The sequence below is a fragment of the Nocardia sp. bgisy118 genome (genome assembly GCF_057708605.1).
Genome location: NZ_JBYISM010000005.1, coordinates 286,678 through 344,348, shown reverse-complemented (window position 1 = coordinate 344,348; position 57,671 = coordinate 286,678). Strand labels below are relative to the sequence as shown.

Here is a 57,671-nt window from a genome sequence, read left to right as displayed (position 1 = left end):
GTGCCGCCTGCGATCAGGATGTGGTCGATGCCGATCACCGGTCCCCACGGCCGGTCGGTCGGATAGGTGGGCAGTGGGCCCGCTCCGGCCAGATCGGCGGCCGAGTCGAATCGGTCACGCACCAGATCACGGAAGGCCGAATGATCGCGTGTCGCATTGAAATCCGCGCCGACGAGCGCCGGACCGGTTTGCGCGTCCAGGATTTCGCGGATATGCCGCATCTCCGCGCTCCACGCCGCGAAATCCAGCGGCGGCGGCATCGGGTGGAAGGCGTAGACCGCGACCGGCCCGCGCTGCGGGTGCTCCATCGTGGCCGAGAGATTGGCCATCACGAAGCCGTCGTATTTCCTGGTGTCGCGCAACGGGTATCGGCTGAAGATGCCGCTCCCCGATCCCCAGCTCCCCGGTTCCAGGTAGTGGTACGGGAGCTCGCCGGCCAGTTCGGTGGTCAGCCGCGCGGCCGACTCGGGTGTCAGCTCCTCGAGCGTGAGCACGTCCACCCGACGCTCGCGGACCTCGCGCACCACCACGGGCAGGTCGGCGCCGCCGAACAGCAGATTCGACTGGAGCACCCGGATCTCCGGGCCGCTCGCCGCCCGCCCGTCCGGCACGAACAACGGCAGCTGCGTCCACAGCACCGCGACCGCGACGACGCCCGCGGCCGCCGCGCTGCGCCATCCCCTGGCGACGACGAACAGCAGCAGCCCCACCACCGCGCCGAGCATCAGATACGAGGCCGCAGAGGCGACGAGCACCGGCAACCGCCGCTGCCACGTGCTGAAATACAGCACGACGCCCACGATTCCGACGGCCAGAGCGCACCACCCCAGAGCGAGCAGCACCCGGTTCACCCATACACGCATGCGATCGACCCTAGGCGGCTTCGCCTGCGGAAAACTTGTGCGATCCATAACGCCACAGGATCCGCACAATTCCTACACTGGCGAGAGCGGCGCCGATGCCGCGCGGACACGAGGGTATCCACGATGTATATCGAAGAGTTCACGGCCGCTGGACCGCTATCGGCCGACGACGCTGAGGAACTCGCGATGCTCGCGGGCCGCTACACCTCACGCGTCACCGTCAGCTGCGGCGGACGCGACGTGCACGCGCTGGTCTTGCCGGTGGCGTGGGACGTGCTGCCGATGACAGCGGGCAGCCCCGTGACGGTGACGGTGACAGGCGGCCGTCGCGGACCCGAGGAGGATCGGCTCGCGTTGCGCGCGTTCGTCGACAGACTGCATCGCCGCTGAGGCCGCATCGCGCGGAACGAATCTCCCGGCGCGGCGTCGACGCACGCATCGTGGAATGCCTCCCACTGGCCGCCGCGCTCACCGCGCCGTGATCGCGGGACCCTGCCCGCTCTCCAGCGCGGCATGCCTGCTTCACGCCCCGAAGACGCGCTCCACCACCGCTTTCGCGCGCCGCGTGATGCGCATGTAGTTGTCGAGGAATTCGCTGCCGTCGTCGTTGCGCCACCCCGCCACCCGCGCGACCGCCGAGAGCAGGCGGCCGGGGCCGGGCAGCTGGTCGGTGGCCTTGCCGCGCACCAGGACCAAGGCGTTGCGCGCCTTGGTCGCGGTGAGCCAGGCGTCGCGCAGCAGCGCGACGTCCTCGGCGTCCAGGAGTTTCGTCTCCTCGATGACGTCGAGCGATTCCAGGGTGGAGGTGTTGTGCAGCGCGGGCACCTCGTGAGCGTGGCGCAGCTGCATGAGCTGCACGGTCCATTCGACGTCGGCCAGGCCGCCGCGGCCGAGCTTGGTGTGCGTCGCGGGGTTCGCGCCGCGGGGCAGGCGTTCGGCGTCCACCCTGGCCTTGATGCGGCGGATCTCGCGCACCGCCTCCGCCGAGACACCGCCCACCGGGTAGCGCACCTTGTCGATGACGTGCAGGAAGCGCAGCCCGAGCCCCTGATCGCCCGCGATCTGGTGCGCGCGCAGCAGTGCCTGCACCTCCCACGGCTGCGCCCACTGTTCGTAGTAGGCGCGGTAGGCCGCGAGGGTGCGCACCAGCGCGCCGTTGCGTCCCTCCGGCCGCAAGCCCGCGTCGACGTGCAGCGGCGGATCGGTGCTCGGCGCGCCGAGCATCCGCTGCACCTTCTCGGCGACGCCGATGGCCCATTTCACGGCCTTGGTCTCGTCCTCGCCGGGGCGCGGATCGCAGACGAACAGCACATCGGCGTCGGAGCCGTAGCCGAGCTCCATCCCGCCGAGCCTGCCCATGCCGATCACCGCGAAGTCGGCGGGCGCGGACGCTCCCGTCTCCGCTTCGGTCGCCCGGATCACCGCCGAGAGCGCGGCCTCCAGCACCGCCACCCACACCGACGACAGCGCCCGGCACACCTCTGGCACCTCGAGCATGCCGAGCAGGTCGGCCGAGGCCACCCTGGCGAGTTCGTGCCTGCGTAGCGAACGGGCCGCCGCCACAGCGCGTTTCGGGTCCTCGTAGCGGGCCGATGCCATGAGGATGCCGCGCGCGACGTCCTCGGGTTGCGGGACGAGCAGCAGCGAGCCGCCGGGACCGTCGGCGTACATGCGGATCGTTTCCGGCGCGTTGATCAGAAGATCGGGCAGGTATTCCGAGGAGCCGAGCACGATCATCAACCGCTGCGCGATCGCGCCCTCGTCGCGCAGCTCGCGCAGGAACCAGATCTGGTCGTCCAGTCCCTCCGACACCCGGCGGTAGGCGAGCAGGCCCGCGTCGGGATTCGGTGTGTCACCGAGCCATTCGAGCAGGGTGGGCAGCAGCAGCGCCTGGATGCGACCCTTGCGAGAGACCCCGCCGGTGAGCGCCTTGAGGTGGCCGAGGGCGTTCTCCGGCGCCGCGTAGCCGAGGGCGGCCAGCTGCCGGACGGCGGCGTCCGGGCTCAGCCGCAGCGCGTCGGAGTCCATCCGGGCCACCGCGTCCAGCAGCGGCCGGTAGAACAGCTTCGCGTGCAATCGCCGCACCCGCACCGCGTTCCGGCGGATCTCGGAGCCGAGCACGCCGACCGCGTCCTGCCTGCCGTCGGGACGGATGTGGGCGGCGCGGGCCAGCCAGCGCATGCCCTCCTCGTCGTCGGTGGCGGGCAGCGTGTGGGTGCGCTTGAGCCGTTGCAGCTGCAACCGATGTTCGAGCAGCCGCAGGAATTCGTAGGAGGCGGTGAGATTCGCGGCGTCGTCCCTGCCGACGTAACCGCCCGTGGCGAGCGCCGTCAACGCCTCGACGGTGCCCTGCACGTGCAGCGACTCGTCCACCCTGCCGTGCACCAATTGCAGGAGCTGCACGGCGAATTCGACATCGCGCAGGCTGCCGTGGCCGAGTTTCAGTTCGCGTTCGCGCAGGTCGGCGGGCACCAGGTCTTCCACGCGACGGCGCATCGCCTGCACGTCGGCGACGAAATCGGGGCGCTCCGAGGCGGTCCAGACCATCGGCATCACCGCGTCGCGGTACTGGCGCCCGAGTTCGAGATCGCCCGTCATCGGACGGTTCTTCAGCAGCGCCTGGAACTCCCAGGTGCGCGCCCACCGCTTGTAGTAGGCGAGGTGCGACTCCAGGGTGCGCACCAGGGCTCCCTGTTTGCCCTCCGGGCGCAGCGCCGCGTCGACTTCGAAGAAGGCCAGGCTGCCGACGCTCATCGTCTCGGCCGCCAGCCGGGTCGCGATCGCGTCGGCCGGTTCGGCGACGAACACGACGTCCACGTCGCTGACGTAATTCAGTTCGCACGCACCGCTTTTGCCCATCGCGATCACCGCGAGCCGGACGGGGACCTGGCCGTCCTTGCAGACCCGCGCGACCGCGACCGCGAGCGCCGCGGTGAGCGCGGCGTCGGCCAGATCGGTGAGATGCATGCCGACCACCTGGTACGGCAGCACCGGCTCGTTCTCGACGGTGGCCGCCAGATCCAGCGCGGCGAGCACCATCAGCTGGTCGCGATAGCGCCTGCGCAGCAGCGGCACCGCTTCGGGCCCCGCGATGCCGGCGCGGAACAGCAGCCCGCCTGTCCCCCGGCCCATCGAGTCGCGATGCGTCGCTGCGTTCGATGTGTGCGACCCCTCTTCCGGCACCGCGTCGACGACGTCGAGCAGGTCGGCGAGCACGTCCTCGCGCGTCGGCAGCTCGGCGCGGCGCAGCAGCTGCCACGAAGCGGGCTCGGCCACCAGGTGGTCGCCGAAGGCGCTCGACGAGCCGACCAGCGCGAAAAGCCTGCCGCGCAAGGACTTGTCGGTGCGCAGCGCGGAATCCACTGCGGCCCAGTCGCTTCCGAGTCCCTCGCGAAGGCGCATCAGGGTGCTCAGCGCCAGGTCGGCGTCGGGCGCCCTGGACAGCGCCCAGAGGACCGGAATGCTTTCGACGTTGTCCCAGCCCAATTCGCGCAGCGAAGCTGCGGCCGTCGGCTCGAGCAATCCGAGCCGACCGACACCGGGGACAGCGGAGCGCGCAGACGGTGGCCGGACCATAGTCTTAAAACTACATGCCCGGCTCGCGCGCCCAGGTCACAGTCCGAGGTACTCCTTGAGCTCGAACGGAGTCACCTGGCTGCGGTAGTCGGCCCACTCCCGGCGCTTGTTGCGCAAGAAGAAGTCGAAGACGTGCTCACCGAGGGTCTCGGCGACCAGCTCCGAGCGCTCCATCGCCTGCAACGCCTCGTCGAGCGTGCCTGGCAGCTCGCGGAAGCCCATCGCGCGCCGCTCGGCGGAGGTCAGCGACCACACGTCGTCCTCGGCCTCCGGCGGCAGCGTGTAGCCCTTCTCGATGCCGCGCATGCCGGCCGCGAGCAGCACCGCGAACGCCAGGTAGGGGTTGCAGGCGGAATCTGGGCTGCGGATCTCGACGCGACGCGAGGACGCCTTGTTCGGCGTGTACATCGGCACGCGCACCAGCGCGGAGCGGTTGGACCGGCCCCACGACGCCGCGGTCGGGGCCTCGCCGCCGTGGATGAGCCGCTTGTAGGAGTTCACCCACTGGTTGGTGATCGCGCTGATCTCCGGCGCGTGCTCCAGGATGCCCGCGATGAACGCGCGGGCGGTCTCGGAGAGGTTGATCGGGTCGTCGGGGTCGGCGAACGCGTTGTTCTCGCCCTCGAACAGGCTCATGTGCGTGTGCATCGCCGAGCCGGGGTACTGGGCGAACGGCTTGGGCATGAAGGTGGCGCGCACGCCCTCGTCGATGGCCACTTCCTTGATCAGGTAGCGGAAGGTCATCACGTTGTCGGCCATGGACAGCGCGTCGGCGTAGCGCAGGTCGATCTCCTGCTGGCCGGGCGCGCCCTCGTGGTGGCTGAACTCCACCGAGATGCCCATCGACTCGAGCGCGTCGATCGCGTGGCGCCGGAAGTTCGGGGCCGAGTCGTGTACCGCCTGGTCGAAGAAGCCGCCGGTGTCGGCCGGGTGCGGCGGGGTGCCGTCCTGCGGGCCGTTCTTCAGCAGGAAGAACTCGATCTCCGGGTGCACGTAGCAGCTGAACCCGACATCGCCCGCCTTGTTCAGCTGCCGCCGCAGCACGTGGCGCGGGTCGGCCCAGGACGGCGAACCGTCGGGCATGGTGATGTCGCAGAACATGCGCGCGGAGTGCTGATGCCCCTTGCTGGTGGCCCAGGGCAGCACCTGGAAAGTGGAAGGATCGGGACGGGCGACCATATCGGCCTCCGACACCCGGGCGAAGCCCTCGATGGCCGAGCCGTCGAAGCCGATGCCCTCTTCGAAGGCGCCCTCGAGCTCGGCGGGGGCGATGGCGACGGACTTCAGGTAGCCCAAGACGTCGGTGAACCAGAGCCGCACGAAGCGAATGTCCCGCTCTTCGAGCGTCCGCAGCACGAATTCCTTCTGGCGATCCATGTCCGCGAGCGTAAGCATCCGGCGTTAAATCCGTGTTACATCCGTGCTCGGGATTGCGTTTCGGGTGCGCGAGGGACTATTCGGGACGAAGCTCACCGCCGCGGCGGTGTGACGGTGAGCACTTTCGGCGAGCCGTCAGCAGGTCAATCCCGGCTCGGGGGCCTCCAGATCGACCAGATAGGCGGTCACCGCGTCGTCCAGGCACTGATCGCCCGCCACCAGCGCGGCGGTGTGGCGGTTGCCGTTGAAAGTGATCAGCGCGGCGTCCAGCTGGGCGGCCAGGTCGACGCCCGCCTGATACGGCGTCGCCGGATCGTCGGTCGTGGACACCACCACGACCTTCGTCAGACCGTTCACGGAGATCCGGTGCGGGTTGCCGCTGTTCGGCACCGGCCAGCTCGCGCACACCTCCAGCGGGGCCTGGCCGGTGCCGCGGCCGTCGTCCAGGAACGGCGCGGCCTTGCGGTACTCGGCGTCCTGGCGTCCCGCCACCGCGGGATCGGTGACCCGAGGGTCGTCGACGCAGCGGATGGCGTTGAAGGCGTCCTGGGTGTTGTTGTAGGTGCCGTCGTCGCGGCGGCCGTCGTACATGTCGGCCAATTGCAGGAGGGTGTCGCCGCGGCCGTCGCGCAGTTCGTCCAGGCCGAGGGTGAGCACCTGCCACAGGTCGTCGGAGTAGAGCGTCTGGGTGACGCCGGTCATGGCGTCGCTGTAGCTGAGGCCGCGCGGGTCGGTGGTCGCGGCAGGCGTGTCCCACAGCGGGTTCACCAGGTCGCGGAAACGCGCGACGGCCTTGGCCGGATCGGTGCCGAGCGGGCAGTCCGGTTCCTCGGCACACTGCCGGGCGTAGGCGTCGAACGCGGTCTGGAAACCCGCCGCCTGGCGCAGCGACTCCTGCACCGGATCCTTCGAGGAATCGACCGCGCCGTCCAGCACGAGCGCCCGCACCCGGTCCGGGTACTGCTCCGCGTACAGCGAGCCGAGCTTGGTGCCGTACGAGTAGCCGAGGTAGGTCAGTTTCGGGTCGCCGAGCACCGCCCTGATCACGTCCATGTCCCGCACCACCTCGCGGGTGCCGACGTGCGCGAGCAGTTCGTCACCGCTGCGCTCGACGCACTTGTCGGCGTACTCCTTGTTCTCGGCCTGTGCGGCCGCGATCCCCTCGGGAGTGTTCTCCTCCGGGCGCTCGGCGCGCTCCGCGTCGTTCTCCTGCGGGGTCAGGCACGCGATCGACGGCGTCGACGCGCCGACACCGCGCGGATCGAACCCGACCCGATCGAAGCGCTCCGACAGCGGCGTGCGATTGGCGATCCCCGACATCGACAGCCCCGACACCCCCGGCCCGCCCGGGTTCAACAGCAGCGACCCGATCTTCGCCCCCGAGGCGGGGATCCTGCTCAACGCGATCTGCGCTGTCGGCCCGTCGGGGTTCGCGTAATCGATCGGCACCGTGATCTTCGCGCACTGCGCGTTCGGCGGGAACCGGTCGTTCGGATCCCCGAACCCCGCGCACTCCCCCCACGCCGGCGTCTGCTCGTAGAACCGCTCCAACCCCTGCTCCGGCGCAGGCATCGGTGCCTTCGGCTCCGCCCGCTCGACGGTGCACCCGGCCGCAACCATGGCCAGCACCGCCGCTACCAGCACACCACGCCCACGCCATTCCATGCCTCGATCCTGCCAGGGAGTGCCCGCGGCCCCCGCGACCATGCCGCACAGGCGGGCCCGCAATCCCGTTCACCGGCGCATCCGACGCCGCGACTTCGGGCCAGGGAGCCATGAGCAGGGTGGCCGACATCGAGCAACCCACAGGCGTTCGAGACGCCGCCGCCTCGATTCGAGTAGTCCACTACGCGTCCCCACGGCTGCGTTCGCCGAGAGAATGGCAAGGCTTGTAATCGAAATCCGGTGCCGTGCGCCACTGTCGGCAAGGCGCGGCGAAGGGAGTTCGTCGCCATGGGGTCGGTACTGCTGATTCGCCCCGCGGACCATCTACTGATCGGTGTCCGCTGGTCTGGATTCACGACGGACCGCGCGGGCCCGGCAGGCGTACCTGTCCTGACGGCAGGCAACCAGGCGCGGCTGAGCCTGTTGTTTCCGCCGCAGCACGTGGGCGAGGAGTGCTCGCCGCCTGCCTCGGCGGCGCCGCTGTCGCTTCCGGCCGGAACCGCGGGGACGACGGTCCCCGGCTGGCGCGCGGTCCTTTCCGGATCCAGCCGTATCGTGATCGAGGTCCCCCAGGGCAGACGGATCGCCTTGACGGCGAGCGGCATTCTGGATGCCGTCGGCAATGTTCCGCTGGTGGTGTCCTCCGGTGTCCCCGGGGCGAACGACACCGCGATCGAGTTGCCGTGGCGGGTACTGCTCGCGCCCGCGACACACACGCCGGGCAGCGCTGTGGTGTGCCGCCATCCGAGCGCGCCCGTCTCGGACGGAGAGGTCAGCGGACTGTGGCGCACCCGGCTGGTCGACGCCACGCTGTCGCCGACGAGTGCGGCGCCGGATGCGCGGCTCGCACTGCGGGTCGCCGATCCCGCGCTCGCCGATACGGCGGATCCCGCCTTCGGTCCGCAAGCGCCGAACAACACGCTCGCGCTACCTCGATCGGCGCGCACCCGGCTCGCCTTGGAGACGAACAGCCGGCCGGCGACCGCCACTCGCCTCGAACTCAGTTCCTTCGGCGGGACGCTGTACGCGGCCGGCGCGTGGCCCGGCTTCGAATGGGAGCAGCAGACGGCGCTCGGCCGCGACATGAAGGTTCGCGCCCGATTCGAAGGTGTCGTGTATCCGCTGGGCCACGAGGCCGAATACCTGGAGGTGGTGACGCGCGCGTTCGACGCGCACCCCACGGCAGGCGGCGCCGCGGTGCTCCGGCGAATCGGCATCCTCACCATCGTCGAGCCGATACGGCGCGAGCCCGCCGCCGAGGCGATGCGCCGCCGATTCCCGCTCGGCGAGGTCGAGATCACCCAGACGACCTTCACCGATATCGCCTCTCCCCATTCAACCGTTCCCGGCGCGGCGTGGCGCATGACCGCACTGCCCGGAATCGGCACGCAGGCCACGCATTTCCGTCCGACGACCAGCGCCGGTGCACCCGTCTTGTTTCCGATCCGGTGCGCCACCGGCGGCGCGAACGCGACCTTCACCATGCCGCTGCTTTTCGTGGCACGGATCGCGATGAACCCGACGTCGACCTCGCTCACCGATCCCGGACTCGCTCAGCGGCTTGCCGCCGACTATGGCACCGCGCAGGTCCGGTTCGCGCCCACACCGGTCGACCTGGTCGGCGCCCGCGCCCGCGGACCCGGCGATGTCCACGAGGTACACGGCGTGACCATCGCGGGCATCGCGCAGCAGGCCGATCTCACCGGCGGATACCGACCGGCGCTCACCCAGTTGGAGATCGCGCTGCCCGCGCTGCGGGTACTGCGCGGCGACGCACAGCTCTCGTCGGTGCGATTCACCGAGAAGTACCTGCGCAACGGATCCGAGGACGTCCTGCTGGAGATGTTGCCGGACCAGGGCAGGGAGATCGATTTCGCCAAGAGCGCCGACAGGTCGGGCGGGCTGGTCGCCCCCAAGTACGTCACCAACGCGATCTCGCGGACGTTGGGACCGGTCAACCTCCAGGCCATGCCGCATCCGGCGACCGGCTTGATCGATCCGGCGGCGCTGTTTCCCTCCGACCAGGCCGCGCTGCTCGGGTTCCCCTTGAAATCGCTGTTGACCCAGTTACGGGTACCGCCGGAGATCACCGCGATCCCGAAGGCGGGTTCGCCGCCGGAGATCCGGATGCAGTGGCGCGGTATCACGCTGCGCTCGGCGGGTTCCTTCGTCGCCCGACCGAGCACGCGACTCGACCTTTCCGTCACGGCGAGCGCCGAGCGCAACGAAACCGTATGCAGTGTCAAAGATTTCACGCTCGAGTTGCCGCCGGGACCGAAACGTGTGCTGCGCCTGACGTTTGCGACTCTGACCTTCGCGCAGCGCGACGGCGGTGCGCCCGACGTCGCCGTCGACGGCATCGACGCCGAGTTCCTCGGCGAGCTGAAGTTGCTGGACAAGTTGCGCGACGTGATCGACCTCGGCTCGGCGGGCAAACTGCTCGACGTGTCCCCGCGTGGTGTCGCGGTGCGGTACTCGCTACCGCTGCCGCCGGTGGCCGCGGGCGCGTTCGTCATGCGCAACATCGCTCTCACCGCGGGCATCGACATCCCCTTCAACGGTGACCCGGTCGGCGTCGCGCTCGGTTTCGCGAGCCGCGCCAATCCCTTCCAGCTCAGCGTGCTGATGTTCGGCGGCGGTGGCTATCTCGAGATCCAACTCGACCGGGACGGATTGAAACGCCTCGAGGCGTCGCTCGAATTCGGCGCCTTCGTGGCCGTCGACTTCGTCGTCGCGTCGGGCGAGGTGCACGCGCTGGGCGGCGTGCGATACACGCTGGAGCCCAGCGGCGCCGTGGCACTGACGGGATACCTGCGCATCGGCGGTTGTGTCGACGTGCTCGGTCTGATCAGCGTGTCGATCGAGCTGTGCCTTTCGCTGAGTTATCAGTCCGAACGCAACGCGCTGGTCGGACGGGCGACACTGGTGATCGAGATCGATCTGACGCTCTGGTCCGACAGCGTGGAACTCGACAGCGGCGAGTGGGTGCTCGCCGGAGCGCCTGGTCGCCGCCTCATGGCTCGCGACACCGACACCGCCCTCGCGCAATGGCGCGAATACCGATCCGCCTTCGCGGGCGTGCGGCGCGAGCAGCCGCCGCTCGCTGCCGTCACAACCGAAAGTCACCAGCGATGAACGAATCCGAGTACTTCCACATCCCACTGCACGTCGACCTGCCGCACTTCGCGGAACGAGTCGCCTTCAGCCCTGACGGTCGTTGGCTCGCCGTCAGCGCCGGGTGGCGACTCTTCGGCGCGAACGAGGGCGGCCTCAGCATCGTCGATGGCAACTCCGGCGAGATCGTCTGGACCACGGCGGATCTGAAAAACTGCCTGGACCTGACGTTCACACCGGACGCACAGCGGCTCGCGGTGAGCGCGATCGACCAGAACAACGACTTTCGAATACAGCTGCGACGGGTCTCGAACGGCGAGAAACTCTGGGACGCCCCCGGGGTCGGGTTCCTCGCGTTCAGCCCGGACGCGACGCTGCTCGGCGTCGACGGCCTCAGCGAGTCCGACAGGGGTGGAGCACCGCACAGTTTCGTGCTCGAGGCAGACAGCGGCACGCTGCTGCACAAACAGGGCTCTTCGATGGCCGTTCCTGGGTTCACCGCCGATTCACGGCTGATGTGCACGGGAGACCCCTCGCTCGTCGAGGCATCGACGGGCACGCTGCGGTGGAACGAGGGTAGTCACGAGAACGTCGCGTCCGCCGCGGTCTTCACCGACGACGACGATGCCGTCCTCTTCGCCACCGCTCCCGAGGCGACGATCTTCGTCTTCCAGCTCGAACCCGGCCCCGACGGCTCCGCCGTCGTTCGGTCGGTCGTCGACGCGCCGGAGCTCTTCAGCGCCGACCAATGGATCGGCGCGATCTCCTTCAGTCCCGGCCATGGCATGATTCTGCAGCTGAGTCAGCAGGAGCTGGTCCTGATCTCCGTGATCGACGGCAGCGTCCTGCATCGGTTCCCGAAAACCAGGCCCGCCATCAACATCGCGGCCGCATTCCGCGCGAACGACAAGCAGCTGGTCCTCAACATCCCGGTTCCACCTGCGCCGCCCGATATGTCGGGCGCAGGCATCAGCGTCGTCGATACTCGAACGGGTGCGACCCTCTGGTCCGATCCCGGTCTGGAGTGCGTCGACCTGGCACTGAGCGCCGACGGCGCCCGCCTCGCCGCTGTCGGCGAAACCTCCCTGCTCGTCTACGAACTCGGCCTCCCGGCACGCTCACGACACGACTGTCGAGCGCCTGTCTCCGCGGTGGCGACGAGCGCCGCGGCGGCGGGGATCGTCGCCGCGGCGGCAGACAACAACCTCATCGCCTTCCGGGCGGCGACCGGCGAGGCGATGCTGGAGCGCGACCATCCCGGAACCATCGGCGACGTCGCGGTCAGTCCGGACGGGCACAGCGTCGTCACCGCGAGCAGCGACGGCCGCTGCAGGCACTTCGACACGCTGACCGGCGACCGGTGGACCGGAAAACACAATGCACCGGTCAACGCCGTGGCCTTCAGCGACGACAGCAAGCGGGTGGCGACCGCGAGTGCCGACCGCACCGCTCGACTGTTCGACCGGACACCGGGCGCCAACCCCGACGATCAGACGGCGTTGTGGACGCATCAGCATCCTCAGGGCGTCAGCCATGTCGTGCTCGGGCCCGCGGCGGCCTGGCTCGCGACCGCCTGCCTCGACCGCAAGGTCCGCATCCTCTCCGGCTCGACCGGCGACGAACTGCACGGCCCGTTCGAGCACGACGGGAAGATCCGCGCCCTTGCGGTCGCGGGCACAACCCTGGTCACCGCCAGCGACGACGGCAGCGCGCTGGTCATCGACGCCGTCTCCGGGCAACGCCGGTTCCGGCTCGAACATCCCGGCAAGGTCACTGCCGCGGCGGTGTCGCCCGATGCCGCGCTGCTCGCCACCGCAGGGACCGGAAACGACTGTCATCTCTGGCGTATCGACGGCGCACAACCGGTGCTGCTGCACCGCCTCGCCACCCGCGCCGTCGTCAACGACCTCGCGTTCGGGGCGGACGGGCAACTCGCCATCGCGACCGAGCATCAGGTCGTCGCGATCGTCGATCCTGGCACCGGTCGCGAAATCGAGCGGCTCATCCATCCGAAAGCCGTGAGCCACTTGGCATCCGGAATCGATCGCAGCGTGCTCGCCACGGCCTGCGCCGACAACGTCGCCCGCGTCTACGAGATGAGGGAAGAATGAGCGAATTGCTGTGGGTGGCCGTCCCCGACGGCAGGCACGGGGAACGAGCGTCGCTGCGCGTGCTCGTCGTTCCGCGGCTGGCGGAGGGCCCCCTCACCGATCTCGGACTCGGGGATTGGCCGTCGACTCTCAACGATGTGGCCGAGTTCCAGCTGCGTCTCCGCACGCCGGCGGGTGAACGGATCGCGCAGCACGACGTTCGTCTGGTACCGCGGGCGAGATCGGAGCTGTGGGCCGAATTCTTCGGCGGTGAGGCGGGTTTCGCCAACGAATGGCAGCAGAAGACGGTTCCGGCGCCCGAGATGTCGGAGACATTCCAGGTCGGAAGGAATGCCGCGACCACCGCGCGGACACTCGTCCGAACCGGGGCCGAGAAGACGCGCGAGGAAACCCAGGCCGCGATCAAGACCGAGGTCGCCGCGTGGGCGGACGCCACCGCGCCGCCTGCCTCGGACGGCGCCGAACCGCCGCCACCGGTGATCACCGACTTCCACCGCACGGTCGCCACTCTGCGCGAGCACCCCGCCGTGCTGCTCGAGCTCGGCTTGGTGTTCGAGCTGGACATCGACGTCGCCGACCTGGAACCGGGCAGCGGGCTGCTGTCGGTCCGCTGTGTCGACCCACCCTTCCTGCGCAACCTCGTGACCGCACCGTGGACGCGGTACGAACTCACCGAGACCGTCTTCCGGCCCGCACCGGACCCGGGCTCCGCCTCGTTGATCCGCGCGGGCGTCCTCGACCTGTCGAGCTCCGTGTCGCTCACCGACCCCACCGCCCCGGACGATCCGGGTCACTGGGCGATCGCGACCTTCGACGTCGACGGCGCGGCCGACGGATTACGCCAAGCCGCACACGATTTCACGCTGAACCCGCCGAAACAGGCCACTGTGCCGCCGTTCCGGTCGTCGGGCATCGCCTTGATCCGGCCCGGCCGGAGCGCGGAATTCGCCGAGCGGCGCGGCGCGGCGGGTCGCCGCGGCGCCGCCTCGATCGGCGACGCGGTGTTCTCGGCCGACGATCTCGTCCTCGGCTACCGGGTGGATGTCCGCCGCGAGGGCGCGGAGTGGCTTTCGGTGTGCGGACGCGATGCCGCCTACAGCGTCAACGACATCCCGATCGTCAGCGGCCAGGAAGAAGGGCATGTCAAACCGTTCGCGGCGGTACGGGGCGCAGACGGACAGCTCCGCGCCGACGAGGTCGTGCTGCGCTGGGACGGCTGGAGCCTGGCTGTCTCTCATCCGAACTTGGCCGGCGACAGCCCCGGACCGGTCCGCAATCCCGCCCAGCCCATGCCCTTCCACTTCGAATGGGAGTTCAAGACACCGCAGGGCAGCCTGCCTGCCCTGCGGTTCGCCGACCTCTATCAGATGCGCGTGCGCATCGCCGACATGGCAGGCGGCGGGCTGACGCGCGAAGAATTGCAGGACCCCACGGTCGCGAGTGTGAGCGTCAGTTACCTGCGCCACGACCCCGTCCTACCGCCAACGCTGCACGGCACCGCGAGCTTCGCGGTGGGCGCGGCCATCGATCGTCTCGTGATCCGCAGCGACCACAACAGGACGGTGGCGCAGATCCATGACGCGGACCCCGATTACCCGGCCACCGAATCGCGCGTCCTGCGCCCGCCGACGGTGCCCTTTCCGCTGATCGAACAACACCGCATGCTCGACAACCCCGACCTGACGGACGAGGAATCCTTCGCGCTCGCTCGGCGCGCCATGCAGTCCGACGGCAGCGGCGCGGGGCTCCCGGATCCGGTGGCCGACGGCGTGCACGCGTTCGTGGCGAAGACCGAGCTCGGGCTGGCCACCTCGATCAGCGACGTCAGCGGCTGGTCGTCGTCCTGGCCGGACCACGCGCCGAAGACGATTCGGCTCGACGAGGAACCCGGCGTCAAGCCGATCACGATGGTCTGGTCGGGCAACACACTGAAAGTGACACTGGCCAAGGGCAAGCAGGCGACGATCGAGCTGACCTCCACGCTCGACGGCGAGCTGTCGAACCACCTGGCGATCAGCGACTTTCTCGCGGGCGGCGCCGGGGGCGAACCGGCGATCTCACCCGACAGCACGAAACGCGGCCGCAACCCTGTGGTCACGCCGCCGCGGCGCGTCCTCGTCGTGCACGCGGTCAAACGTCCACTGCTCGAACCACGGTGGAATCTCCCGGCGGAGGCCGTGATCCGGAACCACCACGACACCACCGCGCTGCTCGAACCGAGCTTCGCGTCGGCCGGTCCGGTTGCCGGGCTCGACGCCGACAGCACGGGCCGGATCGACATCGCGGCCGAGTGGACCGAATTCGCCGATGTCGGGCCGCAGGCCGGTCCGGGTGCCCGTCCGGTCACCGTAGCTCGGGTGCACGGCCAGACGATCCCGCCAGGCGCGGCACCGCAGTTGCGGTTCCGGCACGAGTTCGGCGACACCAAACACCGCACGGTCACCTACACGGTCGAAGCGATCAGCCGGTACCGCCAGTATTTCAAGGCCGGCGAACCCGAGTCCGCGTTCGAGGTCGCTCGCGCTCAGGCGCCGGTCGACATCCCGTCCACCGCGCGGCCGACCGCGCCGACGGTGCTCGGCGTGGTTCCGGCGTTCCGGTGGCGTCAGGAACAGGTCGGCGCGAACCGGATCGAACTGACGAGGTCGGGGCAGCGCCTGCGGGTGGAGCTGGCCCGCCCGTGGTACGAGACGGGCGAGGGTGAACAGCTCGCTGTCGTCGTCGCCCCCGCCGGAGGCCCGGCAGACGCATTGCGTGGCGTGGTCAGCCGCATGGGCCGTGACCCGGTATTCGGGACACCGGCCACCGAACCGTTCCCACCGTCGTCGTTCTTCCGTTCGGCGTCGCCGCCTGCCCTCGCGGACCTGCCCGAACTGGGCGAGCAAGTCACCGTCGTGCCGTATCAGGTCACCCCGAGCGGAGACCACTGGTTCGCCGATGTGGAACTCGCGGTCCCTGGCAACCGTCAGTCCTACAACCCGTTCGTCCGGCTGGCCGTGGCGCGGTATCAGCGCGACAGCATCGAGGGGCTCCACCTGTCCCCTGTGGTCGTCACCGAAAGTGTCCCGCTGCTGCCCGACCGCCGGGTGACCGTCGACCGAAACGGATCGCACCTGCAGATCGCGGTGACAGGTACCGCGCCCACCCCGCTCAATCGCCTGGAGGTCGTCCTGGAGACCTGCCCGGCCACGGCGGTGCCGGAACAGGTCGACATCGTCATCGACGACCCGAACCTGGAACCGGCGCTGCCTGCCTGGCGGCCCGTGCCGGGGCATGCGGTCCTGCGGGCCCAAGACGGATCCATACCGCCGCTACCGCTGCCCGTCGCGGCTACGGGACGCCTGCGCCTGCGGCTGCGGGAGACCGAAAACCTCTCCGGCCCAAGCGATCCGCAACTGCCCCCCGAGCTCACCCAACGCAACGTCTTCGTCGGCACGATCGTGTTGCCCGCCGAATGGCACGCCTGACGGAGTGCTCTGGAGACCGAATGGCCGGGGAGGGGCGTCGGATAGGCGATGCCCCTCCCGGTCCGCCTACGGCGTGAACGGACGCTGGGCCGTGAAGTCGGCGCCCGCATTGAGAGTGAACAGATTCGGAGTCTGGTCGGGCGGCATGAGGTTCGCGATCTTGCGGTGGAATTGCGAATACCCACCAGCGAACGATCCGTTCGCCCAGATGTCGAGCAGCGCCGCGGTGAACTGCCCGTTCACAGCGCCGTCGTAGGACTCCTGCGAATCCTGGCAGCCGGACAGCAGGATCACGCCCGCCTGGATGTTCGCTCGGGTCTGCGGCCCGCTCAGACGCTGCACGAACGAGTACAGCTGGCGCCGTCGCTTGTTGTCCTGGAGCTCGACCTCACGCGGCATCGCCTTCACGGCGCCCTGGACGATCCGCACGGCGCCGTGTTCACCGGAACTGCGCAGGGCGGCGGCTCTCTCCACGATGGCATCGCGAGTGCCGCGGCTCAGCATCTCGCGCACCACCGTGCCGCTGTGACAGCTGTCGGAGCACACGACGATCCGGACGCCGGGAGCGAATTGCGCCCACATCCGATAGAGCTCGTCGTCGACTATCTGGCGGTCGTAAGCCACCCAGGTCTCGTCCCTGTCGTCGTCCTCTTCGCTGTCGACATCCCACACCTGGCTCCCATGCCCCGAATAGGTGATGAGAACCAGATCACCCGGCCGCGCGGCGTTGGCCAGGCTGCCGATCTCCCCGATGATCGCGTACGAGGTCGCGTCGCTGTCGAGCAGTTTCTTCGTCGTCGCGAATCCCTCCGCCGCGGCGATCGCGGCCATGGAGTTGGCATCGTTCACACAGCCCGCGAGGGCGCCGTCCCAGCCGTCGTACTCGGCGGGATCGACCTGATTCAATCCGATATGCAAGGAGTATCCGGTCACTGCACTGCCTTCCTTCGGGGGCTACTCGTGACGTGACGTCTCCGGATCCGCCACGCACCGATCGTCCGGCGGTCCGCGTAACCGGGCTAGCGTGTCCGACTACCCGAACTTCGGTCCGGCACTACGCGAAGACGGTCGTCGGGCGGACGCCGCGACGGGCCCAGGTACGGCGGCATGTCCGGATGTCGCGATCCGGCCCGCACCTGTGACCAATCGCACCGTCCAGCGCTCTTAAGCGACCGTCGAGACGGGTGGCACACTGGAGGCGTCAGGCAACCCGGGGACCCGCCAGGGCCTCGAGGCGACAACTCCGAAAGGGACGATGATGTCCGTATCCGATGCGGAAACCCCTGCCTACGGCGCGGCGCAGGCCGAGACCAAGAAGGCACGGCGCAAGACGCGGGTCCCCCACCTTCAGCAGATGAAGGCCGACGGTGAGCGCTGGGCGATGCTCACCGCCTACGACTATTCCTCCGCCCGCCTGTTCGAAGAGGCGGGCATTCCGGTGCTGTTGGTCGGCGACTCGGCCGCCAACGTGGTGTACGGGTACGACACCACGGTGCCGATCACCGTCGACGAGTTGATCCCGCTGGTGCGCGGCGTGGTGCGCGGCGCGCCGCACGCGCTGGTGGTGGCCGACCTGCCGTTCGGCACCTACGAGTCCTCCCCGCAGCAGGCGCTGGCGACGGCGACGCGGTTCATGAAGGAGGGCGGCGCGCACGCGGTGAAGCTGGAGGGCGGCGAGCGGGTCGCCGAGCAGATCGCGGTGATCACCGCGGCCGGTATCCCGGTGATGGCGCACATCGGCTTCACCCCGCAGAGTGTCAACACCCTCGGCGGCTTCCGGGTGCAGGGCCGCGGCGACGGCGCCGAGCAGCTGATCGCCGACGCCATCGCGGTGCAGGAGGCCGGCGCCTTCTCGGTGGTGATGGAGATGGTTCCCGCCGAGCTGGCCGGGCAGGTCACCCGCAAGCTGACCATCCCGACCGTCGGCATCGGCGCGGGCGCCGACTGCGACGCCCAGGTGCTGGTCTGGCAGGACATGGCGGGCTACACCAGCGGCAAGACCGCCAAGTTCGTCAAGCGGTTCGCCGAGGTCGGCGACCACTTGCGCACGGCGGCAGCGACGTACGCCGACGAGGTGCGCCGCGGTGTCTTCCCCGGCCCGGAGCACAGCTTCTGATCCGGCACGGATGAGACCGGTCGAGTGGCGCAGGCACTGCCGGCGCTGCTCGACCAGCCGCCGGCCCCGCTCGCTAGCCCGGAGGCTCGAGACCGGGTCCGCGGAAGAGGCTACTGCTGTCTCTCCTTTTCGGCCGCGCTCTCCGTTGCAGGCAATCGGCACAGGACGAAGGTCGCTGCCGCGAATAGTGCGGCGGCGAAGCCGCCGGACCACATGACCTTGTCGATACCGGAAGCCGAAGCCGCCACGGCGATCTTTCCGATTGTGCCCGCGAAGAATTCGAATTGCTCGGGTAAATAGTCGACGACCCGCTGCCCGATTCCGGAACTCAGCGCATCGGTCAACTCCGCGGTTCGGCCGGCCGGAATTGTCACGCCTGACGTCCGCAGGCCCGACAGCGAAGACTCCACACTTTCTGTCGCGACATGCGAGAAGACCGCACCGGCCCCGGCTACGCCGATGGCGGTGCCGACTTGCCTGGCGGTGAAGACAGTTCCCGTCGCCATGCCGTACCGACCGCCGCGAGCATGCGTGAGCGATCGCTGCGAGACGATGACCGTTGCCGCGCCGAGCCCGAGTCCCGCGACAGCCGAGCCGGGTGCGAAGTGAGTCCATTCGGTGTTCACGTTGACGCCCGTACAGAGGAACAAGCCCAACGAGACCAGGGCGAGCGCGATCGGCAGCGACCATCGGAGCGGAATTCGATGCTGAAACATCGCGGTTGGTGGCGCGGCCGCGAATGCCGCCAATGTCAGGGGCAGGGCGCGCACGCCCGCTTCGAAGGGGCTGAACATCAGCGTGTTCACGAAGTAGAGCGCCAGGTAGTTGATACCGGCGAAAACGGTACCGCCGACAGCGACTCCGACCAGCGCCAAGGCGGCGAAGTCCGGCTTGGCGAGCAGTCGCATGTCCAGCATCGGTTCGGCGACGCGCCGTTCCCACCAGACGAAACCGCCGAGGGCGACCAGCGAGAGCGCGCCGGACCAGAGAATCATCGGGGATGTCCAGCCGAACCGGCTTCCTTCGATCAGTCCGAACACGCCGGCCAACAGTGCGGTGCTGATCGCGCCTGCGCCAACCCAGTCGGTCGAGCGAGGTTCACGATCACGCGACTCCTCCATATACCGGCAGGTCAGCGCGATGGCGAGCACACCTACGGGCAGATTGACCAGGAAGATCGATCGCCATCCGGCGCTCGTGACCAAAGCGCCCCCGATGAGCGGCCCCATGGCGGCGGCCCCCGCGACGACAGCACCGTAGACGGCGACCGCCACCGCCCGGCGCCGCCCTTCCGGGAATGTCGCCCCGATGATCGGTAGCGCCACCCCGAACAACACCGCGGCGCCGGCACCTTGCGCACCGCGAACCACGTTCAGCGCGAGAATGTTCGGCGCCATCGCGCAACCGGCGGACGATGCCGTGAAGAGAACCGATCCGATCAGGAAGAGTCGGCGCCTGCCGATCCGGTCACCAATCGTGGCCGCGATCAGCAGTAACCCCGCGATCGGCAGTGTGTACCCGTCGATCACCCATTGCAGATCATCGAGCGAGGCATCGAAGGACACCTGAAGCTCCGCCAGTGCGGTCGCCACGATCGTGACGTCCAACAAGAGCATGAAGATGCTCATGCACACGACTGCCAGCGTCAGCCGGGCATGCCGCGGCAACACTTGCCCGAATCTGTACTCGACACCGGCATGTGTCGATAGAGCGGTGCTCGAGTTCGTTCGAAAGCGGTCGGACACAACATCAACCCCTTGGATCGTCCAGCGGAATACGACATATCGAGTGTTGTGGAGGGGACCGGGCCGCGGCCTCACCCCTCGGGGGGAAGAGAGCCACCCCCACTGCCGGTCCGCACCGTACCCGCGGTCGATGTTTCCCACGCTTCCGCAGAACAAGCTTGAAGTTGTTCGCAGCACGGCGAAGCGGGAAGGAGAAACTGCGTTGAACAGCACACCGAAAGCGCTCGCGATGTTTCCGGGCCAAGGCTCACAACGCGTCGGTATGGCGGAGTTTCTGCTCTCCGAATATCCGGAAACCGCTGGCCGAGTATTCGCCCTCGCCGACAGGACGCTCGGATTCTCGCTCACCGAATGGTGTGTTTCGGGTTCGGCCATCGGACTCGCCTGCACCGAGATCGCGCAGCCCGCGATCGTCGCGACGAGTCTGGCGGTTCTCGAAGTACTGAGCGAGAAGGGCTTTCGCCCCTCGCTGGTGACCGGACACAGCCTCGGTGAATACACCGCGCTGGTCGCGGCTCAGGCGCTGACGCCGCGGGACGCATTCCGCCTGGTCCGCCGCCGCGGTGAGCTGATGGCACGGGTGTCCGACCAGGTCCCCGGAGCGATGATGGCGATCTTCGGGTTGGCAGTGGAAGTGATCGAAGTGATCTGCGCCGGCCTCCGCGCCGACGGAGTCGCCGAGGTCGCCAACCACAACGAGCCCGGGCAGACGGTCATCTCCGGTACCCGCGACGCCGTGGCCCAGGCAGCGCGGATCGCCCTCCGGTACGGCGCGGAACGGGTTCTCCTGCTCGACGTGAGCGCGCCGTTCCACTGCTCGCTGATGGACGAGATCGAAGACGAGTTCGCGGCCGAGCTGGACCGGTATCACTTCGCGCACCCGCGGCTTCCGGTTCTCAGCTCGGTCACCGGTGCGCCGGTGACCACCGCGGACCAGGCCAAGTGGCTGTTGCGATGCCAGCTGGCCGGACCGGTGCGGTGGGTCGATGTGCTCACCGCCGCACAGCGACACGGCATCACCGACTACGTCGAGATCGGGCCGGGCCGGGTCCTCAGCGGTTTTGCCAATCGAATGATCAGCGGCGCCTCGGTGCGCAGCACCAACGACAAACGCCGAGTGGCAGCTCTTTTGCAAGCTTGCTGATCCAAAAACCCTCCAAAGAAAGGAAATTCACATGACACAGCACACCCACCAGGACCTGCTCCCGATCGTCCAGTTCGCCGTCGCGGATGCACTGGGCGTCGACGAGGCGGAGGTAGTCCCAGAGGCGAGCCTGATCGGGGATCTCGGCGCGGAATCGATCGACATGCTCGACATCTTGTTCCGCATCCAGCGCGAGTCGGGAATCAAGGTCGCCGTATCGGATATCGAGGCGCTGATGCGAGGCCCCGAAGGCGCCGACCTGTTCGACGAGGACGAGGTCGTCACCGAAGCCGGGCTCGCGCAATTGGAACGGGCGCTACCCCAATTCGACCGCACTCAACTGTCGGGCCCGCTCACCGCCGATCAGGTGGTCGGGCTGTTCACGGTCCAGAACCTCGTGGATCTGGTCCTCGACCGCGCCCGAGCGGCGGCCGCCTGACGGCGGTCGATCACCCAGAGAGAGCAAGGAGAACAGATGCAGCCCTTCGAAGGAAAGGTCGCGCTGGTCACCGGCGCTTCCCGCGGGATCGGGCGAGCAATCGCCTCCACCCTGGCGCGGCGTGGCGCGGCAGTGGCCGTCAACTACCGCACGCGCGAAGCGGAGGCCATGGAGGTCGTGCGTGAGATCGAGGAGCTCGGCGGGTGCGCCGTCGCGCTCCGCGCGGACGTCTCCGATCCCGCGGCGGCGGAGGATCTGGTCGCCGGCACCATGAACACGTTCGGCGGCCTGGACGTGCTGGTCAACAACGCGGGAATCACCAACGACGGCCTGCTCTGGAAGATGGCAGACGACGCCTGGTGGGAGGTGTTGCGAGTCAACCTCGGCGGGACCGTCAACTGCACGCGCGCCGCCGCACCGCATCTCATGGCCCAGCGCAGCGGATCCATCGTGAACATCTCCTCGGTCATGGGGGTCTCGGCGCGCCCCGGCCTGTCGGCGTATTCGGCCTCGAAGGGTGCGTTGAACTCCTTCACCCGCGCGTCGGCAACCGAACTGGCGCGCTTCGGCGTCCGTGTCAATGCCGTACTCGGCGGGGTTGTCCCGACCGACCTGATCAGCGGCCTCCTGGCGCACGACAACGGCAAGGCGGCGGTACAGATTCCGATGCGCCAGTACGGAACGGCCGAACAACTCGCCTCCGTCGCGGCATTCCTTGCGGGCCCGGACGCCGAGTATATGACCGGCGAACTCGTCCACGTCGACGGCGGGATGGGCGCGCAGGTGGCGTTCTTCGCCGGTGCGACCGCCCTGTCCTTTCTCCGAGAGTCGAGCAGGCCATGCGATTTCACCTGATCGACAGGATCGAATCCTGGGAGCCGATGCGGCGGATCACGGCCAGGAAGGTGACCTCCGCGCGCGAGTCCTTCTGGCAGCACGGTGAGCACGGACCGGCGATGCCGTTCGGGATGGCATTGGAATCCCTGTGCCAGGCGGGGGCGTGGCTGGTGCTGCTGAGCTCCGATCACCGCCTGCGCGCGGCCTTGCTGACGGTCGGTGAAGTCACCATGCATCGCGACATCACGCCGGGCGACACGTTGCGGCTGCATGCCGAGGTCGTCTCCATCCAAGGCAATGCGGCGATCGTCGACGGCCGCGTGGAGGTGGCCGGTCGGCCTGTCCTCGACGCACGAAACATCATGTGCGCGTTGATCGATGCCGAACGCCTCGACGACCCGGCCGACACCGGGCGCATGGCGCGGCAGCTGCTGGGGGAAGGTCCGATCGGATGAGGCGCGTCGTGATCACCGGCGTCGGTGCGGTGACGCCGCTCGGCACGGACGCCGCAACCACCTGGCGAAATCTGGCGGCGGGCGTCAGCGGAATCGGCCCGCTGACGACCTTCGACACCGACGGCTTCCCGGTCCGCATCGCAGGCCAGGTTCCGGACGACTTCGACCCGAAGGCCGCGTTACCCGGGGATGTCGACCACCGGATCTATTCCCGCGCGGGGACTTTCGGTCTCGCGGCAGTGGCCGAGGCCCTGCTCGACGCCCGTGCCGACCGCGACACCTACGACTCGGACCGGATGGGTGTCGCGATGGGCGCCACCATGGGACGTCCCGATCTGCAGTACTTGATCGACATCGGGCGCCTGCGGGAAACCAAGCCGGACGCGTTCCTGGTGCAACCGCCGAAATCGGTCTACGCCAGCGATCAGAACACCCCGCTCGATGCCATGGCGCGAATGGCGGGCGCGACGGGGCCGATGGTCGGCATCAGCACCGCCTGCGCCGGCTCGGGACACGCCATCGGCGAGGCCTTCCGCCTTATTCAAGAGGGTGACGCGGAGTTGATGGTCGCGGGCGGCTACGACTCGCTCACCAGCTGGATCGACATCCTCGGCTTCAGCCTGCTGGGGGCCATGACCGACCGGCACAACGACGATCCCCGGTCGGCCTCGCGTCCGTTCGACGCGGACCGCTCCGGTTTCGTCATCGGCGAGGGCGCGGTCGTCTTCGTCCTGGAGGAGTTGGAGTCGGCGCGCGCCCGGGGCGCCCGGATACACGCCGAAGTCCTCGGTTACGGCTCGACGATGAACGCGTGGCGAATCACCGATTCCCCGCCGGACGGGTCGGGCGCCATCCAGGCGATGGAGGCGGCGATCGCCGAGTCCGGCCTCGGCATCGCCGGAATCGACTACATCGTCGCCCACGGCACGGGAACCGCGAGCAACGACGCGTCGGAAACCACCGCGATCAAGACGGTCTTCGGCGATGACGCCTACCGTCTCTTGGTCAGCTCGCCCAAGTCCATGGCGGGCCATCTGACCGGAGCGGCCGCGGCGCTCAACGTCCTCGTCGCGATCGGCGCCATGCGCGATTCGCTGATACCGCCGACGGTCAACCTCGACCGGCCCGACCGCGGCCTCGACCTCGACTACGTCCCGCATCGAGCCAGGCACACCGAAGTCGCCGCGGCTCTCGTCAACGCCTTCGCCTTCGGCGGAACCAACACCAGTCTCGTCGTCGGCGCGCCGAGCCGAGGCCGATGACCAAAGGAGCAGCAATGACCACCACATTCGCCGAGTCGGATCTCAGTGCCGACCTCGACCGCATCCTCGAACTACAGCCGGGAAGGCGCGGCGTCGCGCTGTGCAACGTCCCCGCGACCCTGCCGCTGTTCAGCACACACTTTCCGCGCTATCCGATCCTGCCGGGCGTGCTGATGCTCGAGAGCATGGCCGCGCTCGCGGCGGTGACCGCGGGCGGCTCGTGGCGGCTGCGCTCGGTCCGCGGTCTGCGATTCCGGCAGTTCGTGGTGCCCGGCGACCAGGTCACCATCACCGTCGACCTGCTCGCCCATACGGGGGACACGAGTCGATGGAAGGCGGAATCCCGGGTCGACGGGCGACTGGTCGCCGCGGCGCGCTCGCTGGAGATGGACCGGTGCGAACTGGAGGTGAACCGGTGAACGAGCGCCGCGTAGTAGTGACCGGAATCGGGTTGATCACGGCGCTGGGCGAGGGCTGGGCCAGGACGTGGGAGGCGATCGTCGACGGACGGACGGCGATCGGTCCGCTGCGCGGCTACGACCCCGCGCCGCTGCGGACCAGGATCGGCGCCGAGATCATCGGCTTCGACCCGGCCCGTTTCGTCTCGCGCCGATCGCTGCGCATGGCCAACCGCGGCGACCAATTCGCCATCGCCGCCGCGACACTCGCACTCGAGGACGCCGGTCTCGACGACGCGGAACTCGGCTACCGCACGGGCCTGTTCCTGGGCGGAAACAAGGAAATGGCGCGGCTGGAGCCGCTCACCCAGATTGCCGGGTTGCGCGACACGGAGGGCAACGTATCGCTGCGCCGCATCGGCGAGGGCGTATCGGAATTCGTCTCACCGCTCGTGTATGTCGAAGCGCTCCAACCGGCCGCGGTCTTTCACATCTCGCAGAAGTTCGGCATGCGCGGGCCCAACGCATTCTTCGCGGGCACGGCGGAGTCCGGGATCACCGGCATCGGCCGCGGGATGCGCGCGATACGTCGTGGTGAAGCCGACCGGGTGGTTGCGGGCGGCTACGACGACGCGGTCACCTGGTGGTCGATGTCCAAGATGGACGGGCTCGGAGTGCTGAGCCCACGGAACGACCTGCGCGAACGCGCATTTCGGCCCTTCGACCGCGAGCACAGCGGTTCGGTGCTCGGCGAGGGCGGGGCGGTGCTCGTCCTCGAGGAACGCGAGCATGCGTTGCGGCGGGGGGCGCGGTGCTACGCCGAGGTCACCGGCATGGGTTCCGGGAACGACGGCGCACGTCTCGCGGCGCCCCACCCGCGCGGCAGGGGTCTGACTCGGGCGATCGGCCGCGCTCTCACGGACGCGTCAGGCCAGGGTGCGCCCGACTACATCACCGCCCACGGATGCGCCACACCGAAGGGCGACATCAGCGAAACCCGCGCGCTCCATGACGCGCTCGGCGCCGCCGCATACCGCGCGCAGATCAGCAGCGTCAAACCACAGACCGGTCACTTGGTGGGCGGCGCCGGGGCGCTGAACGTCGCTGTCGCCGCCTTGGCGCTGAATTCCGGCGTAGTTCCGGCGACGCCGAATCTCGAAACCCCCGCCGCCGGATGCGATTTGGACTGGATACCGGGCTCGGCCCGGGAATCGAGACCCGAGACCGCGCTCGCTCTCGCGCGTGGGCTGCACGGCCAGGCCGTCGCCATCGCGCTGCGTAAAGCCGACTGACGCGAAGACGGCTGAAAACCTCAGGAGGACAGACGAAATGAACGAAGTTACCACCGCGACGCGACGCGTTGTCATCACGGCCGTTGGTGCGGTGACCGCACAGGGAACGGGCGTCGCGGCCCTGTGGGAGGGCGTGCGCGACGGCCGGGTTGCCATCCGGCCCGTGCAGGGCCTTCCGCTGACCGGATACCGCACGTCGATCGGCGGGCAGGTGCCGGACATGCGCCGCCCCACCTACGACTACCTGGCCGAACTCGGCATCGAGCACCCGGAACCTGCGCTCGACTTCGCCCTGGTCGCCGCCGAGGAGGCCATGGCGGCGGCTGGGATAGCGGTCCCCGCGGACCGCTGGGGTGTGGCGTTCGGAACCTGCAACGGTGGAACGTTCAGCGGCGAGCAGGCACTGCGCCGAGCTCGCCACGGCTCCGCGACGCCGGGCGGCGACCGGCACCTGCTGCTCGTACCGCCGCACGGCCTGGCCGAGGCCCTGAGTGCGGCCTTCGGACTCGCCGGACCTGTCGTGTCGGTCAACACCGCGTGCGCGTCGGGGGCGCACGCGATCGCGCATGCCACGGAGATCATTCGCGCCGGACGCGCCGACGCGATGCTCGTCGGCGGAAGTGACGCCCTCACGGAGTCGGCCTTCGCCGGGTTCGACAGCGTGGAGGCCCTGTCCGAGCGGCCGTGCGCGCCGTACTCGCGGGACCGCGACGGCCTGTCCCTCGGCGAAGGCAGCGGAATGCTCGTCCTCGCGGAAGAGTCGATCGCGCGTGCCGCCGGTGCGCCCATCCTGGCCGAGGTGCTCGGTTATGGCATGTCCGCCGACGGCTATCACCCGACCGCGCCGCATCCGCAGGGCGAAGGCGCCGCGCGTGCCATCCGCGCCGCGCTCGACAGCGGCGGGCTCGTACCCACCGATGTCGCCTACATCAACGGGCACGGCACCGGAACACCGAAAAACGATCCGGCCGAATGCAATGCGGTCCGCGCGGCGTTCGGTGACGCCGCCGACAAGGTCGTCCTGAGCAGCACCAAATCGATGATCGGGCATCTGCTCGGCGCGGCGGGCGCGGTCGAGGGCATCGTCACGGTCTTGGCGCTGCGCGAGCAGCTCGCGCCGCCCACCGCCGGGTCCACCGCGGTCGATCCGCGCTGCGGCCTGGATGCCGCGCCGGGCACCGCACGCCCCGCCGCCATCGGCGTCGCGCTGTCGAACAACTTCGCATTCGGCGGAGCCAACGCCACAGTCGCCTTCCGCAGGCCCGGCGAGCTGTGCGGAGACCCCGCGGCGGGTGACACCGACGCCGTCGTCGTGACGGGGCTGGGTGTGCTCGCGCCGGGAGGTACGAGCGCAGACGAGCTGTGGCAGACCTTTCGGGCTGGGCGCCGGCTCGGACGCGAGGAGCGCGGGCTGCGCGTCGCGCAGCTCGAGGCCGATCTCGATGCGTACACCACGCCGCGGGAACGACGCCGAATGGACCGATTCGGCCGGCTCGCGGTGGCGACCTGCCGCATCGCTCTCGAGGACGCCGGGCTCGAGCCCGACGAGCGGACCGGCGTCGTACTGGGTACCGGAATCGGCCCGATGCGCAGCATCGAGGACTTCTTCTTGCCGACGTTGGCGGGCGGTCCCTCGATGTCCAGTCCCGCCATCTTCCCCAACACCGTCTTCAACGCGGCGGCGGGCCAGGTGGCCATGGTGCTCGGAGCCAAGGGTCCGACGTCCACCGCGACGGCGGCGCACGCCGCAGGCGCCTCCGCCCTGACCATCGCGTTCGACCTGCTGCGCACCGGTAAGGCGGACGCCATCCTCTGTCCCGCCGTCGACGAACTGACCGAACATGTCATCGACGCCTACCGGGGCATGCCACTGTTCGGCGGCCGGACCGGATGGGACTACCTGCTCGCGGAGGGCAGCGTCACGCTGCTGCTCGAGCGAGCGTCGACGGCGGCCTCCCGCGGGGCCCCGATCCTGGCCGAGTTCGCCGGACACGCAACCACTTCCGACGCCCTCGGAATCGGACGTTGGGATCGCTACGGCCACGGTATCGAGCGCGCGATGCGAAACGCCTTGGCCGACGCCCGGATCGATGCCGCGCAGCTCTCGGCGATCTGGACGAACGCCGCCGGAATGCGGGTTGTCGACGGGCCGGAAATACGTGCCATCGACCGTCTCGGCCCCCCGGAGCGCTGCCGGAGGGAAGCGCCCAAACGGGTACTGGGCGAACCGATCGGCGCGGGCGCTCAGCTGGCCGCGGCCCTGGCGACCGCGTCGTTCCGGCACGACACTTCCGCCGGACCCGTCCTGATCAACAGCTCGTCGCTCGGTGGCACGCACACCAGCCTCGTCCTTCACCCACCCCAGAACCGACCGCCCCAGAACTGACGGAGCCACCTCATGTCTCACCCGACCAACCGCCACGTATCGATCCTGGCAACCGGATCGCACCTGCCCGGCGCTCCCATCGACAACCGTGATCTGGAACGACTCTGCGGACCATTGGCGCACGAGGTCCTCGATGGAATCCAAGTGCGACAACGTCATTGGATGATCGATCCCGAAACCGGCGAGCACCGGACCGGAACCGCCGCGATGGCCGCCGCCGCGGCACGGCAAGCTCTCGACCGAGCGGGCCTGCAGCCCGGCGACGTCGACCTGATCGTCATGTCGACGGCAAGCCCCGATTACCCGCTTCCGGTGGCAGGCACCTATGTCCAGGAGTACCTCGGACTGGACCGCTGCGCCGTGATCGAGCTGCGCGCCGGTTGTGTCGGCGCCGTGCAGGGCCTGGATCTGGCCCGGCGCTACCTGGCGGACGGCACGTACAACTGCGCCGTAGTCATCGGCGCTGAATCGATTTCGCCGATGCTTGCCCCGCTGTACCTCGACCAGGACCCCGAGCGAGTGCGGATGCGCGACCGGCTGCCGATCTACACCTTCGGCGATGGCGCGGGCGCGGTGCTGCTGCGCGCGAGCGATACCCAGAAGCCCGCCGCACCGGGATACGTCTTCGCGACCCAGTGCATGGGCGGCGACCGCACACCCGGCATGCAGATCATCGGTGGCGGATCGCACGCCTCGGCCGCCGAACAGATGCGCCGCAAGCGCCCCGTCGAACTTCGGATCGACATTCCTGGCACCACCCGGTTCGGACCGCAGGTCCTGGCCGCCGGTCTTCGGGACCTGCTCGACCGCTCCGGACTGGAGATGGGCGACCTCGACTCCGTCGTCCTGCCGGAAGGCAACGCGGACTACTTCGCCGGCGAGTTCGCGGCCGCGGGCATCTCGGCGCAGGACCAGGCGGCGCTCCAGAAGAGCATCACCGAGAACCTCGGCGACGTGGGCGCCACGGGTTCGGCCGCGGTTCCGCTGGCGCTCGACGATGCCTGGGTGAAGGGCAAGATCAGCCCCGGCCACACCGTCGCGCTGATGGCGATCGAGGCCAGCCGGTATCTCTATGCCGGGCTGACCCTCCCGTGGGAGGCGCCGACGCCATGACCACCACCGAAGAGCTGAACCAGAGCGTCATCCGGAGACTGTTCCACGAACTGGTCAACGCAGGCGATTTCGCCGTGGTGGACGACATCTATCGACCGGATGTCGTCGATCATCAGCCATTACCCGGCGCACCCGCCGGACGCGAGGGGGTGCGGTACACGATCGCCGTGCTGCGCGACAGCTTCCCCGACCTGCACGTGACGATCGACGAGAGCCACGCATACGCCGACCGCGTGGTCATCCGTTACACCTGGCGAGGCACCCACACGCGCGAATTGTTGGGCATCGCACCGACCGGACGCTCCATCGAGTACCAGGGCGTCGCCGAGTGGCGCCTGATAGACGGGCGCATCGCCGACCGCTGGGACCTGGGCATCGGATCCGGCATTCTGCCCGCGCTCGGCCTGGGGTGGCTGGCTCGCGGCCGGCTGCGGGCCGGGAAATTCCGGCCGGCGCGAGCGCGCAGGCGAGCCGAAGGGACACAACGATGACCGGTACTCGCCGAGTCATCGTCGCGGGCGGCGGCATCGGCGGGATGGCCGCGGCGCTGGCCTTGCAACACAAGGGATTCGACTCGGTCGTCTTCGAACGGGCGCAGGCGCTGCGCGACGGGGGCGCCGGAGTCCACCTCTGGACCAACGGGATGCTCGCGCTCGACTCGCTCGGTGTTGCCGACCACCTGCTGAAAAGCACGGTCGCGCAGCAGTTCTGCCACTTCAGCACGTGGCGCGGCGAGGTCATGGCCGCCTGGCGGGTGGGCGAGTTCGCCGAACGGCACGGCCAGCCCACGATCGGCGTCGAGCGCTCGGCTCTGCACGCGGCGCTGCGGAATGCGCTGGGCGGCAGCCAGATCCATGCCGGAGCACGTGTCATCGGCTGCACGCAGGATGAGCGCGGCGTGGCGGTGCGGCTCGCCGACGGGCAAGTCGAACGCGGCGACCTCCTGATCGGCGCGGACGGCATCCACAGCGCGGTGCGCGCCGGGCTACACGGAACGAGGCCACCGCGGTACAACGGCTATATCGCGCAGCGTGGCAAGGCTTTTCTACGTCACGACCTGATTCCACCGGGAAGCTTCAACGCCATGTTCGGTCCCGGCATCCGGTTCGTCTACTACGACGTGGCGCCGGGAGTCGTGCATTGGATGTCGGTAGCCAACGGGCCTGCCGCAGGCCACGACGACCCGGGTGTCCTTCGGACGCTCACCGAACGTCATCGCGATTGGGCCGCACCCGTCGGGGACATTCTGGCGGCGACACCGCCGTCGGGCATCATCCGCAGCGAGGCGCTCGACCGAAAGCCGGACCGGCGGTGGGGCGCAGGCCGGGTCACGCTGCTCGGGGACGCGGCACATCCCATGGCGTTCAACATCGGGCAGGGCGCATGCCAGGCCGTGGAGGACGCCGTGGTGCTGGCCGAATGCCTCGCCTCGGCACCGGCCGATCCGGTATCCGCGCTGCGCGCTTACGAGAAAGAACGCCGGGCCCGGACCGCGCGCCTGCAGCGGGCCGCCTGGTGGCTCGGACGAATGGCGGCGGTGGAGCATCCGGCCCTGGTTCGAATGCGGGAAGCATTCATGCGTTCGACCTATCCGAAACTCCTCTTCGCGGCCGAGCGGAACCAGATGCGCTGTGCCGCGCGGGCGCTGAGCAATTCGGATCAAAAATTCTCGCTACCAACCCACGATTCGAGGGAACGACTATGAAAGCAATTTTCTACCGCACCTTCGGCGATGCGGATGTCATGGAGTACGGCGACCTGCCCGAGCCGAAAATGGGTCCCTCCTCGGTACTCGTTCGGGTCGCGGCGGCGTCGGTGAACCCGCTCGATTGGAAGGCCCGCGAAGGCTTGTACGACGGGTTGATGGACTCGATATTTCCCGTGATCCCCGGCATCGATTTCTCCGGCGTCGTCGAGCGCGTCGGATTCGGTGTCCGCGGCCTTGCGCCGGGCGACGAGGTGATGGGGTGTGTACCGAACGACGAGTACCTGTCTCGGGGAACCCTCGCCGAACTGACATCCGCCCCCGCGCGCTGCGTGGTCCGAAAGCCGTCGTGTTTGAACTGGTTCGAGGCCGCCGCGCTCCCGCTGGTCGGGTTGTCCGCGTATCAGAGCATGAAGCACCTCGCCGTGCGGCGCGGTGAGGTCGTGCTGGTGCACGGAGCCGCAGGTGGAGTGGGTTCGATGGCGGTCCAGTACGCGCTGAGTCTCGGCGCCCGCGTCATCGGAACGGCCGGCCACCACAACCACGACTTCCTCCGTTCGCTGGGAGCCGAGCCGGTCGGCTACCGCCGCGGACTGACGGAATCGGTCGCCGCACTCGCTCCCGGTGGCGTCGACGCCGTGCTCGACGCGTCCGGTAAGCGGACGCTGCGCACCGTCGCACCGCTGCTGAAGGCGGGCGGGAGGCTGGCATCGGTTGCCGATCCCGCGGTGCGCTCGGCAGGCGGCACGTACGTGTTCGCCCAGCCGATCTCGACCGATATCCGGGAAATGGTCGCGCTTGCCGAAGAGGGAACAATGCACGCGCAGATATCGGCCGTCCATCCGCTCGAGAATGCGGTCGATGGTTTTCGCGAGAGCCAAGCCGGTCATACCCGCGGAAAGATCGTCGTGGCTGTCGGATGTGCACCGCCCGAGGTTTGATATCGCGGTTACCGTTGCGATCTCAACCAGCTCGATAATCCGTAGTATCAACCACTTTGACAATTTGCTGAACCCCCCCAAGGTGATGTCATTCCACCCCTGAGGGTGATGCATCGGACGTCGGCGGGATGGACGATTGACGCACCGCAATTCTCCATTCGGAAGGCATAATCCCAGTGAGTATCCCGAACGTCTTGGCCGAATCCGACGCCGTCGACGAAGCGACCGGACGGCGTCCACTGCCGCTTCCACAGGAAGCGAGCATTGCTCGTCGACCGCGGAGCACGATTCGGCAGTTGGCGGACTGTTCCGCCGCGACTCGCCCCACTGTCGTCCCGTACGGGTGGGCGAACACTACTCGGACGTACGGGCACACGCTCGGGGGTGAGACGGATGGGTGATGTACGCACTCCTATAGGTGCAGTCGCACGGCCCTGCCTCCTGATCGTCATCGGCGGATTCGCGGTCTTCGGCGGTCTCACGCCGGACCTCGAGGCGCACGCGGCTCCCACTCCGCCCGCATTTCACCAGCAGTGGCCGCAGCAGCCGGCCAGACAGCCGGGTGGGCCCGGGCCGGGACCGGGCGGACCTGAACCCGTCGGACCGGCGCCCGCCGGACCGGAACCGGTGGGACCGGGCGGGCAACAGCAACAGCCAGGGCAACAGCAGCCAGGGCAACAGCAACAGAATTCGCCGTGGGCAAACCCGAGCGATCCGTCGAGCGGGGGCGGGGGCAATCCGGATGGTCGGCGCGGGGACGATGTGGGTCCCCCGGACGCCAAGGCCGATCCGCCACCCGAGCAGGGACGCGGAGGACAATCCGACCCACCACCCGACCAGGGACGCGGAGGCGGAGGCGGAGCATGGCCGCCGCCCGGCGAGAACGGCGGAGGACAATCCGACCCGCCACCCGACCAGGGAGGCGGAGGCGGAGGCGGAGCATGGCCGCCGCCCGGCCAGGACGGCGGAGGCGGGGGCAATTCGGATGGTCCGCGCGGGGACGATGTGGGTCCCCCAGACGACACGGCCGATCCGCCGCAGGAGGATCCAAAGAAGGATCCGCCCAAGGAGGATCCGGTCGTCGTTCCACCGGTCGTCGAAAACCCACCACCGGGTGGTCGCGACACGGAGCAGCAGCCGCAAACGCAACAACAACCGCAGCAACAACAACCGCAGCCGCAGCAACAACCGCAACCGCAGCCCCAGCCGCAGCCGGTGCAAGAGCCGCGTCAGCAACAGCATCAAGAGCCGCAACAGCAACAGCCGCAACAGGAACAGCCGCGACAGGAAGCGCAGCAGCCGCAGCGACAACAGCCCCAGGATCCGCCGCAGCCGCAGCAGGAAACCAGCCAGGCGGTCCCCCCGCCGCTGCCGCCGGTTCGGCAGCCCGGTGGTGCGCTGCTGCTGAGCGCACCGGCCGTGGCCCCGGGTGAGCCCGTTTCCGGTTCGGGCTACGGCTGCCCAGCCGGAGCCACAGTGGACATGGCCGTCGGCGGCGCACCGGCCGGCGCGACCGTCGCCGACGAGACCGGCGCATTCCAATCCCGGCTGGATACGGGTTCGATCCCGGTCGGCCACCACCAGGTCACCGCGGCGTGCGGACCGGTACTCACCGCGGCGCTGGACGTCGTGCTGGCCAGCAATGTCGACGCAGCGACCTCGACGCTCGCCGTGATCGCGTTCTTCGTGCTGATCGGGGTCTTCGTTTATACACGGCGGCTGCTGAGCCCGCCGCCGCGACCAGAGGAGCGATAGTGAAAACCCTTGGCATATTCATCGCGCTGGTCGTGTTCAGCGTGCTCGCACCCGCATCCGCACCGGCGCAGGCGGCAGCCGATTCCGTCGGCCTTGCGGTCCGCATCAACGGCCGAGACATCGCCACGGCGACCGAGGCCGATCCGATTCGCCTGGACCCCAACGGTTCCGCGGCGGTGGACGTTGATGTCACCAATGAGGGAAACGATCCGGTCACCGTCCGGCGCATCGAACTGTCCGGCCAAGTGGCCGGGCTCACGCTCTACTCCTTCAGCACTTCGGTGAATCTGACCGTCCTACCGAAATCGACCGGGCGACTCAGCTATTCGCTCGAGATGTCCGGTTTGGCCGAACAGGCAACAGGATTGATCAGCGGATCGGTGACGGCATTCGACTCCGGCAACACTGTGCTCGGTAGCACCGCGACCGTCACCGACGTGCGTGGCTCGCTGCATTCGGTATACGGCCTGTTCGGGCTGGCGCTGTTGGTCCTCACGCTGGTGGCGATCGCCGATGCGGCACTGATGGTTGCCCGGCACCGGATGGCGGCCAACCGCTGGCAGCGCGGCATGCGCCTCATGGGGCCGGGACTCGGCATCGGACTCGTGCTGGTGTTCTCGCTGTCGGCGCTGCGATTCTGGGTGCCGAGCGCCGAACGGTGGGTGCTCGTCGCACTGGTCGTCACGGGCGGGTTCTTCGTGCTCGGTTACCTCACCCCCACCCCGACGACCGCCGAAGAGGAAGCGGCCGAGCGGGAGGAGGAAGAGGCCGAACTCGAGGAGGAGGACGAGCGCGAGCAGCGCACCGTGCCGGTCGGTTTCGAGGTATCGGGCCGATGACTACCGATCCGATAACAACCGATGTCGACCGGATCGCCGCGGCGCTGCCCGCCTACGAGATCGGCGGCCAGTTGGGGAAGGGGGGCTGGGGTGTCGTCCTCGCAGGCAGGCACCGCGGCCTCGACCGCGCGGTCGCGATCAAACAACTCCCCTCGACCTTCGCCGCCGACCCGATCGTGCGCCGCCGATTCGCCTCCGAGGGCAGGATGCTCGCCTCGCTGGACCATCCGCACGTGGTTCCGGTCTATGACTACGTCGAAAGCGACGGGCTGTGCCTGCTGGTCATGGAATTGTTGCCGGGCGGCACCGTGTGGAGTCGATTCACCGGTGACGGGTTCGACGCGCCGTCGGCGGTCGCCGTCGCGCTGTCGTGCGCGGCGGGGCTGAAGGCGGCGCACGATCGCGGCATCCTGCACCGTGATGTCAAACCGGAGAACCTGCTGTTCGCCGCCTCCGGGGCGCTCAAGGTGACCGATTTCGGCATCGCGAAGGTGGTCGGCGGCGACGAGACCATGGCCACCAAAACCGGCGAGGTGATCGGCACACCGTCCTACATCGCCCCCGAGCAGGCTCGCGGAGGCGAGTTGACCCCGGCCACCGACGTCTACGCCCTGGCGACGATGCTCTACGAATTGCTTTCCGGCTCCTTGCCCTTCCCCGCAGGGACGGATGCGCTGGCGACGCTGTTCATGCACGCCTTCGACGAGCCGACGCCGTTGGGTGAGGTCGCTCCGAATATCCCGGAGCACCTCGCGGATGTGGTCATGCGCGGTCTGGCTACCGATCCGGCGCAGCGGTATCCGACGGCCGAAGCGTTCGGAATCGCCCTCGCCGAGGCGTCCACCGAGCCATGGGGGCCGGGTTGGCTTGCTGCCCAGGGCATTCCGGTGATGGGTGCGGAGACGATCTCCGCCGCGGCGACACGCACGACCGCCCCGGTAGCCACGACCGTCGCTGCGCGCTCCTTCGCACACGGGCCGACCGCGCCGGCCACGCCGACCGTGCGGCCCGTGCCGGCCGAGCGTGCACAGGGCGCGCGCCTGGCCGATGTCGCCGAAGCCGACCTGATCCCGGTCAAGGAGGTGGTGAAGCTGCGGTCGCCCCGGGTGCCACTGCTGACGGCGGCGGGCCTGACGCTGATCGCGCTCGCCGTCGCGGTGATCGGCCTCGGCTCGCCGAGCACCGGCGGGACCCTGCCGCCAGGAGCTGCCACGGTCGGCGGCGTCGATCCCGCCTCCGGCGAAAAGATCGAGATCGACCTGAACCAACCGGTGGTCGTCAGCGCGGCCGGGCCGCCCTCCGCCACCACGGCCGAGCTACGGCTGAAGGCGCTGGGAGCCACGGTCGCTCAGCAGAGCGCCCCGCTGGTCCCGGAATCCGGCCGCAGCGTGGCCACGCTGCCCCCGCTGGGCGGCCGGTACCTGCTCGCAGGCGAACTCACCGGTGAACTGGCGCTGACCGAAGCGGGCGTGCCGCCCGCCACGTCGAGCTTCCCGGTCAGGACGACGCAGCCGGCGATATCCACCGCCGCCGCGGTCGGCGTCGCGGCGCTCATCTTGTTCGCGCTCGCGTATCTGGAGTCGTTCCTGCGTTCGCTACGCCACCGCCGACGTCGAGTGTCCGGCGGTGTGGGCGTTCCCGCGAGCGCGGGTCTGGTCGCGGTCGGGATGGTGGGCGCCGTGTGGATTCTGCTCGGCAAGCAGCCGACGATCGCGACGTTGGTGACCGCGGCGGTGTTCGGAGCGCTGGCAGGCGTCGCGGGAGCCGTCGGCGCCTGGCGGATCGGACAGCGTCGACGCTATCGCCGCAAAGCCGAGATCAAAAGTCGTGCTCGCTGACGATTCCGCTGTTCATGGCTCGCTCGACGAGCTTGGCCCGCTTCTGATTCTGTGGGAGATCCTCGACACCGAACTTTCCGAACAACGCTCGCATGTGGGTCTTCACCGTCTGGTCGGTCACGAAGAGTTCCTTGGCGATCTGCTGATTCGATGCCGGAGTGGCATACGTGGCGTTGTGCTTGAACGGCCTGCACAGCGCGACCAGCACGGCCATCTGCGCGTCCGTCAACGACCGTCGCGTCGGCATGCGTTGGGAAGAATCGGCTTGGGTTTTCGCACTGGTCGCCCGGCGGCCCAGATCCAGATAGGTCAGCACCGTGTTGCCGATCCGGATGCTGTCCCCTGTTTGCAGCCGATGGCGGCCGGCGAGACGTTCCCCGTTGACGAACGTGCCGTTCCGCGACAGCCCGTCGTCGACGATGGTCCACTGCCCGCCCATCTGCTCCACCGTCGCGTGCAGCCTCGACACCTGTCCATCAGCGGTCAGGGCGATATCGGCCAGAGACGATCTGCCGACCGTCACCCGCGGCACATCGCCGGACAGGGTCACACCCCGGCGATGCCCATGATCGTCTGTGTATGTGAGGCGCGGCTCAGTAGAATCCCAGGTCATGGCCATTCCCTTTACCGATACACGGGGGCTTTGGGTACTCATATTCTAGTTCTTCGCCCTACGGTGCGAGCCTTCGACGGCGACCGCGACGCGGTGCCGGTGTCACTGCCGCGAGGCGGCCAGCCTGCCCGCTCGTGGGACGCAGTGCACGGGCCGCCTCGGGCAAACAATGGCAGACTCGAAGCCGACATTCCCGACTCGATCAGAGGTACCGATGCCGCACAGCCGTTGGATTTCCCGTAGCACCCCGCTGGTGGCCGCCGTGTTCGCCGCCGCGACACTGGCCGCGTGCGGGACGAACGGGAACCCCGAGCCCACCGGTAGCACGGGATCGACCACGTCGGCGCCCGCCTCGGCCACCACGACCCGCGCCCAGGGCACCGGCACCCAGAAGCCGACGGTCGAGGTCACCGACGCCGCCGCCAAGCAGCTGTGCGACGCCATCCGGCCCGAGCTGTCCAACTTCCGGGTGCAGGGTCCGACGCTGGGGCGGGTCGGCCTCAACCTGATCGTCCACCCGTGGGGTCTGCAGAACGGCATCGACGTGCTCGGCAACAAGGCCGTCGTCGACACCGTCACCCTGAAGAGCTGCCCGGACGTGCGCCAGCAGGCCATCGAAGCGCTGGAGACGCCCGACCTGGCCTCGATCATCGTGGGCCTGTGATGCGCACCCTGTACCCCCCGATCGAGCCGTACGAGTCGGGCCTGCTGGACGTGGGCGACGGCCAGTCGGTGTACTGGGAGGTCAGCGGCAATCCCGAGGGCAAGACGGTGGTCTTCCTGCACGGCGGCCCCGGCGGCGGCACCGCCGGGTTCCACCGGCAGTTCTTCGATCCCTCGGCCTATCGCATCGTGCTGTTCGACCAGCGCGGCTGCGGGCGCTCCACGCCGCACATCGCCGACGGCGCCGATCTCGCGCACAACACGACCTGGCACCTGGTCGCCGACATCGAGGCGCTGCGCGAACATCTCGGCATCGACCGCTGGCAGGTGTTCGGCGGCTCGTGGGGCTCCACGCTGGCGCTGGCGTACGCGCAGAAACACCCGGAACGCGTCACCGAACTGGTGTTGCGCGGCATCTTCCTGTTGCGACGCAAGGAAATCGACTGGTACTACAACGGCGCGGCAGGCAACGTCTACCCGGACGAGTGGGAGAAGTTCCTGGCGCCGGTGCCGGAGTCCGAGCGCGACGGCGACCTGGTCGAGGCGTACCACCGGCTGCTGCACTCCCCCGATCCCGAGGTCGCCACGGCGGCCGCGATCGCGTGGTCGGTGTGGGAGGGCGCCACCAGTTCGCTGCTGCCGCACCCGGATCGGGTCGCCGAAACCGGTGAGCCGCGGTTCGCGCTGGCGTTCGCGCGCATCGAGAACCACTACTTCCGGCACGGCGGTTTCCTGACGGATGGGCAGCTGCTGCGGGATATCGGCGTCATCTCGCATCTGCCCGCCGTGATCGTGCAGGGTCGTCACGACATCGTCTGCCCGGCGGTGAGCGCCTGGGATCTGCACCGCGCGTGGCCCGGTTCGCAACTGCACATCGTCGACGACGCGGGCCACGCGGCCAACGAGCCCGGCATCGTCGACCGGTTGGTCCGAGCCACCGACGGTTTCGCGAAGGTGGGCTGAGCCATGGTGGTCGCTGCCGGGGACGCTCTGATCGCCGCGCTGCGCGACGACGTCGACCGGCTGCTGTCCGCCGAGCCCGACGTGCGCGCGGACGCACCGGATTCGGTCCATCAGATGCGGGTCGCCACCCGGCGGCTGCGCAGCGTGCTGCGCTCGTATCGCAGTCTGTTCCAAAAGAATCCGGCGGCCGAGGTCGGCGCGGAGCTGAAATGGCTGGCCGGTCTGCTCGGTGTCGCCCGTGACGCGGAGGTGCGGGCCGACCGCTTCGCCGACCTGCTGCACGACCTCGGCGACGTGCCGGACGCCGAGACGGTGGCCGACCGGCTGGTGACGGCCGAACGCGCGCGCTACGACGACGCGCACGCCGAAGTGCTCGCCGCGCTCGACACCGACCGCTACCGCACGCTGCGCGAACGCCTGACCCAGTGGCGCACCGACCCGCCGCTGCGTCGCGCCCGCGCCGCGGCGCCCGCGACGGATTTCTTCGGCGTGGTGTTGCTGCGCGACCACGAGCGGCTGGCCGCGCTCATCCTGCACGAGCCGACAGTGCCCGGCGCCGAACGCATCGAGACGCTGCACGATATCCGCAAGAGCGCCAAGCGTCTACGGTATTCGTGCGAGGCCGCCGAAGAGGTCATCGGCGACTCCGCCGCTGATCTCGGCACGCGTGCCAAGCGCCTCCAGACCGTGCTCGGCGACCACCGCGACGCGATCGAGTCCACCGACGCGATCATCGAACGGGCGGCGCAAGCCGAAGCGGCGCGCGAGGACACCGCCAGCTACCGCCGCCTCATCACGGCGGAGACCGCCGCCGCCAACCACGCCCTCGCCCGCTACCCCAAATCCGCGGAAGCTCTGTCCACCAGCCTCTGGTGACCGCGCGGCCCGTCCACACGCCTCGCAGCGGATTCGACCGCCGCGCACCGCGGAAACGGTCTGCCAGGATTCAGGCGACGAAGGCGAAGCCGATCTTGCGGGTGACCGGGTCGGCGCGGGTCAGGCGGACTCGGACGGCCGCGCCTTCGGGCGGTGTCCCGGTGCAGGGACCGAGCACCGGCGGGTCGGCGATGAAGACCTCCGCGGGGCGGTTGCCGTTGGCCTCGCGCACGACGACGGCGTCGAACTCGGCGTCGGGGCGTTGCGCGAGCAGGCTGGCCTCGGTGAGGTCGATGCAGGCCCGGTCCACCTTGCCCGCGACGCCGTCGGTGCGCCGCATGGTGTCGACGGTCGGATCAAGCCCGGCCCGAACCCATTGCGGCACCGGCACGCCCGCGCAGTAGGCCAGGCAGATCTCGGTGGCGAAGCGGTCGGCGAGGCGGCGCAGCGGGGCCGTCACGTGCGCGTAGGGGGCGCCGATCGCGCTGTGCGCCAAGCTCTCCGGCGCCGATCCGTTCACCACGGTGTAGGCGGCGCCGCGCAGCAGACCGGTGGCCTCCGACATGAGCACCAGGGCGGCGGGAGAGTTGGGGTCGAGCCCGGCCAGCATGCGGCCCACCGGCTGATCCGCGGGCCACGCCACACCGAGCGCGGCGGCGGTGCGGCGCAGCGACGCGATGGCGGATTCGGCGGGCGGCGGCATGGTGCGCAGCAGACCGATCCGCCGCCCTTCGCTGTCGGCGCCGTCGAGCATGATGCGCGCCGCGCACATGCCGGTCAGCAGGGAGACCTGCTCGTTCCAGTCGTCGGCGGCCGTGCGCGGCTCGAGGACGAGCCGCCAATGTCCGTGGTTCGTGTCGTCGCGGACGACGCTCTGGGCGGGCAGTCGCAGCCCGATCGCGCCGCGGGCCAGCCCGGCCTCGATGCGCCGCGTGCCGAATTCCGGCAGGGCCGCGATCGAGGGGTGCAGCGTGCCCGCGTCGGCGTCGGCTTGGACGCCCGCGTAGTCGAGTCGCGCGCGGGAGCGGACGGTCGCGCGCACCACCGAGTAGTCGCGTGGTTCGGCGTTCTCGTCGAGTTCGATGGTCCACAGGGCCGCTGGCCTGGTCTGCTCGGGCAGCAGGCTCGCCGCGCCCTCCGAAAGGACGGGCGGATGCAACGGCACCGTGCCGTCCGGGAGGTAGAAGGTCTGGCCCCTGGCGCTCGATTCTCTGGCGAGCGCACCGTCGGGGGCGATGACGGCGCCGACGTCGGCGATCGCGTAGTGCAGGGTGAAGCGGGAGCCGTTGCGCTCCAGGTGGAGGGCCTGGTCGAGATCCATGGCCCCCGGGGGGTCGATCGTCACCAGCTCGATGTCGGTGCGATCGATCCGGTCGCCCGCGAACGCGTCCACCGCGTCGCGGGCTTCCACGGAGGCCTCGGCGGGGTACGCCGAGGCCAAACCGAATTCGGATCGGATGGCGCCGAAATCCACCGGCGCCGAGATGATCCGCTGGTGCAGTTCCACGTGGAAATACGTTACTGCAATGCCAGCATCGTGCCGTTCAGCTCGTTGAACGGACCGAACACCGTGAACGTCACCCGACCGGTCGGATAGGTCGACGACAGGTCGGCCGCGGCGTCGAGCGCCTCACCGAACGATGCCGCGGACGGGTGCGGAAGACCGGCGATCGCCAGGCCGAAATTGCTCTCGGCCACCCACTTGGTGTCGGCGGGGCTGAGGTCGACCTGCACCCCGCCGGGAAGCGGAGTCAGCGCGACCGCATTGGCGGACCCGGCGCCGAGGGCGGCGAAAACCGATGCGGCCCCGGCGATGAGCGCGCCGGCGACCAATGAACGAACTACCCGCATAGAGTTGAGACCTGCTTCCGCAATCGAAGTATGAATCGGCCCGCTGGTGCCCGGCACCGGGCCTTGCCAACGGCGACTACTGTATGACGTCGGTCACGTCTAGGCCAGTTACGTACAAATCACCCGGCCCGGCTCGTCGTGTCGCGCCGGACTGCTACTGTTCGGGGCCGGTGCGGGCGCTGATCTCACCGCCCATTCCGAAATGACACCGTACGTCGACAATTGGGAGCTGTGCACTGATGTCATCGATCATCTTCGACTACCTGATGCCCCTGCTCGGTCCCGAGCAGGCCGCATATTGGGCGCAGGTTTTCATGGTCGATCCGACCTGATCTCACAGAGAACGACACACGCCGGTCGCCTTCCGTTAACCGCACGGAAGGCGGCTTTCGTCAGGTGCCACTAGCATCCCGCACCGTGAGAAGAACTTCCGCCGCCATCGCGGTCAGCACGACCCTCTTCGCCCTGCTCGTGGCAGGTTGCGGCAGCGACGACAAGGACACCGCCGCGCCCGCCGCCACCTCCGCGGCCGCCTCCCCCGCAGGCCAGCCCAACAGCGCCGCCGTGCCGGACAGCGCGAAGGCGGGCATGTTCGTGGTGAGCTACCGCAGCGCCTTCCCGAAGCTGGCCGATGGCCGCAGCGACGCGCAGGTCGCCGACATCTTCACCGGCACGTGCAAGGACATCAAGGACGGCAAGGCCGAGGACGCCGCCGTCCAGAACATCGTCGACCGCACCAAGTCCGGCCAGACCGCCGCGACCAAGGAAGAAGCGCAGGCCATCTACACCACCGCCAAGTACCTCTGCTGACCCCTCGATGCGGGCCGCACGTCCCGGCGCGCGGTCCGCTCAGCGGACCGACCGATGGTCAGCGATCCGCTTGCCAGTGCTTAATCGAGACGCCGCTTCGCTCCGCGAGTGACAACCTGCCCGCGAAGTAGCGGCAACCCGGTTGATCGACGAGTCGAGGGGAGAAGTATGAAACGCACCAGCCTGCGCACTGCTTTCGCAGCAGCGGCCATCACGACGTCTCTGATTCTCGGTTCCGGCGGGGCGATCGCGGCCCCAGATCACGCGCCCGTCGCGCCCGTGACCGAGTTGGCTCCCGCACTACCGGTCCAGCCCGCCGGACTGGGGTTGACCTTCGCGTGGCTCGGCCCGCTCGCGCCGGTCGTCGCGGGCTTCCTCTGCATACCCACGGTCCTGGTCCCGCCCGCGTTCCCAGTCTGCTTGGTCTGATTCACCGAGTTCTGGCGAGTGCATTCGGCGCCCGCGATCACGCGAATCGCGGGCGCCGAGTGCGGCGGACGAGTTGGTCTGTAAGCCGGATCCTGTTCCCGGTTCACACCGGGCGGCGACCATCCATCTGGGCACACCGTCGCCGGGTGCCTCGAGCGGCCCACCCGCAGGCTCGGGCGAGCAGCCCTCGAACGCCTGCGCAGCCGCACTCCGGGGAGTGCGACCTTCGACCTTGCTCCGGGCGGGGTTTACCGAGCCGCCCCGGTCACCCGAGGCGCTGGTGCGCTCTTACCGCACCGTTTCACCCTCACCGCGCGCCCCCGAAGGGACGCGGGCGGTCTGTTCTCTGTGGCACTGTCCCGCGGGTCACCCCGGGTTGCCGTTAGCAACCGCCCTGCTCTGTGGAGTCCGGACTTTCCTCGGCGACGGGCGGCGGCACAGTGTGCCCGTTCCCATCGCCGCGGCCGCCCGACCAACTCGTCCGCGCGTGCCAGGATACTCCCCGTCCGGTGGACAGCCGCTCGCGCCAGTACGGTTAGACGTCATGGAACGTCTCGAGGTCAGTTTTCCCTCAGGTGGCCAGCAGTGCGCCGCCTGGCTGTATCCTCCCGCAGGCGTCCCCAAGCCCCGGCCACTCGTGGTGATGGGGCACGGTCTGGGGGGCACGCGGGATATGGGATTGGACAGGTACGCACGGCGATTCGCCGCGGCAGGCATGGCGGTGCTGGTGTTCGACTACCGACATTTCGGTGCGAGCCAAGGCGATCCGCGCCAGTTGCTGCACATCGCGCGGCAACGCGAGGACTGGCGCTCGGCGATCTCCTACGCGCGCACGCTGCGCGGCATCGACAAGACCCGGATCGCGCTGTGGGGCACGTCTTTCGGCGGAGGGCACGTGCTGACGGTGGCGCCGGAGGACGACTACCTCGCCGCCGTCGTCGCCCAGGTGCCGTTCACCAGCGGATGGGCCTCGGCGTGGGCCAAGGGCCCGATCAGCCTGACCAAGGTCGCCACCATCGCCGCCACCGACCTGCTGATCGGCCCGCTGCGGCGCAAGCCGGTGCGCATCCGGTTGGCCGGGCGCAAGCGGTCGGCGGCGCTGATGAGCGCGGCGGACGTGCCGGAGGGTTTCGGAAGGCTGGCCGAGGAGAGCGAGACCTACGAGCCGAAAGTGGCCGCGCGCATCGCTTTTCCCGCGTTGTTCGACTCCCCCGGCAGGCACGCCAAGGCGCTGAAGGTGCCGGTGTTCTACGCGGTGGCCGACAACGATTCGATCGCGCCCGCCAAGCCGACGCTCAAGGCGGCCGAACGCACCAAGCACGCGGTCGTCAAGCGTTATCCCGTCGGGCATTTCGACGTGTACTTCGACGATGTCTTCGAGCAGGCGGTGTACGACCAGACCGAATTCCTGGTCTCGGTACTACGGCCGTGACCACCGTCCCCGGCGCACTTCCGGTGCGCCGGGGCGGGTATCGTAGCGGGTACCGGATTCCTTCTGCGATGGCCCCGATGCGCCGCGAAGCATCGTCTCGATGAAACTCCTTGTCTCCCTTGGGAAGGGTCTTCCCGTCCAGCGATGACCGCCGCGCGGTTGCGAAGCCGCCCGGAACTGCGCAGCCAGCGGCGGCAACGCGCGCACGGCTGCTGGAATCATCTGATCGCCGCGCCGCTGTGGCCCAAACACAGCGCCAATCTCGGCACGCTGCTGCGCACCTGCGACGCGGTCGGCGCGTGCCTGGCCGTCCCCCGCCGACCGTGGGTACCGGACGCGCTGAACCAGGGAAACACGTTGCGCCACCGGCAGTGTGTGCACTGGGTGGACGGCCGCGTCGACCGCTGGCTGGCACGACAGCGGGCCGGCGGTTCGGCCGTGGTGGGCGTGGAGCTCACCGACGAATCCATCCGGCTGGCCGATCTGCCGACGGCGCGCAAGCGCACGGTCATGGTGCTCGGTCACGAGACCGACGGGATTCCGCCGGAGGGACTCGAACTGCTCGACGTGGCGGTGGAGATCCCGATGGTGGGCACCGGGCACAGTCTCAATGTGGCGGTGGCGGGATCGCTGGTGTTGTACAAGCTCGCGGGGCTTTGCTAGCGGAGACAGGTCGGAAACGTCAGCGGATCCCCGAGGGTGTCGGCGAGTTCGTGCAGCTTGTCGGTGTCCGGGGCGATCGGGCGTCGCGGGTCCATGGGTAACCTCCTCGTCGCGAGTGCTCGGAGTCGCGTACCCGAGACGGTCGGGACCAAATGCCCGGGCGAGGTTGTCGGTGCCCGGGGCTACAGTCGCGGGCCATGAACGCTGCGACTGCCGCGGTTGCCGACATCGTGCGCGGGATCGATCCTTGCGACGAGCTCGAGCGCGAGCACATCGCGACCACGCTGGACTGGCTCGCGTCGACCGACGACGTGTTCCGCAGGGAGAAACCGGCAGTGCCGCAGCGACATCTGGTGGCGTACACGGTGCTGGTGGATCCGGCGGCGCGGGCGGTGTTCCTCGGACGGCACCGGCTGGCCGGGCTGTGGCTGCCGATGGGCGGACACCTCGACCCGGGCGAGCATCCGCTGGCGGCGGCCCGGCGCGAGGCCCACGAAGAACTGGGTATCGCCGCCGAATTCGACGTGGTCGGCCCCGCGCCGCTGTTCCTCACCGTGACCACCACCATCGGCATGCACAGCGGCCATGAAGACGTGAGCCTCTGGTACGTGATCCGGGGTGATCGCACGCGCGAATACCGCCTCGACCCCCGGGAATTCGGCGGTGGCCGCTGGTGGGACGTCGATCGCTTCGCGGTGCCGGAATCCGATCCGCATTTCGCCCGCTTCCTGACGAAGCTGGAGGCCGTCCTCGGGCCCGACCGGGATGCCGCCGCGAGCTAGTCCTGCTGTCAGCGCGACAATTCGGTGGCGGGGAGGACTTACTTCTCCCCGACCACCAGGAGAAACGGAGGCGTTTCCCGTTCGGCCGTCCACTCCCTCCTGCTGACCGCCGCCGCGCCCAGCAGGCGTCGCGCGTCGTCCAACGTGGGCTCCTGCTGCCACACTGGGGTGAAGTTCGCGTCGTGCAGTAGCTCGTGATACGTCTCGCCGGGCCAGTAGGTGTCCACGATGTCCATCCACTCGCCGTCGGTCCGGTGTAGCCGGACGGGCATCGGATCGCCCGGCTGGTAGTCGACGCCCGGTCGGCCGATCTGGAAGCTGTCGAAGGCCACCCCGGTATGTCCTGGGTGGGCGTTGAGCAGGGCGAAGCGACCACCCGGCCGCAGCACGCGACGCACTTCGGCCACCATGTCCTGGAGTTGCTGCCGTTCGGGCACGCAGACGAAGACGAAGCAGGACATGACGGCGTCCATCGAGGCGTCGGGCAGAAAAGCCAGCTTCGAGCCGGTCATGAGGTGACAGGTCACCCGGGGGTGGCGGTAGTGCGTGCGGGCGATGGCCAGCATGGCCGGTGAGATGTCCACGGCGTGGACGTCGACATCGTGCTCCTCGGCCACGCGGCGCGCGACGTGCCCGGGTCCGCAGCCGAGATCCAGCAGGGCGGTCACGTCCGGCTGCTCCAGACGCAGCGCGGCGAAGACGAAGGGGTAGCCGAGCAGCCACCCGACGGTGTCGTCCCACCGGACGAAATCATCGGCGACCTCGCTCGACGTCCACGCCGTCGGCTCACGCGAAGCGTCCACGAGGGTAGCTAACCAGAGCGGGTTCGGCCGCGCTCCGACCGGCGTCCACACACCGGCGAGCCGCTGATCTCCGTCTGACGCGAGGCCACCGTGCCGACCGGGGACGCGCCGTCGAATTATTTACCCCTCAGACGAATTCACCGCCGCGGCCGCGCTGTCTCGAAAGCAGCGCGGGCGCGCGACGGTGAAGGTTCGGCCGAGACGGGATCAGACCGGACGGAATCCAGCGCCGACGCCGCCGATGGCGTTGACAGTGGCGAGGATGACGTCGATCGGCGCGAAGAACGCCGGGGAGTGGATCGGGTTGGCCGCGGTGGTGCACGGCACGTCGAAGCCGATGCCCGCCAGACCGGTCAGCCTGCCCTGGTTCATGCCGACGAGACGGTCGCCGACGGTCACCGGGCCGCCGGAGTCACCGGGCTTCGAGCACGCCTGGTTCAGGGTGATGGTCTCGTCCAGGTTGCCCCAGACGACGCCGCAGCCGGGGCCGCTGGTGCGGCCGTTGGAGCACACCGTGGTGCCGGGGCCCGGCGTCGGGCCGATCCCGTTGATGGTGGTGGCGCCGACCGTGCGGACCGGCGTGACCTTCGCCGGATCGAACTGCAGCACCGCGAAATCCAGCCCCTCCCCGTTGTCGGAGTAGGCCACCACACCGACCGCGCCCGCGTCCAGCGCGGTCTCCGACGCCAGCCGCGCACCGGCGGGCGCGCAGTGGCCCGCGGTCAGACCCACCAGACGATTGGCGTTGTCGTAGCCGATCGCGGTGAGCGAGCACGCGGAGTTGTTCTCGAAGACGAGGCCGGAGCTTCCACCCAGCACCACATTCCCCGGAGCAGCCTGCGCGGCGCCCGCGACAGCTGCGCCCACACCCGCGATGACGGCCGTCGCGGCCGCCATCCACCTGAATCTCACAGCAGTAACTCTCCTTCTCGAAAGACACAGGCCGACACTCGATTTCGATCGAGGGATCGACCCACCCCACACATCGTGCGGCACCGCACCGACAGAAACCTCCGCCGATGCCCGTTCCGGCCCCTTCCGCGCCGATGCGGAGCGAACCGAGTACGCAGCCTCGGTCGACTGTCGGCTACCTCAACGTAGGGGTAGCGGCCGGTGCGCGCGATGCGATGTGTGCCGCGCCACAGTACCCGGAGACGAGCGCCGGGTCATGGCGAGGGTGAGCGGGGCCGACCGGCGACGCGAAGCGGCCCGGGCCTGCGGACAGAACGCACTCAGGACAAGTAGGAGGTGTCGTTGACCAGCCGCACCGAGGAACCGCCGTCCGGATAGAACTCCGCGACGCACAGCGACGCCAGATCCAGATGCAGGCGGTACAGCAGCGACGGCCCCACCCCGAGCGCCAGCTGTAGCAGCGTCTTGATCGGCGTCACGTGGCTGACCACCAGCACGTTCTGGCCCGGATACAGCGCGACCAGGTCGCGGCGCACCGCCTCGACGCGTTCGCGGACCTCGTCGAAGCTCTCCCCGCCCGGCGCGGCCACCGACGGGTCACCGAGCCAGCGCGCGTGCAACTCCGAATCGCGTTGCGCCGCTTCGAGAAACGTCAGCCCCTCCCAGGCCCCGAAATCGGTCTCGATGAGTCCGTCGTGAGTGCGCACCGGAAGGTTCAGCGCGGCGCCTGCGGCCTCGGCGGTCTCCCGCGCGCGCCCCAGCGGCGAGCTCAGGATGGCGGCGATATCACCTTTGGCCGCAAGCATTTTCGCGGCGTGCGCGGCCTGTTCGCGGCCCAGCCGAGTCAAAGGCGGGTTGCCGCGACCCGAATAGCGCCGCTGTACGGAGAGTTCGGTCTGGCCGTGGCGCAACAGCAGCAGGCGGGTCGGACGGCCGAGCGCACCGGTCCATCCCGGACTCCCGGAGACGGCCTCGGTGTTCGCGGGGTCGACCTGGGCGGCGCGCGCCTCGTCGATCCAGCTGGGCGCGGTGCGTTCGGCGCCGTGGGCGCTGGGCTCGGCGACTCGGGTGCTAGGCGCGGTGTCTCGGGCGGACAGCTCTTCGGCGGTCGCCGTCTCGGCCTCGCTGGCCGCGCGCACCTCGCCGACCAGCGTGGCATCGTCCATCGCCTCGTTGGCCAGGCGATCGGCGTGCGAGTTCTGGGCGCGCGGAATCCAGGTGAAGCTCACCCGGTCGAAGTCCGCGACCAGGCGCCTGGCTCGGTCGGCCAGCGGGATCATCGCCGCGTGCTTGACCTTCCACCGGCCCGACATCTGCTCGACGACCAGCTTGGAGTCCATGCGCACGTCCACCGTGCGCGCACCCAGCTCGGCGGCGGCCTCCAGGCCCGCGATCAGCCCGCGGTACTCGGCGACATTGTTGGTGGCGATGCCCACGCTCTCGCGCCGTTCGGCCAGCACCGCGACGTGACCGGCGTCGAAGACCACCGCGCCGAACCCCGCGGGGCCGGGGTTGCCCCGCGAACCGCCGTCCGCTTCGACGATCACGTGCTCGTTGCTCACCGGACCTCCTCGGCATCCGGCCGATCGAACCCGCAGGTCACAGACCGGATTCCTTGGTGCGCACCAGGACCGCGCCGCATTCGGGGCAGCGCACGACCACGTCGGGCGCCGTCTTCGCGATGCGCGCGATCTCGCCGCGGTCCAGTTCGATGCGGCACGCGCCGCACTTGCGGGCCTGCAGCAGCGCCGCGCCGACGCCGCGCTCGGCGCGCTGCTTGTCGTAGACGGCGAGCAGCTCCGCGGGGAACAGGCCGAGCAGGTTGGACCGATCGTCGGCGCAGCGCCCCTGCGCCACATCCAGATCCGCCAGCGCCTCGTCGCGCACCCGCTGCGCGTCGGCCAGCTCTTCCTCGGTCTTGCTCAGCCGCGCGCCCGCGTGATCGTGGTCGGAGGCGGACGCCTCGCGGCGCTCCATCACCTCGAGCAGTTCGTCCTCCAGCACGCCGCGCCGCCGCTCCAGGCTGCCCAGTTCGTGCTGGATCTCCGAAAGCTGCTTGGCGCCAACGGAACCGGCCGTCAGCATGCCGCGGTCGCGCTCCTCACGCTTGCGGACCGCGTCGATCTCGCCCTCCAGCTTGCGGATGTCGCGATCCAGATCGTCCAGCACGATCTCCACCGCGACCGCGGCGTCCTTGTGCTTGTTGCGCTCCCCCTCCAGCCGCGCCACTTCCTGCTGCTCGGGCAGCACGGTGCGCCGATGCGCGATCCGCGTCAGTTCGGCGTCGACAGCCGCGAGCTGGAGCAGCTTGGCCTGGATCGGTGGTTCGACATTCAACGCGGACAAACTCCTGAACACTGTGGACGACGGGTCGGGGGTATCCGCCGGAGGGCGAACGCCAGTGCTCAACCGTACCCCGGCTACGGGCCGGTTGGTTCCGAGACCGGGCCGAGGGGCGAGTCGCCGGGACGGCGGCGGATCAGCTGCCGGGTGCGCGGGCCTTGATCGCATCGCGGGAGATGTAGACGTCGTATTCACCCGGGGTCCCGATGACGGCGTTGCCGTAGGCGGAGCGGACGAAGGGGCCGGTCCACCAAGCGCCATCGCTCATGTCGGCGAAGAAGTCGGCGTCGTCGCCGTTCAGGAAGATCTGGTTCTGGGTGGTGGCGACGCCGTCGAGGCGCTGACCGTACAGGCGGGTGACCTTGTAGCCGGAGTGGAAGCCCAGGGCGTTCACCCAAGGCTCCAGTTCGACGATATTGGCCTGCAACACCCACAGATCGCCTTGAACGCGGAATTTCTCGCGACGCTCGGAGTGGTCGTCGTCCCCGTAGAGGGTGAGGTCGACCTCGAGCTGATGGTCGTCACCCGCGACCTCGCGCACCACCACGTGCGCGGCCTTGATCTCGCCGCTGAGTCCCAGGTACGTCTGCATGAGGGTCGCCACCCACAGCAGCAACACCGCGACGACGAGCAGCGCGACACCGCCCGCGCCTCGGCCGAGCAGCACCCGCGGCCCGACCCTGCGCATCTTCACCAGCGCCGAAACGAGCAGCGCGACCGCGATCAGGATCAGCAGGATCAAACCGATCTGCACGATCCCGAAATCCACCGGGAAACTCATGGGGTAGTTGTACCCGGTTGCGGCCCTTCGATTCCGGCGAACGCCGGGGAACCTCGCCGAACGGCAACCCCTTTCGGCGGCGGGCGAGCCGCGCGCCCTGCCGGTCGAAGGCCGACGGCGGTGTCAGTCCGCCGCGCCCACGGTCCACGGGTCGGTGCGGAGCGTCGAGACGCGGGTCTCCAGATCGGGCAGCGTCGCGGTGACGATGCCCTCCGCCTGGGCGCACCACGGGAATTCGGTGGCCCAGTGCGCGGCGTCGATCAGGGCCGGGCCGCCGGTACGCAGGTGTTCGTCGACGGGGTGGTGGCGCAGATCGGAGGTGAGATAGGCGTCGACGCCGAGCCGGGCCGCGGTGGACAGGTAGGAGTCACCCGCGCCGCCGCACACCGCGACGCGCTCGATCACGCGATCCGGATCGCCCGCGGCGCGGACACCCCACACGGTGGCGGGCAGGGCGGCGGAGACGCGAGCGGTGAAGTCGCGCAACGGTTCCGGTTCCGGGAGGATGCCGACGCGGCCGATGCCGAGGCCGGAGGGCAGGGCGGCCCGTTCGGTGACGTGGTAGGCCGGGTCCTCGTAGGGATGCGCGGCGCGCAACGCGGCCAGCACGGCGGAGCGCGCCGAGGGCGGCGCGATGACCTCGACGCGATCCTCGTCGACGCGCTGCAGTTCGCCGATGGCGCCGATCGCCGGATTCGCGCCCGGCATGGGCCGGAACTGGCCGACGCCGGGCACCCGCAGCGCGCACTCGTCGTAACTGCCGACGCCGCCCGCACCCGCGTCGAACAGCGCGCCGAGCACGGCGTCGGTGTGGGTGCGCGGCACCTGGACGACCCAGTTGTCCACGGCAGCCGTCGGTTTCGGGTCCAGCGGACCGGTCACCGTCAGCCCGATGGCCGCGGCGAGCGCGTCGGAGACGCCGGGATCGGCGGAGTCGGCGTTGGTGTGGGCGGTGAACAGGGCGCATCCGGAACGGATGAGGCGGTGCAGCAGAGCGCCTTTCGCGGTGTCGGCGGCCACGGTGTCCACGCCGCGCAGCAGCAGCGGGTGGTGCACGACCAATGCCTGGGCGCGCCACTCGATGGCTTCGTCGACGACGGCGGCGGTCGCGTCCACCGCGAACAACACCCTGCTGACCTCGTCGTCGGGATCACCGCACACCAGCCCGACCGAGTCCCACGACTCCGCCAGCTTCGGCGGATACGCCGCGTCCAGCACCCCGATGAGATCCGCCAGCGTCGTCACCATCCGCCTACCTCGCTCCTCCCGCGCTCCCTGTCCCGGCGCATACCGGCCGCCCCATCATCCCGCCGCGTCTGTCGTCGCCCGACATCGCACCCGGTTCCATTTCGTATCCACTCGTACAAGAGGGGCGCGGGCGACCAGTCGAGCACCGGCCGACGGTCCGGGTTACCGGCGCAATCACGCTGCGGCTGCTCCGGCGGACTACGTCCGGTCGGGGCACTGGCCGACGCCTGACGCCCGGCCCCGGAGTCGGCCGCTGGGCGGGCCGACCCGATCGGTGAGAGCCACCTACTGCCACCAACGGCAGTCCCGAACACGGGCGGTCGAAGTCAGCGCCGCACGTCAGGGGAAACCGGGCGCGGTGCGGATCGCTGCGCACAGACGGTCCACCGCGGCCTCGTCCCGCACCGCGACGCGGAGGTGGTCGGGCCCCAGCCCGGGGAACGTGTCCGCGCGGCGCACCGCGATGCCTTGTTCGGCCAAGTGCTTGCGCAGCACCTCGCCACCGGGAACGTGCAGGAGAAGGAAAGGCCCGCGGGCAGGTGTGTGCACGTGCAGGCCGAGGTCGGTGAGGCGCTCGATCATCGCGGCGCGGGCGGCGGCGAGGGCGGTCGCGTGGCGCTGGGATTCGGCGACCGCGGCGGGTTCGGCGGTGGCGGCGATCGCCTCGAGCTGGAGTGCGCCGAGTGGCCAGTGCGCGCGGCCGTGGTCGAGGCGGGCGAGCAGGTCGGGGGCGCCGAGGACGTAGCCGCAGCGCAGGCCCGCGAGCGCCCAGGTCTTGGTGAGGCTGCGCAGGACGAGGACGTCTGGGGTGGCGAGGGTCGCCAGGGATTCCGGTTCGCCGGGGACGGCGTCGGCGAAAGCCTCGTCGACGACGATCACGCGGCCCGGACGACGCAGCGCGCGGACGGTGTCGGCGGAATGCAGGACCGAGGTCGGGTTGGTCGGGTTGCCGAGGACGACGAGATCGGCCGCGTCGGGCACGGCGGACGGGTCGAGGATGTAGGGCGGTTCGAGCAGCACCCGGACGACCGGCACATCGGCCTGCCGCAGCGCCAGCTCCGGTTCGGTGAACGACGGGTGCACCACCGCCGCGAGACGCGGGGCCAGCTTCGGCAGCAGCGCGAATCCCTCGGCCGCGCCCGCCAGCAGCAGCACCTCGTCCGGGCGGCGGCCGTGCCGTGCGGTCACGGCGATGCGGGCGGCCAGGTCCTCGGCGGCGCTCGGGTAGCGGCCGAGGTCGGCGAGCCGGGCGGCGAGGCGTTCACGCAGCCACGGCGGCGGCGCGCTGCCCTGCACGTTGACCGCGAAATCGAGCATGCCCGGGCGCGCGTCGACGTCGCCGTGATGGCGAAGCAGCGCGTGATCGACTGTGTCGGAGGGCACGGGATCACACCCTACGTGGCGGGCGAGCAGGGCGACCGGCCAGAATGGCTGTCGTGGGTGACCTGCACGTGTCGTTCGTCTGTACTGGCAATATCTGCCGATCGCCGATGGCGGAGAAGATGTTCGCGCACCACTTGCGCCTGGCCGGACTGGCCGACCGGGTGCGGGTGAGCAGCGCGGGCACGGGCTCCTGGCACATCGGCGACGACGCCGACCCGCGCACCACCGAGACGCTGCGCAGGCACGGCTACCCCACCGGGCATGTGGCCGCCGTCGTGGGCGCCGATCACCGCGACGCCGACCTGCTCGTCGCCCTGGATACCGGGCACGAGCGCGCGCTGGCCAAGTTGGGCGTCCCGTCCGATCGCCGCAGGCTGCTGCGCAGTTTCGATCCCGACGCGGACGGCCCTGACGTGCCCGACCCGTACTACGGCGGCAACGCCGATTTCGAACTCGTCCGCGCGCAGATCGAGGCGGCGATGCCCGGCCTGCTGGACTGGGTACGCGCGGAACTGGCCCTGGCGCCCGTAGCCGAGGGACTGCCCTGATGCGCCGCCTGACGTTTCTGTTCCGCCCCAGCTGGCTGATCCTGGCCGCGCTGGTGGCCGCATTCGCCTACCTGTGCTTCACCGTGCTCGCGCCGTGGCAGCTCGGCAAGAACACCGCCACCGAGCATCGCAACCAGTTGATCGCCGATTCGGTGCGCGCCGACCCGGTGGACGTGACCACGGTGCTCGCCGCCACGGACGACGAGCGCACCGAATGGCGGCGGGTGACCGCCACCGGCAGCTACCTGCCCGATTCGACGGTGCTGGTCCGCCTGCGTCACCTGGACGGCGCGCCCGGCTACGCGGTGCTCGCCGCCTTCCGCCTGACGGACGGGCGCACGCTGCTCGTCGATCGCGGTCTGGTCGCCGGCGTCGACGGCACCTCGCGGCCGCCGCAGATCCAGGAAGCGCCCGCGGGCGAGCAGCGCCTCGAGGGCCGAATTCGCATGTCGGAGGGCGTGAGTGCGGACAAGACGCCGCTCACCCAGGACGGCTACCGCCAGGTGTATTCGATCGACACCGCGCAGGAATCCGAGGTGCTCGGGCAACCGCTGACCCCGATTCCCGCCGGTGAGCGCGGCGGCTATCTCGAGCTCTCGGAGAATCAGCCGGGCGCGTTCACGCCGACCCCGCTCCCCCAGCTCGACGCGGGACCGTACCTCTCCTACGGGCTGCAATGGCTGGCCTTCGGTGTCATGGCGCCGCTCGGCCTCGGCTACTTCGTCTACGCCGAACTACGGGAACGCCGCAAGGAGAAGGCCGCGGCCACCCAGCCCGCACCGACGGAACCGGCGCCGACCGAACCCGCCGCGACCGAACCCGCCACCACCCCGGCGCCGCCGACGACCGAGGCCAAGCTCGCCGACCGATACGGACGCAACCGCTCCTGACCCGCGTTCGCCTTGCACCGTGAACCGACGAACGTCCGTCGCGTTCACCGCCCTTCCAGCGACCGGCCGGCTCATCGGTCAGCGGGCGCCCACCCCGGCCCGCGGAACAGGTGCCCGAACCGATCTCGCCAACTGCGGGCGGCCCTGCCCAGTGCACCGCCGCGGCGGCCGGGCATCCGACCCAACGACCGCGAGCCCGACGAACTGCTCACCGTCACCGGCTACCGACGCGACGGTGAGTGGCGCCACCGCGTCACCTCCTCGGGTGCGGTCAGGTCCTTCAGCGACGCCACCACGGGCGAGGTAGCTGGGAGACCGGTGGACGCTCCTCGGCAGCTGACTCCCCGCCCGGGACAGCCCCGTGGCCCTCGAGCGTGCGTCAGCCCGAGACCGACAGCCTTCGGCGCAGCGAAGGCAGGGCGAAGGCCGCGCTCGCGGCGAGAACCGCCGCCCCCACCTGAACCGCCTCCGACATCCGCACGGCCCGCCGCAGATCGGGAACCGTGGGCGCGGGCCCGTCGCCGAGGGTTGGCCGCAGTTCCGTTCCGTGCCGGTACTGCGTCCGGCCGCCGAGCCGGACGCCGAGCGCGCCCGCCATCGACGCCTCGACGACCCCCGCGTTCGGGCTGGGATGCTTGGCCGCGTCACGTCGCCAGGCGCGCAGCACCGCGGCGGGCCTGCCGCCGACCAGCGGCGCGAAGGCCGCGGTGAGCAGTCCGGTGACGCGGGCGGGCGCGAGGTTCGCGACGTCGTCGAGCCGGGCGGCCGCCCAGCCGAAACGGTGGTAGCGGTCGTTCCGATAGCCGATCATCGCGTCGAGGGTGTTGATCGCGCGATAGCCGAGCAGACCGGGGAGACCAGCCGCCGCACCCCAGAACAGCGGCGCGACGGTGGCGTCGGAGGTGTTCTCGGCGATGGATTCCAGTGCCGCGCGAGCCAATCCGTCGGCGTCGAGCACCGAGGGGTCCCGCCCGCACAGCGAAGGCAGCAACGCGCGGGCGCCGGCCAGATCGCCCGACTCCAGATGATCGGCCATGGCGCGTCCGGCGCGGGCCAGGCTGCGCCCGCCGAGCACGGTCCAGGTGGCCAGCGCCGTGCCCGCCATGCCGCCGCGCCGCGCCGCCAGGCCGAGGCCGAGCACGGCGCCGACCGCGACCGCCTCGTGCACGACTCCAGCCACCCGCCGGTCGGCGTAGGTCAGCGACTCGAGCGCGCTTGCCGCCGAACCGAATCCGGCCACCGGATGCCACCGGCGCGGATCGCCGAACGCGCGATCCAGCGCGAAACCGAGCAGCAGCCCGCCGCCCGCCGAGATCCCCGTGTGCACCGGGCGAGAGTATCGGGCGCTCGGCCGCCGTGATCGTCCGGATGTCACACTCTGTGGTCCTGCCTCGTCATACCTACGACACCCGCTGCGCCCCTGCACCGGGGCCCGCACGACCGAACGGTGGTTCCAGTGACATCCGAGAAGCCAGGACCCGAGTCCCTGGACGCCGCCGAGCTGGCACGCCGGTTCGAGGAGCACCGGCCGTACCTGCGCAGGCTCGCCTACAGCACGCTCGGCAGCCTCGCCGACGCGGACGACGTGGTGCAGGACGCCTGGCTGCGGTTGCAGCGCCAGCACGAGGCGGGCGCCGCGGGCGAGATCGAGAACCTGCGCGCCTGGCTGACCACCGTGACCGGCCGGTTGGCGTTGGATCAGCTCGGCTCGGCCCGCGCCCGCCGCGAACAGTACGTCGGCGACTGGCTGCCCGAGCCGGAGGTCACCACCGTGGACGATCCGGCCGACCGCATCACCCAGGACGAGCGGGTCACCACCGCGCTGCTGATCGTGCTGGAATCCCTCTCCCCCGCCGAGCGCACCGCGTTCGTGCTGCAGGACGTGTTCGGCATGAGCGGGCCCGAGGTCGCCGAGGTGGTCGGGCGAACACCGGCGGCGGTCCGCCAGCTCGCCTCGCGCGCCCGCAAACGGGTCGAGGACGGCACGCCCCGATTCCCCGCGTCGCCCGACGAGCAGGAGAAGGTGGTGTCGGCGTTCGCGGTGGCGTGGCGGTCGGGTGATCTCAGCGCGCTGCTCGGCGTGCTCGACGCCAACGTCAGCCTGACCGCCGACGGCGGCGGCAAGGTGCCTGCCATCCGCCAGAGCGTGAGCGGCGCCGAGCTGGTGGCGAAGCTTCTGCTGGGTTGGTACAACGCGCCGTCGGCGCACGGCGCGTGGGGCCGCTCGGTGCTGGTCAACGGACAGCCCGGCCTGGTCGTCTTCGACGGCAACCACACCGGCGTCTTCTCCTTCACCGTCGACGCGGGCCGCATCGTCGCGATGCACATCGTCCGCAATCCGGACAAGCTGCGCGAACTGCCGGAGACCGACGCTCCGGACTGGTTCTTGAACGAGGCGAACCCCGACGTGTAACCCGACCACCGACGCGCTGCCTTCCGCACGCCGCACAGAGATCTCGTCGTTGTGCGGCGTGCGGAGCGGCTGTGGTGGCGGCTACCCCACCGCCGCGCCGATCAACCGGCGAGCCCGACCGACTCGGCGAGCGGGTAGCCGTGGGCGGCGGCGACCTCGGCGGAAAGCAATCGTCCGCGATCCGCGGTCAGCCCCTGCGCGAGGTCAGGGTGAGTGAGGCAGGCGTCGCGCCACCCGTGGTCGGCGATGGCGCGCACGTACGGCAGCGTGGCGTTGGTGAGGGCGACGGTGGCGGTGTGCGGGACCGCGCCCGGCATGTTCGCCACGCAGTAGTACAGCGAATTCGCGACGCGGAAGGTCGGATTCGCGTGCGTGGTCGGTCGCGAACCGGCGAAACAACCACCCTGGTCGATAGCGATGTCGACCAGCACCGAGCCGGGCCGCATCGCCGCGACCATCTCCTCGGTGACCAGTTTCGGCGCCCGCGCACCCGGCACCAGCACCGACCCGATGACCAGGTCGGCCGCGAGCACCGCGCGCTCGACCTCGGCGGCATTGGAGGCCACGGTGGTGACCCGCCCCTGGAACCGCGCGTCCAGTTCGCGCAGCTTCGCGAGGTTGGTGTCGAGCACGCTGACCCGCGCGCCCATGCCCGCCGCCATGGTCGCCGCGTTCGTTCCCGCCACGCCGCCGCCGAGCACCACCACGTCGGCGGGCCGCACGCCGGGCACCCCGCCGAGCAGCACGCCGCACCCGCCGAGCGGCGCCATCAGGTGGTAGGCGCCGACCTGCGGACCGAGCCTGCCCGCGACCTCGCTCATCGGCGCGAG

At 69.7% G+C, this 57,671-nt stretch carries 50 protein-coding genes and 1 other RNA gene (2 of these 51 only partly in view); 31 read left to right on the top strand and 20 right to left on the bottom strand.

Going from position 1 to position 57,671, the window contains the following annotated elements:
* On the bottom strand, positions 1–863 hold the 5' portion of the coding sequence (locus AC3EO7_RS09180; protein WP_435590968.1) for an endonuclease/exonuclease/phosphatase family protein. The gene continues 79 nt to the left of window position 1, outside the view; only the first 863 of its 942 coding nucleotides appear in the window; the start codon lies at positions 861–863; the stop codon falls past the left edge of the window.
* A 123-nt stretch (positions 864–986) separates the two neighbouring features.
* On the opposite strand from AC3EO7_RS09180, the gene AC3EO7_RS09175 reads away from it, so the two are divergent.
* The gene (locus AC3EO7_RS09175; protein ID WP_431963226.1) at positions 987–1,253 is read left to right on the top strand and encodes a hypothetical protein; all 267 of its coding nucleotides are present in this window, start codon (positions 987–989) and stop codon (positions 1,251–1,253) included.
* A gap of 132 nt (positions 1,254–1,385) precedes the next feature.
* Here AC3EO7_RS09175 and AC3EO7_RS09170 read toward each other — a convergent pair whose 3' ends face one another.
* From AC3EO7_RS09170 to AC3EO7_RS09160, 3 genes are all read right to left on the bottom strand, one after another.
* The gene (locus tag AC3EO7_RS09170) at positions 1,386–4,439 is read right to left on the bottom strand and encodes a bifunctional [glutamine synthetase] adenylyltransferase/[glutamine synthetase]-adenylyl-L-tyrosine phosphorylase (protein ID WP_431963224.1); all 3,054 of its coding nucleotides are present in this window, start codon (positions 4,437–4,439) and stop codon (positions 1,386–1,388) included.
* Positions 4,440–4,475: 36 nt separating this feature from the next.
* The gene (locus AC3EO7_RS09165; protein WP_431963222.1) at positions 4,476–5,816 is read right to left on the bottom strand and encodes a glutamine synthetase family protein; all 1,341 of its coding nucleotides are present in this window, start codon (positions 5,814–5,816) and stop codon (positions 4,476–4,478) included.
* A 135-nt stretch (positions 5,817–5,951) separates the two neighbouring features.
* A complete protein-coding gene (locus AC3EO7_RS09160; RefSeq protein ID WP_431963220.1) occupies positions 5,952–7,481 on the bottom strand; it encodes an alpha/beta hydrolase in 1,530 nt (509 codons plus the stop codon).
* 288 nt (positions 7,482–7,769) lie between these two features.
* Between AC3EO7_RS09160 and AC3EO7_RS09155 the strand changes: the two genes are divergently transcribed.
* From AC3EO7_RS09155 to AC3EO7_RS09145, 3 genes are read left to right on the top strand one after another with little or no spacing between them, the layout of a single operon-like run.
* Positions 7,770–10,616 (top strand): relaxase family protein, encoded by a 2,847-nt coding sequence (locus AC3EO7_RS09155; RefSeq protein ID WP_435590967.1) that lies wholly within the window; start codon positions 7,770–7,772, stop codon positions 10,614–10,616.
* Positions 10,613–12,706, top strand: a complete 2,094-nt coding sequence (locus AC3EO7_RS09150) for a WD40 repeat domain-containing protein (protein WP_435590966.1) — start codon at positions 10,613–10,615, stop codon at positions 12,704–12,706. The genes AC3EO7_RS09155 and AC3EO7_RS09150 overlap by 4 nt, the downstream gene beginning before the upstream one ends.
* Positions 12,703–16,173: a hypothetical protein gene (locus AC3EO7_RS09145; RefSeq protein ID WP_435590965.1), complete on the top strand. Its 3,471-nt coding sequence runs from the start codon at positions 12,703–12,705 to the stop codon at positions 16,171–16,173. The genes AC3EO7_RS09150 and AC3EO7_RS09145 overlap by 4 nt, the downstream gene beginning before the upstream one ends.
* A 66-nt stretch (positions 16,174–16,239) precedes the next feature.
* Here AC3EO7_RS09145 and AC3EO7_RS09140 read toward each other — a convergent pair whose 3' ends face one another.
* On the bottom strand, positions 16,240–17,106 hold the full coding sequence (locus tag AC3EO7_RS09140; protein WP_435590964.1) for a caspase family protein: 867 nt from the start codon (positions 17,104–17,106) through the stop codon (positions 16,240–16,242).
* A 325-nt stretch (positions 17,107–17,431) separates the two neighbouring features.
* Here AC3EO7_RS09140 and panB point away from each other — a divergent pair, with 325 nt between their 5' ends.
* On the top strand, positions 17,432–18,289 hold the full coding sequence (gene panB / locus AC3EO7_RS09135) for a 3-methyl-2-oxobutanoate hydroxymethyltransferase (RefSeq protein WP_431963210.1): 858 nt from the start codon (positions 17,432–17,434) through the stop codon (positions 18,287–18,289).
* Between the two features lie 110 nt (positions 18,290–18,399).
* Here the strand turns inward: panB and AC3EO7_RS09130 are convergent, their stop codons facing one another.
* Positions 18,400–20,247 carry an MFS transporter gene (locus AC3EO7_RS09130; RefSeq protein WP_488186260.1) on the bottom strand — a complete coding sequence of 616 codons (1,848 nt, stop codon included), beginning with the start codon at positions 20,245–20,247 and terminating at the stop codon, positions 18,400–18,402.
* Between AC3EO7_RS09130 and fabD the strand changes: the two genes are divergently transcribed.
* From fabD to AC3EO7_RS09070, 12 genes are read left to right on the top strand one after another with little or no spacing between them, the layout of a single operon-like run.
* Complete coding sequence (gene fabD, locus AC3EO7_RS09125; RefSeq protein WP_431963206.1) at positions 20,237–21,178, top strand: ACP S-malonyltransferase; 942 nt, start codon at positions 20,237–20,239, stop codon at positions 21,176–21,178. The two genes, AC3EO7_RS09130 and fabD, sit on opposite strands and share 11 nt — an antisense overlap.
* 31 nt (positions 21,179–21,209) lie before the next feature.
* On the top strand, positions 21,210–21,617 hold the full coding sequence (locus AC3EO7_RS09120) for a phosphopantetheine-binding protein (RefSeq protein WP_431963204.1): 408 nt from the start codon (positions 21,210–21,212) through the stop codon (positions 21,615–21,617).
* A 36-nt stretch (positions 21,618–21,653) separates the two neighbouring features.
* A complete protein-coding gene (locus AC3EO7_RS09115; RefSeq protein WP_431963202.1) occupies positions 21,654–22,472 on the top strand; it encodes an SDR family NAD(P)-dependent oxidoreductase in 819 nt (272 codons plus the stop codon).
* A complete protein-coding gene (locus AC3EO7_RS09110) occupies positions 22,457–22,909 on the top strand; it encodes a hotdog family protein (protein ID WP_431963200.1) in 453 nt (150 codons plus the stop codon). The genes AC3EO7_RS09115 and AC3EO7_RS09110 overlap by 16 nt, the downstream gene beginning before the upstream one ends.
* On the top strand, positions 22,906–24,171 hold the full coding sequence (locus AC3EO7_RS09105; RefSeq protein WP_435590962.1) for a beta-ketoacyl-[acyl-carrier-protein] synthase family protein: 1,266 nt from the start codon (positions 22,906–22,908) through the stop codon (positions 24,169–24,171). Before AC3EO7_RS09110 ends, AC3EO7_RS09105 begins: the two co-directional genes overlap by 4 nt.
* Before the next feature lie 14 nt (positions 24,172–24,185).
* Positions 24,186–24,590 carry a 3-hydroxyacyl-ACP dehydratase FabZ family protein gene (locus tag AC3EO7_RS09100; RefSeq protein ID WP_431963196.1) on the top strand — a complete coding sequence of 135 codons (405 nt, stop codon included), beginning with the start codon at positions 24,186–24,188 and terminating at the stop codon, positions 24,588–24,590.
* Complete coding sequence (locus AC3EO7_RS09095; protein WP_435590961.1) at positions 24,587–25,861, top strand: beta-ketoacyl-[acyl-carrier-protein] synthase family protein; 1,275 nt, start codon at positions 24,587–24,589, stop codon at positions 25,859–25,861. The genes AC3EO7_RS09100 and AC3EO7_RS09095 overlap by 4 nt, the downstream gene beginning before the upstream one ends.
* A gap of 37 nt (positions 25,862–25,898) precedes the next feature.
* Entirely contained in the window at positions 25,899–28,247 is a 2,349-nt protein-coding gene (locus AC3EO7_RS09090) for a beta-ketoacyl synthase N-terminal-like domain-containing protein (protein ID WP_435590960.1), read from the top strand.
* A gap of 12 nt (positions 28,248–28,259) precedes the next feature.
* Positions 28,260–29,360 carry a 3-oxoacyl-ACP synthase III family protein gene (locus tag AC3EO7_RS09085; RefSeq protein WP_431963190.1) on the top strand — a complete coding sequence of 367 codons (1,101 nt, stop codon included), beginning with the start codon at positions 28,260–28,262 and terminating at the stop codon, positions 29,358–29,360.
* A complete protein-coding gene (locus tag AC3EO7_RS09080) occupies positions 29,357–29,851 on the top strand; it encodes an ester cyclase (RefSeq protein WP_435590959.1) in 495 nt (164 codons plus the stop codon). Before AC3EO7_RS09085 ends, AC3EO7_RS09080 begins: the two co-directional genes overlap by 4 nt.
* Complete coding sequence (locus AC3EO7_RS09075) at positions 29,848–31,065, top strand: FAD-dependent oxidoreductase (RefSeq protein ID WP_435590958.1); 1,218 nt, start codon at positions 29,848–29,850, stop codon at positions 31,063–31,065. Before AC3EO7_RS09080 ends, AC3EO7_RS09075 begins: the two co-directional genes overlap by 4 nt.
* Positions 31,062–32,006, top strand: coding sequence for an NADP-dependent oxidoreductase (locus AC3EO7_RS09070; RefSeq protein ID WP_435590957.1), 945 nt, complete (start codon positions 31,062–31,064; stop codon positions 32,004–32,006). The genes AC3EO7_RS09075 and AC3EO7_RS09070 overlap by 4 nt, the downstream gene beginning before the upstream one ends.
* Before the next feature lie 354 nt (positions 32,007–32,360).
* On the opposite strand, the gene AC3EO7_RS09065 is transcribed toward AC3EO7_RS09070, so the two are convergent.
* On the bottom strand, positions 32,361–33,317 hold the full coding sequence (locus tag AC3EO7_RS09065; RefSeq protein ID WP_435590956.1) for a hypothetical protein: 957 nt from the start codon (positions 33,315–33,317) through the stop codon (positions 32,361–32,363).
* A 165-nt stretch (positions 33,318–33,482) separates the two neighbouring features.
* Between AC3EO7_RS09065 and AC3EO7_RS09060 the strand changes: the two genes are divergently transcribed.
* The 3 genes from AC3EO7_RS09060 to AC3EO7_RS09050 are packed head-to-tail and all read left to right on the top strand — an operon-like array spanning position 33,483 to position 36,438.
* Positions 33,483–33,761, top strand: a complete 279-nt coding sequence (locus AC3EO7_RS09060) for a hypothetical protein (RefSeq protein WP_431963180.1) — start codon at positions 33,483–33,485, stop codon at positions 33,759–33,761.
* Positions 33,761–34,600 (top strand): hypothetical protein, encoded by an 840-nt coding sequence (locus AC3EO7_RS09055; protein ID WP_435590955.1) that lies wholly within the window; start codon positions 33,761–33,763, stop codon positions 34,598–34,600. Before AC3EO7_RS09060 ends, AC3EO7_RS09055 begins: the two co-directional genes overlap by 1 nt.
* Positions 34,597–36,438 (top strand): serine/threonine-protein kinase, encoded by a 1,842-nt coding sequence (locus tag AC3EO7_RS09050; RefSeq protein WP_431963176.1) that lies wholly within the window; start codon positions 34,597–34,599, stop codon positions 36,436–36,438. The genes AC3EO7_RS09055 and AC3EO7_RS09050 overlap by 4 nt, the downstream gene beginning before the upstream one ends.
* Here AC3EO7_RS09050 and AC3EO7_RS09045 read toward each other — a convergent pair.
* The gene (locus AC3EO7_RS09045; RefSeq protein WP_435590954.1) at positions 36,419–37,051 is read right to left on the bottom strand and encodes an FHA domain-containing protein; all 633 of its coding nucleotides are present in this window, start codon (positions 37,049–37,051) and stop codon (positions 36,419–36,421) included. The two genes, AC3EO7_RS09050 and AC3EO7_RS09045, sit on opposite strands and share 20 nt — an antisense overlap.
* Positions 37,052–37,265: 214 nt before the next feature.
* Here AC3EO7_RS09045 and AC3EO7_RS09040 point away from each other — a divergent pair, with 214 nt between their 5' ends.
* Genes AC3EO7_RS09040 through AC3EO7_RS09030 form a run of 3 tightly spaced genes read left to right on the top strand, consistent with a single transcriptional unit; the run spans position 37,266 to position 39,553 of the window.
* Complete coding sequence (locus AC3EO7_RS09040; RefSeq protein WP_435590953.1) at positions 37,266–37,715, top strand: hypothetical protein; 450 nt, start codon at positions 37,266–37,268, stop codon at positions 37,713–37,715.
* Positions 37,715–38,677, top strand: coding sequence for a prolyl aminopeptidase (gene pip / locus AC3EO7_RS09035; RefSeq protein WP_431963588.1), 963 nt, complete (start codon positions 37,715–37,717; stop codon positions 38,675–38,677). Before AC3EO7_RS09040 ends, pip begins: the two co-directional genes overlap by 1 nt.
* Before the next feature lie 3 nt (positions 38,678–38,680).
* Positions 38,681–39,553: a CHAD domain-containing protein gene (locus AC3EO7_RS09030; RefSeq protein WP_431963170.1), complete on the top strand. Its 873-nt coding sequence runs from the start codon at positions 38,681–38,683 to the stop codon at positions 39,551–39,553.
* A gap of 70 nt (positions 39,554–39,623) precedes the next feature.
* On the opposite strand, the gene AC3EO7_RS09025 is transcribed toward AC3EO7_RS09030, so the two are convergent.
* Positions 39,624–41,060, bottom strand: coding sequence for an RNB domain-containing ribonuclease (locus tag AC3EO7_RS09025; protein WP_431963168.1), 1,437 nt, complete (start codon positions 41,058–41,060; stop codon positions 39,624–39,626).
* A gap of 11 nt (positions 41,061–41,071) precedes the next feature.
* Entirely contained in the window at positions 41,072–41,404 is a 333-nt protein-coding gene (locus tag AC3EO7_RS09020) for a hypothetical protein (protein ID WP_431963166.1), read from the bottom strand.
* Positions 41,405–41,821: 417 nt separating this feature from the next.
* Between AC3EO7_RS09020 and AC3EO7_RS09015 the strand changes: the two genes are divergently transcribed.
* Positions 41,822–42,214 carry a hypothetical protein gene (locus AC3EO7_RS09015; RefSeq protein WP_431963164.1) on the top strand — a complete coding sequence of 131 codons (393 nt, stop codon included), beginning with the start codon at positions 41,822–41,824 and terminating at the stop codon, positions 42,212–42,214.
* Between the two features lie 168 nt (positions 42,215–42,382).
* On the top strand, positions 42,383–42,643 hold the full coding sequence (locus tag AC3EO7_RS09010; protein ID WP_431963162.1) for a hypothetical protein: 261 nt from the start codon (positions 42,383–42,385) through the stop codon (positions 42,641–42,643).
* 65 nt (positions 42,644–42,708) lie between these two features.
* Here the strand turns inward: AC3EO7_RS09010 and rnpB are convergent.
* Positions 42,709–43,123, bottom strand: an RNA gene (rnpB, locus tag AC3EO7_RS09005) — RNase P RNA component class A.
* Positions 43,124–43,187: 64 nt separating this feature from the next.
* Between rnpB and AC3EO7_RS09000 the strand changes: the two genes are divergently transcribed.
* From AC3EO7_RS09000 to AC3EO7_RS08990, 3 genes are all read left to right on the top strand, one after another.
* The gene (locus AC3EO7_RS09000; protein WP_431963160.1) at positions 43,188–44,075 is read left to right on the top strand and encodes an alpha/beta hydrolase; all 888 of its coding nucleotides are present in this window, start codon (positions 43,188–43,190) and stop codon (positions 44,073–44,075) included.
* 144 nt (positions 44,076–44,219) lie between these two features.
* Positions 44,220–44,738: a TrmH family RNA methyltransferase gene (locus tag AC3EO7_RS08995; protein ID WP_431963158.1), complete on the top strand. Its 519-nt coding sequence runs from the start codon at positions 44,220–44,222 to the stop codon at positions 44,736–44,738.
* A 197-nt stretch (positions 44,739–44,935) separates the two neighbouring features.
* A complete protein-coding gene (locus tag AC3EO7_RS08990; RefSeq protein WP_435590952.1) occupies positions 44,936–45,520 on the top strand; it encodes an NUDIX hydrolase in 585 nt (194 codons plus the stop codon).
* Between the two features lie 38 nt (positions 45,521–45,558).
* Here AC3EO7_RS08990 and AC3EO7_RS08985 read toward each other — a convergent pair whose 3' ends face one another.
* From AC3EO7_RS08985 to cobC, 7 genes are all read right to left on the bottom strand, one after another.
* Positions 45,559–46,323 (bottom strand): class I SAM-dependent methyltransferase, encoded by a 765-nt coding sequence (locus AC3EO7_RS08985; protein WP_435590951.1) that lies wholly within the window; start codon positions 46,321–46,323, stop codon positions 45,559–45,561.
* Positions 46,324–46,530: 207 nt separating this feature from the next.
* Positions 46,531–47,235 (bottom strand): chymotrypsin family serine protease, encoded by a 705-nt coding sequence (locus tag AC3EO7_RS08980; RefSeq protein ID WP_431963152.1) that lies wholly within the window; start codon positions 47,233–47,235, stop codon positions 46,531–46,533.
* A gap of 320 nt (positions 47,236–47,555) precedes the next feature.
* A complete protein-coding gene (locus AC3EO7_RS08975) occupies positions 47,556–48,797 on the bottom strand; it encodes a bifunctional RNase H/acid phosphatase (protein ID WP_431963150.1) in 1,242 nt (413 codons plus the stop codon).
* Positions 48,798–48,834: 37 nt separating this feature from the next.
* Complete coding sequence (locus AC3EO7_RS08970) at positions 48,835–49,572, bottom strand: zinc ribbon domain-containing protein (protein ID WP_431963148.1); 738 nt, start codon at positions 49,570–49,572, stop codon at positions 48,835–48,837.
* A 142-nt stretch (positions 49,573–49,714) separates the two neighbouring features.
* Entirely contained in the window at positions 49,715–50,359 is a 645-nt protein-coding gene (locus tag AC3EO7_RS08965; protein WP_435590950.1) for a hypothetical protein, read from the bottom strand.
* A gap of 123 nt (positions 50,360–50,482) precedes the next feature.
* Complete coding sequence (locus AC3EO7_RS08960; RefSeq protein WP_435590949.1) at positions 50,483–51,607, bottom strand: Nif3-like dinuclear metal center hexameric protein; 1,125 nt, start codon at positions 51,605–51,607, stop codon at positions 50,483–50,485.
* 339 nt (positions 51,608–51,946) lie between these two features.
* Positions 51,947–52,990, bottom strand: coding sequence for an Rv2231c family histidinol phosphate aminotransferase CobC (gene cobC, locus AC3EO7_RS08955; protein ID WP_435590948.1), 1,044 nt, complete (start codon positions 52,988–52,990; stop codon positions 51,947–51,949).
* Between the two features lie 44 nt (positions 52,991–53,034).
* On the opposite strand from cobC, the gene AC3EO7_RS08950 reads away from it, so the two are divergent.
* Positions 53,035–53,538, top strand: a complete 504-nt coding sequence (locus AC3EO7_RS08950; RefSeq protein ID WP_435590947.1) for a low molecular weight protein-tyrosine-phosphatase — start codon at positions 53,035–53,037, stop codon at positions 53,536–53,538.
* A complete protein-coding gene (locus tag AC3EO7_RS08945) occupies positions 53,538–54,428 on the top strand; it encodes an SURF1 family cytochrome oxidase biogenesis protein (protein ID WP_431963138.1) in 891 nt (296 codons plus the stop codon). The genes AC3EO7_RS08950 and AC3EO7_RS08945 overlap by 1 nt, the downstream gene beginning before the upstream one ends.
* A gap of 379 nt (positions 54,429–54,807) precedes the next feature.
* Here the strand turns inward: AC3EO7_RS08945 and AC3EO7_RS08940 are convergent, their stop codons facing one another.
* Positions 54,808–55,755, bottom strand: a complete 948-nt coding sequence (locus AC3EO7_RS08940; protein WP_431963136.1) for a cobalamin biosynthesis protein — start codon at positions 55,753–55,755, stop codon at positions 54,808–54,810.
* Positions 55,756–55,884: 129 nt separating this feature from the next.
* On the opposite strand from AC3EO7_RS08940, the gene sigJ reads away from it, so the two are divergent.
* Positions 55,885–56,841, top strand: a complete 957-nt coding sequence (sigJ, locus tag AC3EO7_RS08935) for an RNA polymerase sigma factor SigJ (RefSeq protein WP_435590946.1) — start codon at positions 55,885–55,887, stop codon at positions 56,839–56,841.
* A 101-nt stretch (positions 56,842–56,942) separates the two neighbouring features.
* Here sigJ and ald read toward each other — a convergent pair whose 3' ends face one another.
* On the bottom strand, positions 56,943–57,671 hold the 3' portion of the coding sequence (ald, locus tag AC3EO7_RS08930) for an alanine dehydrogenase (protein ID WP_431963132.1). 387 nt of this gene lie beyond the right edge of the window; 729 of the gene's 1,116 nt are visible here — the last part of the coding sequence; its start codon lies off the right edge, out of view; it ends in the stop codon at positions 56,943–56,945.

What these genes read in the sequence shown, in the direction of transcription:
- AC3EO7_RS09175 (WP_431963226.1), top strand. Translation starts at nt 987, where the DNA reads ATGTATATCGAAGAGTTCACGGCCGCTGGACCGCTATCGGCCGACGAC.
- AC3EO7_RS09170 (WP_431963224.1), bottom strand. Translation starts at nt 4,439, where the DNA reads ATGGTCCGGCCACCGTCTGCGCGCTCCGCTGTCCCCGGTGTCGGTCGG.
- AC3EO7_RS09165 (WP_431963222.1), bottom strand. Translation starts at nt 5,816, where the DNA reads ATGGATCGCCAGAAGGAATTCGTGCTGCGGACGCTCGAAGAGCGGGAC.
- AC3EO7_RS09160 (WP_431963220.1), bottom strand. Translation starts at nt 7,481, where the DNA reads ATGGAATGGCGTGGGCGTGGTGTGCTGGTAGCGGCGGTGCTGGCCATG.
- AC3EO7_RS09155 (WP_435590967.1), top strand. Translation starts at nt 7,770, where the DNA reads ATGGGGTCGGTACTGCTGATTCGCCCCGCGGACCATCTACTGATCGGT.
- AC3EO7_RS09150 (WP_435590966.1), top strand. Translation starts at nt 10,613, where the DNA reads ATGAACGAATCCGAGTACTTCCACATCCCACTGCACGTCGACCTGCCG.
- AC3EO7_RS09145 (WP_435590965.1), top strand. Translation starts at nt 12,703, where the DNA reads ATGAGCGAATTGCTGTGGGTGGCCGTCCCCGACGGCAGGCACGGGGAA.
- panB (WP_431963210.1), top strand. Translation starts at nt 17,432, where the DNA reads ATGTCCGTATCCGATGCGGAAACCCCTGCCTACGGCGCGGCGCAGGCC.
- AC3EO7_RS09120 (WP_431963204.1), top strand. Translation starts at nt 21,210, where the DNA reads ATGACACAGCACACCCACCAGGACCTGCTCCCGATCGTCCAGTTCGCC.
- AC3EO7_RS09115 (WP_431963202.1), top strand. Translation starts at nt 21,654, where the DNA reads ATGCAGCCCTTCGAAGGAAAGGTCGCGCTGGTCACCGGCGCTTCCCGC.
- AC3EO7_RS09110 (WP_431963200.1), top strand. Translation starts at nt 22,457, where the DNA reads ATGCGATTTCACCTGATCGACAGGATCGAATCCTGGGAGCCGATGCGG.
- AC3EO7_RS09105 (WP_435590962.1), top strand. Translation starts at nt 22,906, where the DNA reads ATGAGGCGCGTCGTGATCACCGGCGTCGGTGCGGTGACGCCGCTCGGC.
- AC3EO7_RS09100 (WP_431963196.1), top strand. Translation starts at nt 24,186, where the DNA reads ATGACCACCACATTCGCCGAGTCGGATCTCAGTGCCGACCTCGACCGC.
- AC3EO7_RS09090 (WP_435590960.1), top strand. Translation starts at nt 25,899, where the DNA reads ATGAACGAAGTTACCACCGCGACGCGACGCGTTGTCATCACGGCCGTT.
- AC3EO7_RS09085 (WP_431963190.1), top strand. Translation starts at nt 28,260, where the DNA reads ATGTCTCACCCGACCAACCGCCACGTATCGATCCTGGCAACCGGATCG.
- AC3EO7_RS09080 (WP_435590959.1), top strand. Translation starts at nt 29,357, where the DNA reads ATGACCACCACCGAAGAGCTGAACCAGAGCGTCATCCGGAGACTGTTC.
- AC3EO7_RS09075 (WP_435590958.1), top strand. Translation starts at nt 29,848, where the DNA reads ATGACCGGTACTCGCCGAGTCATCGTCGCGGGCGGCGGCATCGGCGGG.
- AC3EO7_RS09070 (WP_435590957.1), top strand. Translation starts at nt 31,062, where the DNA reads ATGAAAGCAATTTTCTACCGCACCTTCGGCGATGCGGATGTCATGGAG.
- AC3EO7_RS09050 (WP_431963176.1), top strand. Translation starts at nt 34,597, where the DNA reads ATGACTACCGATCCGATAACAACCGATGTCGACCGGATCGCCGCGGCG.
- AC3EO7_RS09045 (WP_435590954.1), bottom strand. Translation starts at nt 37,051, where the DNA reads ATGACCTGGGATTCTACTGAGCCGCGCCTCACATACACAGACGATCAT.
- AC3EO7_RS09040 (WP_435590953.1), top strand. Translation starts at nt 37,266, where the DNA reads ATGCCGCACAGCCGTTGGATTTCCCGTAGCACCCCGCTGGTGGCCGCC.
- pip (WP_431963588.1), top strand. Translation starts at nt 37,715, where the DNA reads ATGCGCACCCTGTACCCCCCGATCGAGCCGTACGAGTCGGGCCTGCTG.
- AC3EO7_RS09030 (WP_431963170.1), top strand. Translation starts at nt 38,681, where the DNA reads ATGGTGGTCGCTGCCGGGGACGCTCTGATCGCCGCGCTGCGCGACGAC.
- AC3EO7_RS09020 (WP_431963166.1), bottom strand. Translation starts at nt 41,404, where the DNA reads ATGCGGGTAGTTCGTTCATTGGTCGCCGGCGCGCTCATCGCCGGGGCC.
- AC3EO7_RS09010 (WP_431963162.1), top strand. Translation starts at nt 42,383, where the DNA reads ATGAAACGCACCAGCCTGCGCACTGCTTTCGCAGCAGCGGCCATCACG.
- AC3EO7_RS09000 (WP_431963160.1), top strand. Translation starts at nt 43,188, where the DNA reads ATGGAACGTCTCGAGGTCAGTTTTCCCTCAGGTGGCCAGCAGTGCGCC.
- AC3EO7_RS08995 (WP_431963158.1), top strand. Translation starts at nt 44,220, where the DNA reads ATGACCGCCGCGCGGTTGCGAAGCCGCCCGGAACTGCGCAGCCAGCGG.
- AC3EO7_RS08990 (WP_435590952.1), top strand. Translation starts at nt 44,936, where the DNA reads ATGAACGCTGCGACTGCCGCGGTTGCCGACATCGTGCGCGGGATCGAT.
- AC3EO7_RS08965 (WP_435590950.1), bottom strand. Translation starts at nt 50,359, where the DNA reads ATGAGTTTCCCGGTGGATTTCGGGATCGTGCAGATCGGTTTGATCCTG.
- AC3EO7_RS08960 (WP_435590949.1), bottom strand. Translation starts at nt 51,607, where the DNA reads ATGGTGACGACGCTGGCGGATCTCATCGGGGTGCTGGACGCGGCGTAT.
- AC3EO7_RS08950 (WP_435590947.1), top strand. Translation starts at nt 53,035, where the DNA reads ATGGCTGTCGTGGGTGACCTGCACGTGTCGTTCGTCTGTACTGGCAAT.
- AC3EO7_RS08945 (WP_431963138.1), top strand. Translation starts at nt 53,538, where the DNA reads ATGCGCCGCCTGACGTTTCTGTTCCGCCCCAGCTGGCTGATCCTGGCC.